The organism is Streptomyces sp. NPDC001606 (assembly GCF_053596835.1).
This window is the reverse complement of the sequence record NZ_JBSFHC010000021.1, coordinates 1-56009: the sequence shown is the minus strand read 5'-3', so window position 1 is coordinate 56009 and position 56009 is coordinate 1. Positions and strand designations below refer to the sequence as shown.

52 protein-coding genes and 1 pseudogene (1 of these 53 running past the window's edge) are annotated in these 56009 nt (G+C 72.8%); 24 read left to right on the top strand and 29 right to left on the bottom strand.

Features of this window, described 5'->3' with window-relative positions; all coding sequences use genetic code 11:
• On the top strand, nt 1-398 hold the 3' portion of the coding sequence (locus tag ACWCV9_RS30805) for a GNAT family N-acetyltransferase (RefSeq protein ID WP_450791473.1). It extends 118 nt beyond the left edge of the window; the window shows 398 of its 516 coding nt (coding positions 119-516); its start codon lies off the left edge, out of view; it ends in the stop codon at nt 396-398.
• Between the two features lie 203 nt (nt 399-601).
• On the opposite strand, the gene ACWCV9_RS30800 is transcribed toward ACWCV9_RS30805, so the two are convergent.
• Both ACWCV9_RS30800 and ACWCV9_RS30795 read right to left on the bottom strand, forming a co-directional pair.
• The gene (locus ACWCV9_RS30800; RefSeq protein ID WP_450791472.1) at nt 602-1939 is read right to left on the bottom strand and encodes an MFS transporter; all 1338 of its coding nucleotides are present in this window, start codon (nt 1937-1939) and stop codon (nt 602-604) included.
• 25 nt (nt 1940-1964) lie between these two features.
• Complete coding sequence (locus tag ACWCV9_RS30795) at nt 1965-2402, bottom strand: MarR family winged helix-turn-helix transcriptional regulator (RefSeq protein ID WP_385842062.1); 438 nt, start codon at nt 2400-2402, stop codon at nt 1965-1967.
• A gap of 154 nt (nt 2403-2556) precedes the next feature.
• On the opposite strand from ACWCV9_RS30795, the gene ACWCV9_RS30790 reads away from it, so the two are divergent.
• Complete coding sequence (locus ACWCV9_RS30790; protein ID WP_385842063.1) at nt 2557-2739, top strand: ribbon-helix-helix protein, CopG family; 183 nt, start codon at nt 2557-2559, stop codon at nt 2737-2739.
• Between the two features lie 16 nt (nt 2740-2755).
• Here ACWCV9_RS30790 and ACWCV9_RS30785 read toward each other — a convergent pair whose 3' ends face one another.
• Complete coding sequence (locus tag ACWCV9_RS30785; protein WP_450791471.1) at nt 2756-4207, bottom strand: NCS2 family permease; 1452 nt, start codon at nt 4205-4207, stop codon at nt 2756-2758.
• Nucleotides 4208-4375: 168 nt separating this feature from the next.
• Between ACWCV9_RS30785 and ACWCV9_RS30780 the strand changes: the two genes are divergently transcribed.
• Entirely contained in the window at nt 4376-4648 is a 273-nt protein-coding gene (locus ACWCV9_RS30780) for a DUF2530 domain-containing protein (RefSeq protein WP_450791469.1), read from the top strand.
• Between the two features lie 46 nt (nt 4649-4694).
• Complete coding sequence (locus ACWCV9_RS30775; protein ID WP_450791468.1) at nt 4695-7091, top strand: HAD-IC family P-type ATPase; 2397 nt, start codon at nt 4695-4697, stop codon at nt 7089-7091.
• Nucleotides 7092-7106: 15 nt separating this feature from the next.
• On the opposite strand, the gene ACWCV9_RS30770 is transcribed toward ACWCV9_RS30775, so the two are convergent.
• From ACWCV9_RS30770 to ACWCV9_RS30755, 4 genes are all read right to left on the bottom strand, one after another.
• A complete protein-coding gene (locus ACWCV9_RS30770) occupies nt 7107-7940 on the bottom strand; it encodes a hypothetical protein (protein ID WP_450791466.1) in 834 nt (277 codons plus the stop codon).
• Between the two features lie 198 nt (nt 7941-8138).
• On the bottom strand, nt 8139-11297 hold the full coding sequence (locus tag ACWCV9_RS30765) for a sacsin N-terminal ATP-binding-like domain-containing protein (protein ID WP_450791464.1): 3159 nt from the start codon (nt 11295-11297) through the stop codon (nt 8139-8141).
• Between the two features lie 76 nt (nt 11298-11373).
• Entirely contained in the window at nt 11374-11838 is a 465-nt protein-coding gene (locus ACWCV9_RS30760; protein WP_450791462.1) for a GNAT family N-acetyltransferase, read from the bottom strand.
• A 51-nt stretch (nt 11839-11889) separates the two neighbouring features.
• On the bottom strand, nt 11890-12816 hold the full coding sequence (locus tag ACWCV9_RS30755; RefSeq protein WP_450791460.1) for a DUF3027 domain-containing protein: 927 nt from the start codon (nt 12814-12816) through the stop codon (nt 11890-11892).
• A 292-nt stretch (nt 12817-13108) separates the two neighbouring features.
• On the opposite strand from ACWCV9_RS30755, the gene ACWCV9_RS30750 reads away from it, so the two are divergent.
• The 4 genes from ACWCV9_RS30750 (at nt 13109) to ACWCV9_RS30735 (ending at nt 16813) form a co-directional block, all read left to right on the top strand.
• A complete protein-coding gene (locus ACWCV9_RS30750) occupies nt 13109-14509 on the top strand; it encodes an MFS transporter (protein ID WP_450791459.1) in 1401 nt (466 codons plus the stop codon).
• A 207-nt stretch (nt 14510-14716) separates the two neighbouring features.
• The gene (locus ACWCV9_RS30745; protein WP_385842073.1) at nt 14717-15190 is read left to right on the top strand and encodes a DUF2771 domain-containing protein; all 474 of its coding nucleotides are present in this window, start codon (nt 14717-14719) and stop codon (nt 15188-15190) included.
• A complete protein-coding gene (locus ACWCV9_RS30740) occupies nt 15163-15963 on the top strand; it encodes a futalosine hydrolase (RefSeq protein ID WP_450791457.1) in 801 nt (266 codons plus the stop codon). Before ACWCV9_RS30745 ends, ACWCV9_RS30740 begins: the two co-directional genes overlap by 28 nt.
• On the top strand, nt 15950-16813 hold the full coding sequence (locus ACWCV9_RS30735; protein WP_450791455.1) for a 1,4-dihydroxy-6-naphthoate synthase: 864 nt from the start codon (nt 15950-15952) through the stop codon (nt 16811-16813). The genes ACWCV9_RS30740 and ACWCV9_RS30735 overlap by 14 nt, the downstream gene beginning before the upstream one ends.
• Nucleotides 16814-16836: 23 nt before the next feature.
• Here ACWCV9_RS30735 and ACWCV9_RS30730 read toward each other — a convergent pair whose 3' ends face one another.
• Complete coding sequence (locus ACWCV9_RS30730; RefSeq protein ID WP_450791453.1) at nt 16837-17220, bottom strand: cold-shock protein; 384 nt, start codon at nt 17218-17220, stop codon at nt 16837-16839.
• A gap of 164 nt (nt 17221-17384) precedes the next feature.
• Between ACWCV9_RS30730 and ACWCV9_RS30725 the strand changes: the two genes are divergently transcribed.
• A complete protein-coding gene (locus ACWCV9_RS30725) occupies nt 17385-17642 on the top strand; it encodes a hypothetical protein (protein ID WP_450791451.1) in 258 nt (85 codons plus the stop codon).
• Between the two features lie 35 nt (nt 17643-17677).
• On the opposite strand, the gene ACWCV9_RS30720 is transcribed toward ACWCV9_RS30725, so the two are convergent.
• Both ACWCV9_RS30720 and ACWCV9_RS30715 read right to left on the bottom strand, forming a co-directional pair.
• A complete protein-coding gene (locus ACWCV9_RS30720) occupies nt 17678-18292 on the bottom strand; it encodes an HAD family hydrolase (RefSeq protein ID WP_450791450.1) in 615 nt (204 codons plus the stop codon).
• 69 nt (nt 18293-18361) lie between these two features.
• Nucleotides 18362-19465, bottom strand: coding sequence for a hypothetical protein (locus tag ACWCV9_RS30715; RefSeq protein WP_450791448.1), 1104 nt, complete (start codon nt 19463-19465; stop codon nt 18362-18364).
• Between the two features lie 98 nt (nt 19466-19563).
• On the opposite strand from ACWCV9_RS30715, the gene ACWCV9_RS30710 reads away from it, so the two are divergent.
• Nucleotides 19564-22224 carry a helicase-associated domain-containing protein gene (locus ACWCV9_RS30710; RefSeq protein ID WP_450791446.1) on the top strand — a complete coding sequence of 887 codons (2661 nt, stop codon included), beginning with the start codon at nt 19564-19566 and terminating at the stop codon, nt 22222-22224.
• Between the two features lie 94 nt (nt 22225-22318).
• Nucleotides 22319-23962, top strand: a complete 1644-nt coding sequence (locus ACWCV9_RS30705; RefSeq protein WP_450791444.1) for a DNA repair helicase XPB — start codon at nt 22319-22321, stop codon at nt 23960-23962.
• A gap of 7 nt (nt 23963-23969) precedes the next feature.
• On the opposite strand, the gene ACWCV9_RS30700 is transcribed toward ACWCV9_RS30705, so the two are convergent.
• Complete coding sequence (locus ACWCV9_RS30700; RefSeq protein ID WP_450791442.1) at nt 23970-24152, bottom strand: hypothetical protein; 183 nt, start codon at nt 24150-24152, stop codon at nt 23970-23972.
• 285 nt (nt 24153-24437) lie between these two features.
• On the opposite strand from ACWCV9_RS30700, the gene ACWCV9_RS30695 reads away from it, so the two are divergent.
• Nucleotides 24438-26528 carry a HelD family protein gene (locus tag ACWCV9_RS30695; protein ID WP_450791441.1) on the top strand — a complete coding sequence of 697 codons (2091 nt, stop codon included), beginning with the start codon at nt 24438-24440 and terminating at the stop codon, nt 26526-26528.
• Between the two features lie 39 nt (nt 26529-26567).
• Nucleotides 26568-27218 (top strand): LppU/SCO3897 family protein, encoded by a 651-nt coding sequence (locus ACWCV9_RS30690; RefSeq protein ID WP_450791439.1) that lies wholly within the window; start codon nt 26568-26570, stop codon nt 27216-27218.
• Nucleotides 27219-27616: 398 nt separating this feature from the next.
• Here ACWCV9_RS30690 and ACWCV9_RS30685 read toward each other — a convergent pair whose 3' ends face one another.
• A complete protein-coding gene (locus ACWCV9_RS30685; protein WP_450791437.1) occupies nt 27617-28324 on the bottom strand; it encodes a copper homeostasis protein CutC in 708 nt (235 codons plus the stop codon).
• A gap of 119 nt (nt 28325-28443) precedes the next feature.
• Here ACWCV9_RS30685 and ACWCV9_RS30680 point away from each other — a divergent pair, with 119 nt between their 5' ends.
• Both ACWCV9_RS30680 and ACWCV9_RS30675 read left to right on the top strand, forming a co-directional pair.
• Nucleotides 28444-29112, top strand: a complete 669-nt coding sequence (locus ACWCV9_RS30680; RefSeq protein WP_450791436.1) for an HD domain-containing protein — start codon at nt 28444-28446, stop codon at nt 29110-29112.
• A 26-nt stretch (nt 29113-29138) separates the two neighbouring features.
• Entirely contained in the window at nt 29139-30242 is a 1104-nt protein-coding gene (locus ACWCV9_RS30675; RefSeq protein WP_450791434.1) for a GNAT family N-acetyltransferase, read from the top strand.
• A gap of 42 nt (nt 30243-30284) precedes the next feature.
• Here the strand turns inward: ACWCV9_RS30675 and ACWCV9_RS30670 are convergent, their stop codons facing one another.
• Both ACWCV9_RS30670 and ACWCV9_RS30665 read right to left on the bottom strand, forming a co-directional pair.
• Complete coding sequence (locus ACWCV9_RS30670) at nt 30285-30554, bottom strand: DUF4031 domain-containing protein (protein WP_385842092.1); 270 nt, start codon at nt 30552-30554, stop codon at nt 30285-30287.
• Nucleotides 30555-30561: 7 nt separating this feature from the next.
• On the bottom strand, nt 30562-30951 hold the full coding sequence (locus tag ACWCV9_RS30665; protein WP_450791433.1) for a hypothetical protein: 390 nt from the start codon (nt 30949-30951) through the stop codon (nt 30562-30564).
• Between the two features lie 56 nt (nt 30952-31007).
• Here ACWCV9_RS30665 and ACWCV9_RS30660 point away from each other — a divergent pair, with 56 nt between their 5' ends.
• The 4 genes from ACWCV9_RS30660 to ACWCV9_RS30645 all read left to right on the top strand — a co-directional run bounded on the left by ACWCV9_RS30660 (nt 31008) and on the right by ACWCV9_RS30645 (nt 34705).
• Entirely contained in the window at nt 31008-31913 is a 906-nt protein-coding gene (locus ACWCV9_RS30660; RefSeq protein WP_450791431.1) for a MurR/RpiR family transcriptional regulator, read from the top strand.
• 59 nt (nt 31914-31972) lie between these two features.
• On the top strand, nt 31973-32899 hold the full coding sequence (gene murQ / locus ACWCV9_RS30655; RefSeq protein WP_450791430.1) for an N-acetylmuramic acid 6-phosphate etherase: 927 nt from the start codon (nt 31973-31975) through the stop codon (nt 32897-32899).
• A gap of 16 nt (nt 32900-32915) precedes the next feature.
• On the top strand, nt 32916-34370 hold the full coding sequence (locus ACWCV9_RS30650) for a PTS transporter subunit EIIC (RefSeq protein ID WP_450791428.1): 1455 nt from the start codon (nt 32916-32918) through the stop codon (nt 34368-34370).
• A gap of 113 nt (nt 34371-34483) precedes the next feature.
• Nucleotides 34484-34705 carry a hypothetical protein gene (locus ACWCV9_RS30645; protein WP_450791426.1) on the top strand — a complete coding sequence of 74 codons (222 nt, stop codon included), beginning with the start codon at nt 34484-34486 and terminating at the stop codon, nt 34703-34705.
• On the opposite strand, the pseudogene ACWCV9_RS30640 reads toward ACWCV9_RS30645, so the two are convergent.
• Nucleotides 34705-34884, bottom strand: a pseudogene (locus ACWCV9_RS30640) (M23 family metallopeptidase); the annotation flags it as partial. The gene ACWCV9_RS30645 and the pseudogene ACWCV9_RS30640 overlap by 1 nt on opposite strands.
• Nucleotides 34885-35035: 151 nt before the next feature.
• Here ACWCV9_RS30640 and ACWCV9_RS30635 point away from each other — a divergent pair.
• Nucleotides 35036-35668: an HAD family acid phosphatase gene (locus tag ACWCV9_RS30635; protein ID WP_450791424.1), complete on the top strand. Its 633-nt coding sequence runs from the start codon at nt 35036-35038 to the stop codon at nt 35666-35668.
• 81 nt (nt 35669-35749) lie between these two features.
• A complete protein-coding gene (locus tag ACWCV9_RS30630) occupies nt 35750-38806 on the top strand; it encodes an NACHT domain-containing protein (RefSeq protein ID WP_450791422.1) in 3057 nt (1018 codons plus the stop codon).
• A gap of 55 nt (nt 38807-38861) precedes the next feature.
• Here ACWCV9_RS30630 and ACWCV9_RS30625 read toward each other — a convergent pair whose 3' ends face one another.
• The gene (locus ACWCV9_RS30625) at nt 38862-41387 is read right to left on the bottom strand and encodes an ATP-dependent Clp protease ATP-binding subunit (RefSeq protein ID WP_385842102.1); all 2526 of its coding nucleotides are present in this window, start codon (nt 41385-41387) and stop codon (nt 38862-38864) included.
• Nucleotides 41388-41817: 430 nt separating this feature from the next.
• On the opposite strand from ACWCV9_RS30625, the gene ACWCV9_RS30620 reads away from it, so the two are divergent.
• Complete coding sequence (locus ACWCV9_RS30620; protein WP_450791420.1) at nt 41818-42519, top strand: SCO3374 family protein; 702 nt, start codon at nt 41818-41820, stop codon at nt 42517-42519.
• Nucleotides 42520-42530: 11 nt separating this feature from the next.
• Here the strand turns inward: ACWCV9_RS30620 and ACWCV9_RS30615 are convergent, their stop codons facing one another.
• The 10 genes from ACWCV9_RS30615 to ACWCV9_RS30570 all read right to left on the bottom strand — a co-directional run bounded on the left by ACWCV9_RS30615 (nt 42531) and on the right by ACWCV9_RS30570 (nt 50885).
• Nucleotides 42531-42866: a histone-like nucleoid-structuring protein Lsr2 gene (locus tag ACWCV9_RS30615; RefSeq protein ID WP_385842104.1), complete on the bottom strand. Its 336-nt coding sequence runs from the start codon at nt 42864-42866 to the stop codon at nt 42531-42533.
• Nucleotides 42867-43069: 203 nt separating this feature from the next.
• Nucleotides 43070-43618, bottom strand: a complete 549-nt coding sequence (locus ACWCV9_RS30610) for an amino-acid N-acetyltransferase (RefSeq protein ID WP_385842105.1) — start codon at nt 43616-43618, stop codon at nt 43070-43072.
• Nucleotides 43619-43627: 9 nt separating this feature from the next.
• The gene (locus tag ACWCV9_RS30605; protein ID WP_450791599.1) at nt 43628-44095 is read right to left on the bottom strand and encodes a BlaI/MecI/CopY family transcriptional regulator; all 468 of its coding nucleotides are present in this window, start codon (nt 44093-44095) and stop codon (nt 43628-43630) included.
• 175 nt (nt 44096-44270) lie between these two features.
• Nucleotides 44271-44447 (bottom strand): hypothetical protein, encoded by a 177-nt coding sequence (locus tag ACWCV9_RS30600; RefSeq protein WP_450791418.1) that lies wholly within the window; start codon nt 44445-44447, stop codon nt 44271-44273.
• An 88-nt stretch (nt 44448-44535) separates the two neighbouring features.
• Entirely contained in the window at nt 44536-45234 is a 699-nt protein-coding gene (locus ACWCV9_RS30595) for a hypothetical protein (RefSeq protein WP_450791597.1), read from the bottom strand.
• A gap of 176 nt (nt 45235-45410) precedes the next feature.
• Nucleotides 45411-46208: a type III pantothenate kinase gene (locus tag ACWCV9_RS30590; protein ID WP_385842108.1), complete on the bottom strand. Its 798-nt coding sequence runs from the start codon at nt 46206-46208 to the stop codon at nt 45411-45413.
• A 5-nt stretch (nt 46209-46213) separates the two neighbouring features.
• Nucleotides 46214-47194 (bottom strand): carboxylating nicotinate-nucleotide diphosphorylase, encoded by a 981-nt coding sequence (gene nadC, locus ACWCV9_RS30585; RefSeq protein ID WP_450791417.1) that lies wholly within the window; start codon nt 47192-47194, stop codon nt 46214-46216.
• A 54-nt stretch (nt 47195-47248) separates the two neighbouring features.
• Nucleotides 47249-48946, bottom strand: a complete 1698-nt coding sequence (locus tag ACWCV9_RS30580) for an L-aspartate oxidase (RefSeq protein ID WP_450791415.1) — start codon at nt 48944-48946, stop codon at nt 47249-47251.
• Nucleotides 48943-49935: a pantoate--beta-alanine ligase gene (panC, locus tag ACWCV9_RS30575; RefSeq protein ID WP_450791413.1), complete on the bottom strand. Its 993-nt coding sequence runs from the start codon at nt 49933-49935 to the stop codon at nt 48943-48945. Before panC ends, ACWCV9_RS30580 begins: the two co-directional genes overlap by 4 nt.
• On the bottom strand, nt 49932-50885 hold the full coding sequence (locus ACWCV9_RS30570; RefSeq protein ID WP_450791412.1) for a Rossmann-like and DUF2520 domain-containing protein: 954 nt from the start codon (nt 50883-50885) through the stop codon (nt 49932-49934). Before ACWCV9_RS30570 ends, panC begins: the two co-directional genes overlap by 4 nt.
• Nucleotides 50886-51105: 220 nt before the next feature.
• On the opposite strand from ACWCV9_RS30570, the gene ACWCV9_RS30565 reads away from it, so the two are divergent.
• A complete protein-coding gene (locus tag ACWCV9_RS30565; RefSeq protein ID WP_450791410.1) occupies nt 51106-52305 on the top strand; it encodes a threonine aldolase family protein in 1200 nt (399 codons plus the stop codon).
• Nucleotides 52306-52350: 45 nt separating this feature from the next.
• On the opposite strand, the gene ACWCV9_RS30560 is transcribed toward ACWCV9_RS30565, so the two are convergent.
• Entirely contained in the window at nt 52351-52578 is a 228-nt protein-coding gene (locus ACWCV9_RS30560) for a hypothetical protein (protein WP_450791408.1), read from the bottom strand.
• A gap of 183 nt (nt 52579-52761) precedes the next feature.
• Between ACWCV9_RS30560 and ACWCV9_RS30555 the strand changes: the two genes are divergently transcribed.
• Nucleotides 52762-53865, top strand: a complete 1104-nt coding sequence (locus ACWCV9_RS30555) for a DUF5937 family protein (RefSeq protein WP_450791407.1) — start codon at nt 52762-52764, stop codon at nt 53863-53865.
• A 21-nt stretch (nt 53866-53886) separates the two neighbouring features.
• On the opposite strand, the gene ACWCV9_RS30550 is transcribed toward ACWCV9_RS30555, so the two are convergent.
• Nucleotides 53887-54558: a response regulator gene (locus tag ACWCV9_RS30550; protein ID WP_450791405.1), complete on the bottom strand. Its 672-nt coding sequence runs from the start codon at nt 54556-54558 to the stop codon at nt 53887-53889.
• A 40-nt stretch (nt 54559-54598) separates the two neighbouring features.
• Nucleotides 54599-55804 (bottom strand): sensor histidine kinase, encoded by a 1206-nt coding sequence (locus ACWCV9_RS30545; RefSeq protein WP_450791403.1) that lies wholly within the window; start codon nt 55802-55804, stop codon nt 54599-54601.
• Between the last annotated feature and the right edge of the window lie 205 nt (nt 55805-56009).

Sequence of the window (56009 nt, the reverse complement as noted above, 5' to 3'; positions counted from 1 at the left end):
CATGGTCGACGAACGAGCGGGCCGTGGAGCTGGTGCACCGGTACGCCGCCGAGGGCACCCCGTACATCGCCGAGATAGACGGCACGCCCGCCGCCACGCTGACCCTGAGCAAGCGCCCGGGGTCCTATCTGGAGCCCGCCGACGAACCCGAGCGGTACATCCACCTCTTTGCCACCGACCGCCGTTTCAGGGGGCGGGGTGCGGGGGCGGCGCTGCTCGCGCACGCGGCGGAGGAGACGCGGCGGGCCGGGGTGTCCTTGCTGCGGGTGGACTGCTACGCGGGGGACGACGGGAAGCTGGTCGCGTACTACGAGAGCAACGGGTTCATGCGGACCGAGGCGTTCACGGTGGGCGAGGAGGCGTGGCCGGGGCAGGTGCTGGCGAAGAGGGTGCTGTAGCGGACTTGGCTTGCCGGGTGCCGTGTGCTGTGGCTGGCCGGGGGGTGTTCCGCTCACCCGCGCTTGCGGGGTGCCGCTGCGCCCACCCGTGCCGCCCCCAGCGGCACGACTGCCCGCAGCTAGCGCGCCCGAAGGGGCGCGGGGAACTGCGCGAGCGGCCAGGGACGGACCCGCACCCGGCAACGGATCCGCACCCCCACTTCTTAGGCCGCCGCGGCCAGCTCCTGCTCCTCCTTCGGGATGAAGTGCAGGCGGGGGTGGCCGCGATGCCAGCGGAGCGCTACCCGTAGGCCGCCGACCCGGGTGAGGATCAGGCCGATGGCGACTGCGGCGGCCGCCGAGACGAGGCCGCCGCAGGCGAAGCCCACCCGGGGGCCGTAGGTGTCGGTGATCCAGCCGACGATCGGCGCGCCCAGCGGCGTGCCGCCCATGAAGACCATCATGAACAGGGCCATCACCCGGCCCCGCATGGCGGGGTCGGTGGCCATCTGCACCGCGGTGTTCGCGGTGACGTTGACCGTGAGGCCGGCGATGCCGATCGGCACCATGAGGAGCGCGAACAGCCAGTACGACGGGGCCAGCGCGGCCACGGTCTCCAGGACGCCGAAGGCCAGCGCGGCGGCGATCAGGACGCGCAGCCGGGCCGTGCCCCGGCGGGCGGCCAGCAGGGCGCCGCACAGGGAGCCGGCGGCCATCAGGGTGTTGAAGAGGCTGTAGGAGCCGGCGCCGGCGTGGAATATGTGGTCCGCGTAGGCGGTGAGCCAGACCGGGAAGTTGAAGCCGAAGGTGCCGATGAACCCGACCAGGACGATCGGCCAGACCAGCTCCGGCCGGCCGGCCACATAGCGCAGGCCTTCCCGCAGCTGGCCCTTGCCGCGCGGCGCGCGCTCGACCACGTGCAGTTCGCGGGCGCGCATCAGCAGCAGGCCGGCGATGGGCGCGGCGAAGGACAGGCCGTTGGCGAGGAACGCCCAGCCGGTGCCCACGCCGGTGATCAGGAGACCGGCGACGGCGGGGCCGACGAGACGGGCGGACTGGAAGTTCGCCGAGTTGAGGCTGACCGCGTTCTGGAGCTGCTCGGGGCCGACCATCTCGGAGACGAAGGACTGGCGGGCCGGGTTGTCGACCACGGTGGCGAGGCCGACGGCGAGGGCGGCGACGTAGACGTGCCAGACCTGGACATGGCCGGACAGGGTCAGGAAGGCGAGCGCGAGGCCGGTCAGGGCCATCGCCGCCTGGGTCACCAGCAGCGTCGGGCGCTTGGGCAGGCGGTCGACGAGGACGCCGCCGTACAGGCCGAGGAGGAGCATCGGCAGGAACTGGAGGGCGGTGGTGATGCCCACGGCCGCGGAGGAGCCGGTGAGGCTCAGGACCAGCCAGTCCTGGGCGATGCGCTGCATCCAGGTGCCGGTGTTGGAGACGACCTGGCCGAGGAAGAAGAGGCGGTAGTTCCGGATCCTCAGCGAGCTGAACATCGAGGATGTGCGGGGGTTGTGGGTGGTCGGTGCGGGGGCGGAAGGTGTTCCGGGTCCCGTACTCAAAAGGGTTCGCCTCCTCAGGCCGCGCTTACAGGTGTGCGAGCTTCTCCAGGACCGGGGCAGCGGCGCGCAGGGTCGCCCACTCCTCGTCGTCCAGGCCTTCGACCAGACCGGCGAGGAATGCGTTCCGCTTGCGGCGGCTCTCCTCGAGCATGGCCTCGGCCTGCTCGGTCTGGGTGACGACCTTCTGACGCCGGTCCTCGGGGTGCGGCTCCAGCCGGACCAGCCCCTTGGCCTCCAGCAGTGCGACGATGCGGGTCATCGACGGCGGCTGGACGTGTTCCTTGCGGGCGAGCTCGCCCGGGGTGGCGCTGCCGCAGCGGGCCAGGGTGCCGAGCACCGACATCTCGGTGGGGCTCAGCGACTCGTCGACCCGCTGGTGCTTGAGGCGACGGGACAGCCGCATCACGGCGGAGCGGAGTGAGTTCACGGCGGCCGCGTCGTCGCCATGGGTGAGGTCCTGCATGTTCTTTAGAGTAACTCATTACCCTGACTAAGGACCACCGGAACGCGCGCGAATGCCCGTGATACCGACCACTGAATCCTTTGATCACCCGTACGGGTGACACAGGTCCGGAAAGGAACACAGCGGGCGGCCGGGTGTGGCGACCCTCGTACGCATGGCGACCAGTGTGCTCAGCCTGCGGATAGACGGGGAGCTGCTCGAACGGCTCCGGCATCACGCGGCGAAAAGAGGAATGAGCGTGCAGGACTATGTGGTCCGCACGCTCATCCGGGACGACTTCGACGAACGGTTCCAGACCGCCGTCGAGGAGACGGAGAGGTTCTACGGGGTCACCTGACGCCGTAGGGAACGGGTCAGGTCAGACCCAGGGCCGGCATCAGGTAGAAGAAGGCGAAGACCGCCGAGACGACGTACATCGGGACCGGGATCTCCCGGCCGCGTCCGGCGACCAGGCGCAGCACCACGAAGGTGATGAAGCCCATGCCGATGCCGTTCGTGATCGAGTAGGTGAACGGCATCATCAGCATCGTCACGAAGGCCGGGATCGCGATCGTGTAGTCCGCCCAGTCGATCTCCTTGATCGAGTTGGACAGGATCAGGAAGCCGACCGCGATCAGCGCCGGGGTGGCCGCCTGGGACGGGACCATCGTGGCGACCGGGGTGAGGAACAGCGCGACGGCGAAGAGAGCGCCGGTGACCACGTTCGCGAGGCCCGTGCGGGCGCCCTCGCCGACACCGGCCGTGGACTCCACGAACGCCGTGTTGGCCGAGGCGGAGCTCGCACCGCCCGCCGCGACCGCGAGGCCGTCGACGAAGAGGACCTTGTTGATGCCGGGCATGTAGCCCTGGGCGTCGGTCAGCTTGGCCTCGTCGCTGACGCCCATGATCGTGCCCATCGCGTCGAAGAAGCTCGACAGCAGGACCGTGAAGACGAAGAGGACGCCGGTCAGCACGCCGACCTTGGAGAAGCCGCCGAACAGGCTGACCTTGCCGATCAGGCCGAAGTCGGGGCTGGCGACCGGGTTGCCGGGCCACTTCGGGACCGTCAGGCCCCAGGACGGGACCTTGGCGACGGCGTCGATGATCATCGCGAGGACGGTCATGCCGACGATCGAGATCAGGATCGCGCCCGGCACCTTGCGGACGATCAGCGCGAAGGTCAGCAGCGCACCGAGGATGAAGATCAGCACCGGCCAGCCGAGCAGATGACCGCCCGTGCCGAGCTGGAGCGGGACGGTGGTCTGGGCGGCGTCCGGGATGCGGCTGACGAAGCCGGAGTCGACCAGGCCGATCAGCATGATGAACAGGCCGATGCCGATCGAGATCGCCTTGCGCAGACCGAACGGCACCGCGTTCATCACGCGCTCCCGCAGACCGGTGGCCACCAGCAGCATCACCACGAAGCCGGCCAGGACGACCATGCCCATCGCGTCCGGCCAGGTCATCCGGGGCGCCAGCTGGAGCGCGACCACGGAGTTCACGCCGAGGCCGGCGGCGCACGCGATCGGGACGTTGCCGATGACGCCCATGAGGAGGGTGGTGAAGGCGGCCGTCAGCGCGGTGGCGGTCACCAGCTGGCCGTTGTCCAGGTGGTGGCCGTACATGTCCTTCGCGCTGCCCAGGATGATCGGGTTCAGCACGATGATGTACGCCATCGCAAAGAAGGTGGCGAAACCGCCACGGATCTCCCGGACGACGGAGCTGCCGCGCTCGGAGATCTTGAAGTAGCGGTCGAGGGCGCTCTGAGCGGGCGCCCCGTCCGGCTTGCCGGGGGTGGGGACCTTGGCAGGTGCCGAGGTGGACATGCGAGACCTCATCACCAAGAGGGTTCCCCCGAGCCTCGTTGGCGTTTCATACGAACAGAAGCGGTCAAAGACAAACGGTTTCAGTATGAACGTATGAGCCGTAGATCGCTATCTCCGCGCGTAGATATGTCCAACAGGGGAGACAGCCGGTCGGCTTAAGCTGTGCGCATGGCTAAGTGGACCCCCAAGCACGAGGCGCCGGAGCCCCTGGAGGGGCCCGTGGTCGCCACGATCACCGGCGGCACCATCGTGTGGTTCGTCCTCTTCCTGGTGCAGCTCCCCTTCTACGGCTGGTTCGCGGACCACCACCACACCTGGTGGCTGTGGACCTGCCTGGCCGGCGGTGGGCTGGGCCTGATCGGCGTCTGGTACGTCCGCAGGCGGGACGCGGCGATCAAACGGGACGCGGCGATCAAGAGGACCGCTGCCCCGGCCGAGTGACGCCATCGGTGGGCGGCCCGGCGGATCTGTACGTACCGTCGAATGCATGACCCACACAGACGCGGGCGCCGAGCTGGACCCCGTGCATCCGGTGGCCCCGCCGGCGACCGGGCCGGCCGGGCTGACCGGGGCCGAGGTGGCCGAGCGGCGGGCGCGCGGGCAGGTCAACGACATCCCGGTGCGCAGCAGCCGGTCGCTCGGGGAGATCGTCCGGGCCAACGTCTTCACCCGGTTCAACGCGATCATCGGCGTGCTGTGGCTGATCATGCTCTTCGTGGCGCCGATCCAGGACAGCCTCTTCGGCTTCGTGATCCTCGCCAACACCGGCATCGGCATCATCCAGGAGTGGCGGGCCAAGCAGACCCTGGACGCGCTCGCGGTGATCGGGGAGACGCGGCCGACCGTACGGCGGGACGGCACCGCCGTGGAGATCCCCACCCGTGAGATCGTCCTCGGCGACCTGCTGGAGATCGGGCCCGGCGACAAGGTCGTCGTGGACGGCGTCTGCGTGGAGGCCGAGGGGCTGGAGATCGACGAGTCGCTGCTCACCGGCGAGGCCGACCCGGTGGTGAAACGCCCCGGTGCCGCCGTCCTGTCCGGCAGCTTCGTCGTCGCGGGCGGCGGCTCCTACCAGGCGACCAAGGTCGGCCGGGAGGCCTACGCCGCCCAGCTCGCCGAGGAGGCCTCCCGCTTCACCCTGGTCCACTCCGAGCTGCGCACCGGCATCTCCACGATCCTCAAGTACGTCACCTGGATGATGGTCCCGGCCGCGATCGGGCTCGTCGTCACCCAGCTCGTGGTCAAGAGCAACGATCTGAAGGACTCCGTGGCCCGCACCGTCGGCGGGATCGTGCCGATGGTCCCGGAGGGGCTGGTCCTGCTCACCTCCGTCGCCTTCGCGGTCGGCGTCATCCGGCTGGGCCGGCAGCAGTGCCTGGTGCAGGAGCTGCCGGCCATCGAAGGGCTGGCCCGGGTCGACACCGTCTGCCTGGACAAGACCGGCACGCTCACCGAGGGCGGCATGGACGTCACCGAGCTGCGGCCGCTGGACGGGGCGGAGGAGCCGTACGTACGTCAGGTGCTCGGCGCGCTCGGCGAGTCCGACCCGCGCCCCAACGCCTCCCTCCAGGCGATCATCGACGCCTACCCGGACAGCGAGGACTGGCGCTGTGTGGAGTCGCTGCCGTTCTCCTCGGCCCGCAAGTACAGCGGGGCCGCGTTCAGCGAGGGCGACGGCGAGACCAGTACCTGGCTGCTCGGCGCCCCGGACGTGCTGCTCGGCGATGGCGACCCCGCGCTGGCCGAGACCGAGCGGCTCAACGAGCGGGGGCTCAGGGTGCTGCTGCTGGCCCGGGCCGCCCGTGAGCTGGACGACCCCGAGCCGGCCCGGGGTGCCCGGCCCACCGCCCTGGTGGTGCTGGAACAGCGGCTGCGGGCCGACGCGGCGGACACCCTGCGCTACTTCGCCGAGCAGGACGTCCGCGCCAAGGTCGTCTCCGGGGACAACGCGGTGTCGGTGGGCGCGGTCGCGGCCAAGCTGGGGCTCGACGGGTCGGCCGTGGACGCGCGGCGGCTGCCGGCCGACCCGTCGGGGATGGCCCGGGCGCTGGAGGCGGGCACCGTCTTCGGGCGGGTCACCCCACGGCAGAAGCGGGACATGGTCGGCGCGCTCCAGTCGCGCGGGCACACGGTCGCGATGACCGGCGACGGCGTGAACGACGTCCTCGCCCTGAAGGACGCCGACATCGGGGTGGCCATGGGGTCGGGCGCGGAGGCCACGCGCGCGGTGGCGCAGATCGTGCTGCTGGACAACAGTTTCGCGAGCCTGCCCTCGGTGGTCGGCGAGGGCCGCCGGGTGATCGGCAACATCACGCGGGTGGCGACGCTGTTCCTGGTCAAGACGGTGTACTCGGTGCTGCTGGCGGTGCTGGTGGTCTGCTGGCAGGTGGAGTACCCGTTCCTGCCCCGGCACCTGACGCTGCTGTCCACGCTCACCATCGGCGTCCCGGCCTTCTTCCTGGCCCTTGCCCCCAACCGGGAGCGGGCGAGACCGCACTTCGTGCGCCGGGTCATGCGGTACGCGGTGCCGGGCGGGCTGGTGGCGGGCCTGGCCACCTTCGTGACGTATCTGACCGCCCGGCACTACTACACCGGCCCCGGCCGGCTGGACGCGGAGACCAGCGCGGCCACGCTGACCCTGTTCCTGGTCTCCATGTGGGTCCTGGCGATCGTCGCCCGCCCCTACACCTGGTGGCGGGTGGTCCTGGTGGCGGCGATGGGGGTGGCGTTCCTGCTGGTCCTCGCCGTCCCGGCGCTCCAGGAGTTCTTCGCGCTGCGGCTGGTGGGGCTGGCGATGCCGTGGACCGCCGTCGGCGTCGCGGTACTGGCGGCGGCCGCCCTGGAGGGTGCCTGGAAGTGGGTCGACCGCCGCGTTCCGGAGTGAGGTGCCCGGAAGGGGTTACTTCACGCCGACGTACACGCCCGTGGCGGTGGCCGCCGGGGTGGTGGAGGTGCCGGCGAAGCTGTAGCGCCAGTAGCCGCTGTAGTTCGCGGTGGCGCTGGTCTTCAGGTTGCCGTAGGAGTCGGTGTACACGGTCTTGACGGTGGTGTACGTGGTGGTGCCGGCCTTGCGGAACTGGAGCTGGACCGGCTGGTTGGCGTAGCCGTGGTACAGGTGGTCGTCCCAGTCGGCACGGGAGAGCTTGCCCGAGGCGGTGAAGGTCTTGCCCTTGTAGACCGAGGTCGAGCTGGCGGCGGCGGTCTGCTTGGAGTAGCGCTGCACCAGGGTGGTGCCGAGGCTGCTGTTGTCCGTGTAGCCGACCTTGCTCATGTCGGCGGGGTTCTGCTCGTCCTGGCCGTTGAAGGCGATGGCCTCGGCGGCCACGTTCCAGCTGCCCGCCCAGGCGATCTTCAGGTCGCCGTCGGCCGGGTAGATGTTGATGTACCCCGTGCAGGTGGCCGAGGTCGACGTGACGTCCGTGCAGGTGGCCCAGTCGTCGCCGTCCAGCTCGGGGGCGGTGTCGCTGTAGCTGCCGTGGTAGAGGAAGACGTCCGTGTGGAAGTCGCTCGCGTGGATGTCCACGTCGGCGCCGTGCGTCAGCGTGTAGGTGTACTTGGCGCTGACCTCGCTGCTGGTGCCGACCTTGATCGCCTTGGAGATCGAGACGTTCGAGAAGCCGGCGTTCAGCGTGTACGGCGTGCCGTCGGTCCCGGTCGCGTGCGCGGCCGGGACGGCGAAGGCGGAGAGGGCCAGGGCGCCGGAGACGGCGGCCACGGTGGCACGAATGCGCATGTGCGTTCCCCTGGAGGGAGGAGTGTCCTAGGAGTCGGTCGACTCGCGGGACGAGACCCGTGGGGGATGCGCCGGGTTGTACGAGAGGAGCCCTCTGGGGTGGGATTTTGGGCTCGTATTACCGACCCATTGCACAAGTGAGAGAAAGGGCTCCGTTTTGAGCCCTTTCTCTCTCGGCGCCCCGTCGGACCCGCTGGCTCAGTCGAACCAGCGGTCGCGGGCCAGCTCCTCGGTGCGGGACGGGTCCTCCAGCAGCGCGGCCACCTCGAACCGGCGCGGCCACTGCCCCGCCGCCCAGGCCAGCCCGGCGGCGACGCCCTCCAGCGTGGCCGCGTGCAGCACCCCGTCGTCGGTCAGCCGCCAGTCGATCTCCACGCCGTCCACGACCAGCTCCTCGTGCTCGACGTACCGCTCGGGGGTACGCGGCCCGAGCAGCACCCGCACCGGCTCCGGTACGTCGTGCTCGGCGCCCTCGGAGTCGACCGCGCCGGTGACGGACTCGCTCAGCCTGCGCACCTGGAACAGCTCGGCCAGGTCGGCGGCGCGGGACGGCCGTACCGGCAGCAGCGGCACCCCGGAGGTGAACGGCAGCAGGTCGGGCGAGTCGACCACGACCGCCTCCCCCGCGTCCACGACCGCCACCCGCCCGTCGACCACGGCCCGCAGCTCGTCCGGCAGGGTCACCTGCTCGGGGTCCAGCTCGGCCAACGCGCCGTACAAGGCGTGCAGTTGGGCCGGGGTGACGGTCCGCTCCGGGTCGGCCAGCCGGTCCAGCAGCTCGGCGGCTCCGCCCGGCTCGTCCAGCAGCGCGCCGACGGAGGTGCGCACCCCGAGCGCCCGCAGCACCTGCTCGTCCTCGAACCCGGTGGCGTCGGCCTCGTCGTACAGGCCCCGCAGCATGGGGTCCCCGCCGGCGGCGAGCAGACCCGCCGGCCGGCGCCCGTCGAGCACCGGGTGCCCGCGCAGCCACCACGCGGTGTACGGCCGTACGACCTCATGGGTGCCGTCGTGCAGCAGGATGCGGACCGGCTGGGTGAGGGCGTCGCGCAGCGGCGGCCGGGCGAGCAGCCCGAGCGCCTCCGGCCAGCGGTCGTCGTCGACGAGGTCCAGATCGCGGACGGCGACGAGTTCGGTGGCGACCGGCGGCACCGGACTGTCCGGGAACCGGTCGAGGATGTCCTCGCACCACACGTCCACGGCGTCCAGCAGCCCGGCGTCGTCCGGCTCGGCGTAGTCGCCCTCCCGGGGCTCCAGCTCGTCCGGGTCGAGCACCACATCGGTGGCCCGCACCAGCGCGAAGTTCGCGAGCACCCCGCACGCGGTCAGCGGCTGCTCCCCCCAGCGCTCCGCCAACTCCTGGTCGACGGCGCCCAGTTCACCCTCCCGGATCACCCGGGCGAAGGCGCTGCCGGGAAACACCAGCTCACCGGCCGGAGCCAGTTCCCCGTCCTCGTCGGGCAGCGCCAGGGCGCCCAGCCAGGGCTCGTCACCCGGCTCCAGGCCGGCGTCCCGGACCAGGGACAGCACGGTGTCCGCCAGTTCCTCGGCGTCCGGGGCGTCCTCCTCCCAGCCGCCGATCCCGCCGTCCTCGTCCAGCGAGGCGGCGACGGCCGCCCGCACCTGCGGGGTGGTCAGCACCGCGCGCGGGGTCGCGGGCAGCGCGCCCAGCTTCTCCAGCAGCGGATGGGCGGCGTCCTCGTGGGCCACCTTCAGCCCCAGCCGCCCCAGCACGTCCGCGTCCAGCCGGGCGCCGTCCGGGGTGGGCAGCAGCACCTGGCGGGGCCCGATGGTGGTCCGCCCGTCCGCGAGCGGCACCGGCAGCCCGGACAGCCGGTCGGGGTCGACCCCGGCGAGGCTGTCGTACAGCCGCCACCACCAGTCCGGGTCCTTCTCCAGCCCGGCGAGCCGGTCCACGGCGTCGGCCAGCGGCAGCCGGGCGACACCGAGGGTGCGCAGCTCCGCGCGCCGCTCCAGCCCGGCGGGCAGCAGGGTGGGCAGCACCTCGGCGAGCACCCGGACGGTGTCCGCCCCGGCGCCCTCCACGACCTCGGCGTCCCTGGGCCGCAGGGCCACCGGCAGCTCGCTGTCGCTCAGCTCGCTGCCGCTCTCGCCGTCCCGCCCGGCCGGGGCCGCCGGGGGCAGGAACGCGGTGCGTGGCAGCCGCTCCAGGATCGCCTGCCGCAGCGCCACGTCCAGCTCGCCCTTGCCCAGCGGCCCGGGGACCAGGTCGATGATCCCGTCCGTCACCGGCCGCCACTCGGCGAGCAGTTCGGTGTAGACGTCGGCGGCCCGCTGCACCAGGAAGTCGGTGAGGGGGCCGGGCGCGGCGTGCCGGCGGGTGGTGTCCAGCGGGAAGGAGGCGATGAGCAGCGCGGGCACCCCGAGGGGCTCGTCGCTGGGGGTGGGCGCGTGCACGACGGCCGACGTCCGGGGCCGTCCGGGCCGCCCGTCCCCGTCCTCGGGTACGGCCCAGGTCACCGACCAGTGCGGCCGCAGCCGCTCCTCGACGGGCCGGTCGGCGAGCAGGTCCGGGGTGAGCGGGCCGTGCGCGGAGACGGTCCGCCACCGGGTGGTGCCGCCCCGCGAGTCCGCCACCACGGTGACGGCGCCGTCGGCCTCCCGGCGCAGGGTGCGCGGAGCCGCGCCGTCGACCTCGATCACGACCTCGGCCAGCCCCGGCAGGGCGAGCAGCAGGGCGTCGTCGACGGCGTCCAGCAGCCGCTCGGCGAGACCGGCGGCCGCCGCGTCCCGCAGCGGCAGGATGACGGCCGTGTCGTACGGCTGCGGAGCGGTGCCCTCGGCGGCGAACGGCAGCCGAAGCAGCGGCACATGCCCGTCCCGCCGGCGCACCTCGTCGCCGAGTCCCGGGCTGTGCCGGGCCGTGTCGCGGGCCAGCTCCCGGGCCTCGGCCAGCGACCAGCGCACCCCGCCGTGGCGGCCCACGATCGCCGGCTCGTCGGTCACCGAGAGCACGGCCGCGAAGCCGACGCCGAACCGGCCCACGGCCCCCTGCGTCGCCTCGGCGTCCCGCTTGGCCGAGGCCCGCAGCGTGGACAGCGACTCGACACCGGTCGCGTCCAGCGGGGCCCCGGTGTTGGCGGCCACGAGGACCCCGTCCCGGAGGGTGAGGTGCAGCCGCCCCGGCACCTTCGCCCGGGCGGCGGCGTCGGCGGCGTTCTGCGCCAGCTCGATGACGAGACGGTCCCGGTAGCCGCCGAGGACCAGGTCCTCCTCCGCGTTGGCGTCCTCGCGGAACCGCGCGGGGCTGGTGGCCCAGGCGTCGAGCACACCGCGCCGCAGCCGGGCGGTCCCGAACGGGTCGGCGCCCTCGGCAGCCGGACGCACGTACTTGCTCACGTTCACTCTCCTCACCTACGTGGGGACGAAGGTACAGCCCGGGCGGCGGGGGCTTGCCCATGATGGGTCCGGGGGCCTACGGCAGCACGCGGCGGTAGATCTGCCGGGAGCCGCCCTCCGGGCCGGGGGCGGTGGGCTCGGCGGGGGTGAAACCGAGGCTCTCGTAGAAGGCGCGGGCGCCGCTGGTGACGGCGCCGGGGTGGTCGGGGCCGAAGGTGGTCACCTGGAGCGTGCCGGGGCCGGGCACGAATCTGCCGACCGCGTCCTCCATCAGGGCGCGGCCGACGCCCGTGCCCCGTGCCTGCTCGGCGACGACCAGCCAGTGCACCTCGTGGACCGGGGCCGTACCGCCGAAGAGGAGGGCGCCGAGCGGTCCGGCATGCGCCGCTTCCGCCACCAGGGCCGTGGACCGGCGGATGTGCTTCTCCACGGCCCGGTGGAAGCCGGGGTCCTCCACCATCGGGCCGAACCAGTGCTCGACCTGGGCCGCCAGAGCGAGAAAGCCTGGCAGGTCCTGCTGCTGCGCGGGTCTGATGATCACCCGCGCAGTGTGACAGGACGGTGCAGGAGGTGGACGCGGTGGCGGGAGGGCTCAGGAGTGGCCCAGCTCCGCCGTCTCCTCGTCGCCGATCTCCGGGACCGAGCCCGAGTCGCGGGCGGGGCGCAGCGGGAAGGGGTCGACCCGGGTCTCGTCGAGGACCGGCGGGGCCGGCTGCGGGGGCTTCGGCATGACCGCCGCCTCCGAGTGGCCGCCGCAGCCGTAGGCGAGGGAGACCACCCGGCCGTCCGCCGGCGAGAACTCGTTGGCGCACACGCCGAAGGCCTGGCCCAGCGAGCCGCCGATGGGGTTGAGGAAACCGCAGGACACGCAGGAGGCGGGGGCCGCCTGGGCCATGGCCGTCTTCGGGCCGTACGCCTCCTCCCAGCGGTCGGCGGCGGTGTGCAGGCCGTACCGGGACAGCACCCGGGCGCGGCGCATGCCCAGTTCCTCGGCGACGGCCGCGATCGAGCCCCGGGTCGGGACCGTGGGCTGGACCGCGGGGGTGCCGGGGGCGACGTCCGCGTCCTCGGCCTCCGCCAGTTCCGCCATCCCCTCGGACACCGGGGAGCTCGGCAGCGGCTCGTCCTCGCCCGAGTAGCCGGGCTCCAGGCGCAGATCGTCCTGGTCGGTGGGGAGGAGATCGCCGGGGCCCATGTCGCCGGGGCGCAGCCGCTCGCTCCAGGGCACCCACTCCGGGGCGAGGAGGGCGTCCGGGCCGGGGAGGAGGACCACCTCGTCCAGGGTCACGATCTTGGCGCGGGAGGCGCGGGCCACCGTCGCCGCCCAGCGCCAGCCGCGATAGCCCGGCTCCTTGCACTCGAAGAAGTGCGTGACAACGCGGTCGCCCTCCGACACCAGGCCGACGTGCTCGCCGACCACCCCGGGCGCGGCCGCCTCCTCGGCGGCGGTGCGGGCGAGGTCGACGGCCTCGGCGCACAGGCGGTCGGGGGTGCGGCTTCGCGTTGTCGCTGCGCTCACAGGTATCGCTTCTCTCCTACGCCGTCTCCACGAGTGCGGCTGCCTCCGGCGGGCTGTCCGACGGAGCGGACCGGGGGACCGCATCGACGTCTGCATCCGCGCGCTCGGGCGCACCTCTGCCATCCATTCTGCGTTATGGCTGAGATACGCACGCTACACCGAACAAGATTCGTTACCGCCACGCGGCAGCTTTTCCCACCCCCTCCACAACCGTGCATGTCACCGCCGGACCCGACACCCCGCCCGGGATGTCCGGGTCGTCGCGCACTATCCGGTGCCTTCTCGGGGCACTATGAAGCACGTGGCAACCGCGGACAGGCGTGGTGTTCGGTTGGGCGGGGCGAGCCGGGTCGGCGGCGCCGTCCGCTCCGTCGGGCGTGCCCTGCACCTGCCGGTCACCGGTGCCGCCCGCGGCATCCGCAAGGCGACCCACGCGCACGGAGCCGGCGAGTCGGGGCTCGGCAAGCTGATCGAGCTGCACGCCGTGAACGGCGCCGGGGACGTGATGGTCACCGTGGCGCTGGCCTCCACCGTCTTCTTCTCCGTGCCGACCGACGAGGCGCGCGGCCGGGTGGCCCTGTACCTGGCCATCACCATGGCGCCGTTCACCGTCCTCGCCCCCGTCATCGGCCCGCTCCTCGACCGGCTGCCGCACGGCCGCCGGGCCGCGATGGCCGGCGCGATGCTGGCCCGCGCGCTGCTCGCCCTGGTCATCTCGGGCGCCGTGGCCACCGGAAGCCTCCAGCTGTACCCGGCCGCGCTCGGCGTGCTGGTCGCCTCCAAGGCGTACGGCGTGGTCCGCAGCGCCGTCGTACCGCGGCTGCTGCCGCCCCGGTTCTCCCTGGTGAAGGCCAACTCCCGGGTCACCCTCGCCGGACTGCTCGCCACCGGTGTGGCCGCGCCGATCGCCGCCGGGCTGCACCGGGCCGGCGATCCCTGGCCGCTCTACGGCGCCTTCGTCATCTTCGTCGCGGGAACGTTCCTGTCGTTCTCACTGCCCCCGAAGGTCGACTCGGCCAAGGGCGAGGACGTGGCGCTGCTCGCCGCCGACGCGCAGCATCTGCACGGGCCTCACCGCACGGAGGTGAAGCGGCCGGGGCTGCGGACCGTCGGCCCCGCCGTCACCCACGCGCTCGGCGCCAACGCCGCGCTGCGCTGCCTCTCCGGCTTCCTGATCTTCTTCCTCGCGTTCCTGCTCCGCGAGCACCCGCTGACCGGGGAGAGCGCGGCGGTCTCGCTGGGTCTGGTCGGGGTCGCCGCGGGCGCGGGCAACGCCCTCGGTACGGCCGTGGGGGCCTGGCTGAAATCGCGCGCTCCGGAGATCATCATCGTGACGGTCGTCGCGGTGGTGCTGGGCACGGCGATCGTCGCGGCGCTGTTCTTCGGGGCGGTGCTGGTGGCGTGTCTCGCCGCGGTCGCCGGGTTCGCGCAGGCGCTGGCCAAGCTGGCGCTGGACGCGCTGATCCAGCGGGACGTGCCGGAGCTGGTGCGCACCTCGGCGTTCGCGCGCTCGGAGACGCTGCTGCAAATGGCGTGGGTGTTCGGCGGCGCGGTCGGCATCGTGCTGCCGCTCAACGGCCCCCTGGGCCTGCTGATCGGCGCCTGCTTCGTGGCCGTCGGCTGGCTGGCCACGTTGAAGGGGCTGCTGTCCTCCGCCCGGCACGGCGGCCATCCCCAGGCCCGGGTGAGCTGACCGGGGGCGCGTGGGGCCGCCGACCGGCGGCAGGCACGGGCGCTCCGGCCGGCAGACGGCGGGCGCTCCGACGAGGTGCAAGGCGGGCGCCCGGCCGGCATAACGAACCGGCCACGGGTACGCCGCCCGGCCCCGCCCGGCGTAACGAACCGGGCACGCCGCACCCCACGTGGGCGGACGGCTCCGGGCGACCGATAGCCTTCGGCCATGACCACGCTGCAATCCGCTGTGCGACGCCGCCGCGCCGTCGCCGCCGCCGGCGCCGTTTCCGCCGGACTGCTTCTGCTGTCGGCCTGCGACAAGCCGACGCCCGTCGCGACGATCACCGTCGGCGAGGACTCGGTCCACTCCGAGGCGGTCTGCTACAACGACGGGAAGGCGCTGGACACCAAGTCCCTGGTGCAGTGCGCCAAGAACTCCAACGACGCCAAGTCCATCAAGGTCGACCAGGACTCCACCGTCCGCTTCGGCGTCGACCCGAAGATCGCGGACAGCGGCTGGACGCTCCTGGTGAACGGCCGTCAGTTCACGGACACCAGCAAGAAGACCTACCGCACGATCCCCGGCAGCGCGTTCTTCAACGCCCAGTACGGCACCGAGGGCGACACCAACACCGTCCTGATCCAGATGGGCACCAGCCCCGCCAAGGGCGTGTGGGCCTTCAAGCTGAAGAAGGCCTGATTCCGACGTCCGCACGGAACCGGATCCTCGTCGCCACCGCCGTCCCGGCCGAACGGGACGCGGTGGCACGTGCGTTTTTCGCACCGGGGTCGCCGGAGTCGCCGGAGGCCGCTGACTCGCCGTTCGAGCAGCTGTGGCTGCCCGGCACGGGTCTGCTGCGCGCGGCCTTCGGAGCCGGGTGCTGGGACCTGCTCGACGCCGGCGTCGGCCCGGCCCGCGCCGCCGCCTCCGTCTCCGCCGCCCTCACCGCGGCCCGGCTCGCCGGTACCCCGTACGACCTGGTCGTCTCGGCCGGGATCGGCGGCGGTTTCCAGCCGGAGGCGCCCGTCGGGTCGCTGGTCGTCGCCGACCGGATCGCCGTCGCCGACCTGGGCGCCGAGACCGCCGACGGCTTCCTGCCGGTCACCGAACTGGGCTTCGGGACCGTCCAGCACCACCCGCCGAGATCACTCGTCCGCGCCGCCACCCAGGCCACCGGCGCCCCGGCCGGCACCGTCCTGACCGTCTCCACCGTCACCGGCACCGCCGCCCGCGCCACCGAGCTGCGCGCCCGGCACCCGCGGGCGCTCGCCGAGGGCATGGAGGGGTTCGGGGTCGCCGAGGCCGCCGACGCGCACGGCACGGCCGTCCTGGAGATCCGCGCGATCTCCAACCCGGTCGGCCCCCGCGACCGCGCCGCCTGGCGCATCGGCGACGCCCTCGCCGCCCTGACCGAGGCCTTCGGGAAGCTCGCGCCCGCACTGGAGAGTTGGAACCAGCATGACGACCACTGAGCAGCGGTCCTTGCAGATCGCCTACTCCCCCTGCCCGAACGACACCTTCGTCTTCGACGCCCTCGCCCACGGCCGTGTCCCCGGCGCCCCCGCGCTGGACGTGACCTTCGCCGACATCGACCTCACCAACGGCATGGCCGAGCGCGGCGAGTTCGACGTCCTGAAGGTGTCGTACGCCGTCCTGCCGTACGTCCTCGACGAGTACGCGCTGCTGCCGTGCGGCGGTGCGCTCGGGCGGGGCTGCGGGCCGCTCGTGCTCAGCCGGGAGGCGGGCACCGACCTGACGGGCCGTACGGTGGCCGTGCCGAGCGAGAAGTCGACCGCCTACCTGCTGTTCCGCCTCTGGGCGGCGGACACCCTGCCGGGCGGGGTCGGCGAGATCGTGGTCATGCCGTTCCACGAGATCATGCCGGCCGTGCGGGACGGGAAGGTGGACGCCGGACTGGTCATCCACGAGGCCCGGTTCACCTACCGCGACTACGGGCTGCACAAGCTGGCCGACATGGGCGAGCACTGGGAGCACACCACCGGGCTGCCGATCCCGCTGGGCGCGATCATCGCCAAGCGCTCGCTGGGCGCCGAGGCGCTCGGCCGGCTCGCGGACGCCGTCCGCACCTCGGTCCGCGCCGCCTGGGACGACCCGGAGGCCTCCCGGCCGTACGTCATGGAGCACGCCCAGGAGATGGACCCGGCCGTCGCCGACCAGCACATCGGTCTCTACGTCAACGAGTTCACCGCCGACCTCGGCGAGGACGGCTACGCGGCGGTCCGCGGGCTGCTCACCCGCGCGGCGGCCGAGGGGCTGCTGCCGCCCCTCGGCCCGGATGCGCTCGCCTTCCCGGCGGTCTAGCTGCTGGTCAGAGATCCAGCCGGTCAGACATCCAGCTGGTCGGCGACCGCGCGCAGCAGCCCGGCGATCTTCTTGCCGGAGGTCTTCTCCGGGTAACGGCCCTTCTCCAGCATCGGGGTGATGTTCTCGAGGAGGGTCGTCAGGTCCTGCACGATCGAGGCCAGCTCGTCCGGCTTCTTGCGCTGGGCGGCGGCGACGGACGGGGTCGGGTCCAGCAGGATCACCGACAGCGCCTGGTCGCCGCGCTGACCGGCGACGACACCGAACTCCACCCGCTGTCCGGGCTTGAGCGCATCGACGCCGGCGGGGAGAACAGAGGAATGGACGAAGACGTCACCGCCGTCGTCGCGGGAGAGAAAGCCGAAGCCCTTCTCGCTGTTGAACCACTTGACCTTGCCGGTAGGCACGTCTGTCCTCGTCCTCGTACTCGTTGGGAAAACTGCTCGGAAACGGCTCTTGATAGCACTAGAGCGGGTCGACCGTGACCCGCCGCTACCAAGGCTAATGGTCTTCGGGCGGGTGACAAGACGTCCCCCGGTTGTTCTCTCGCGCAGGGAACTACCCTGGTCCGGTGCGTGACAAAACCCAAACGAATTCCGCCGCACCCGGTGACGGACTGATCCGCGCCGGTGCCGTCGTCTTCTTCATCGGTGCCCTGGCCACCCTGGTCACGGTGGTTCCGCTGTTCCTCGGCGCGAAGCCTTTTCCGACCTATATGTACGGCCTGAGCATGCTCATGGCGGTCGGATTCCTGCTCGCCGGGGCGGGCGTACTCCGCTCGATCGCCGCGGGCCGCCGCCAGGCACGGGACGCCTCGGCCGCCCACTGAGCCCGCCGTGCGGCGGGTGCCGGGCCCGGGCCGTGTCAGGCCGCGGCCGCCCGGTGGGCGGACAGCCATGCCGGGAAGGCGGACAGGTCCTCCAGGACCACATCCGCACCGGCCGCGCGCAGCTCGCCGGCCGGGCAGGGGCCGGTGGCCACCGCCACCGACAGCGCGCCCGCCGCACGCGCCCCGCGCACATCGCCGGTGTGATCGCCGACGTACACGTCCGCGCCGTACTCGCGCAGCGCCTCCGCCTTCTGCTCGGCCCACAGGTCGCCCACGACCACGTCCGGCTCGAGGGCGAGGTGGGTCAGGTGCAGCTTGGCGTTGGGCTCGTACTTCGCCGTCACCACCATCGTCCGCCCGCCGGCCTCCCGCACCGCGGCGAGCGCCTCCCGCGCACCGGCCATGGCGGGGGTCGCGGCGATGGCGTACGACGGGTACATCTCCCGGTACAGATCCGTCATCGCGGGCACCTGCTCGGCCGGGAACCAGTTGGCCATCTCGTCGGCGAGCGGCGGTCCCAGCCGGGTGACGACGAGGTCCGCGTCGATGTACGTCCCCGTCCGCTCCGACAGTGCCAGATAGCAGGCGCGGATGCCCGGCCTGGAGTCGATGAGGGTCATGTCGAGATCGAAGCCGACGGTGAGGGTCATGGGGATCATTCTGCCGGGTCGCGCCGGGCGGGGTGACCGTTTATTCGGCCGGGCCGGTGCACGGTACAGCTACCGCTGCCGCTGTGAGCGCCAGACCAGATACAGCGCCGACGCCACCGCCGCACCCCGCACCACCCACGGCCAGGTCTGCCCGATCGCGTCGCTCATATGCCCCTGGGCGATCCGCTCGCCCCAGCGGCCCGTCTGCCTGCCCCACAGCCACACCATCCCGGCCGCCGCCGCCGTACCGGGCAGCACCAGCACCGCCCACTTGCTCTCCGCCGGGCTCAGCCGCCGTGAGCCGTAGGCGATCAGCCAGCCCAGGAGCAGCGCGATCCAGCTGCCGAGCACGGCCCCGGCCACCAGCGAGGCGGCGGCCAGCAGCAGAAGGGGGTTGGACCAGCCGCCGGCCGGGGCCAGGAGACGCCGGCGGGCCGGGGCCGCGGCCGGTTCGTCCGCGGCCGCCGCGGCGGCGGGCGCGGCCGGGGTCCGGCGGCCGAAGAGGCCACGGCGCCGGACCGCCGCTTCCGGCTCCGGTGCCGCTTCCTCCGTGAGCTGCCCGTCCGGCTCCTCCTCCCGCTGCGGCGGCCGCCGGAGCAGCTCCGGAATCTCCACTCCCCCCACGAAGCCCGGAACCGAGTCGGTCTCGGCGAAGCCGCCCGGCCCCGGCGCCACCCGCCACCAGTCCGGCTGCACCGCGCTGCCCCCGAGTTCCTGCGTCCCGGCGAGATGCGGCGGGGACGGCACATCGCGCGGAGCGGACGGCGGGGCCGGCTCGGCGGGCCTGCGGCGCGGCCGCGGCACCCGGCGCAGCCCCTTCGGCCGCTCCTCGCCCGAAGCACCCGAAGCACCCGAAGAGCCCGATGTCCTTTCCCACGGCGCCGGCTGTACGGGCACCGAGGCGGCCGGCGGCTGCGGCACGCCCGCCCCGCCCGGCCCACCGGATCCGCTGCCCGCCGCCGTGACCACCTCGTCCGGGCTGCCGAGGCGCTCCAGGATGCGGCGGACGGCCGCCGGGGAGTCCACCGTCGCCTTGGCCCGGTGCCGGTCGATCTCGTTCCGCAGCTCGGACACGAGCCGCATCCGCGTGGACGAGGGCAACTGCCGCTGCTGGGCGATGTCCCCGACGCGGCTCAGATACTCGTAGACGACCTGGTCGCTTTCGATCCCCAACGGAATACCCCTCCGGGGCGACGCCGACTGAAACCCCGTGAGGACCGTACTCCTTCTCGGCCACCGGACGGACCGGAGCGTCCGCTACCGTTGACCGGATGAGCCCCGAGGCCCACACCGCCCCTCGGTCCCTGGCGGAGGCACTCCGCGCCCGGGACGACGCCTCCCTGGCCGTGCTTCTGCGCAGCCGCCCGGACCTCATCACGCCCGTCCCCACCGACCTCACCCAGCTGGCCACCCGCGCCGGTACCCGCGCCTCGGTGCTGCGCGCCCTGGAACGGCTGGACCGGTTCGCCCTCCAGACCGCGGAGGCGCTGGCCGTCGCCCCGGACCCGGCCCCGTACCCGGTCCTGCTCGGTCTGATGGCGGGCGACAGCGGTGACCCCACCGTGGCCGCCGCGCTCCCGCACGCCCTCGCCACCCTGCGCGAACAGGCGCTGGTGTGGGGCGACGACGACCGGCTCCGGCTCGTCCGCACCGCCCGCGAACTGCTCGCGCCCGCCCCCGGGCGGCCCTCCCCGACCGGGCTCGGACCCACCGTGCAGGAGGCCGCCTCCGGCATGTCGCCGGGCCGGATCCAGGAGATCGTCGCGGCGGCCGGGCTGCCCTCGACCCATGACTCGGTGTCCGCGGTGGGTGCGCTGTCCGCCCTGTTCGGCCACCGGAAGAAGATGGCCAAGCTGCTCGCCGGCGCGCCGGAGGGCGCCCGGGAGGTGCTGTCCCGGCTGGTGTGGGGGCCGCCGTACGGGCAGGTCACCGCGGAACCGGCCGCCCATGTGCGCTGGCTGCTCGACCGGGGCCTGCTGCTGCCCACCGCGCCGGGCACGGTCGTACTGCCCCGCGAGGTGGCCCTGCACCTGCGCGAGGGCCGCGCGCACCGGGCGCCGGAGCCGCTGCCGCCCGCCGTCGAGGCGGCCGCCACGCACAGTCCCCGGATGGTGGACGCCACGGCGGCCGGGCAGGCGTACACCGCGCTCGCCACGGTCGAGGAGCTGCTGAAGGACTGGGACGAGGGCGGGCCCGCGGTGCTGCGGGCCGGCGGGCTGAGCGTGCGGGACCTGAAGCGGACCGCCGTCGCCCTCGACGTGTCCGAACCGGTGGCCGCCTTCTGGGCCGAGCTGGCCTACACGGCCGGGCTGGTCGCCTCCGACGGCGAGGCCGACGAGCGGTACGCGGCCACCCCCGCCTACGACGAGTGGCTCGAACGGCCCCCCGCCGAACGCTGGGCCCGGCTCGCCGAGGCCTGGCTCACGGCCACCCGCACCTCTGGGCTGGTCGGCGGCCGGGACGCCAAGGACCGTACGCTCTCCGCGCTCGGCCCCGGCCTCGACCGCTCCGCCGCCCCCGAGGTACGGCACCGGGTGCTGACCCTGCTGGCCGCGCTGCCGGAGGGCGCCGCCCCCGACCAGGAGTCGGTGCTGGCCCGGCTGAGCTGGGAACGCCCGCTGCGCGGCCCGCAGCAGGACGGCTCCGACGATCTGCGCACCCGGCTCGCCCGCTGGACACTCACCGAGGCGGAACTCCTCGGCATCACCGGCCGCGGCGCCCTGTCGGCCCACGGCCGCGCCCTGCTCGGCGGCCCGCCGGGACACACGGAGGCCGGACCGGCGGGGCATACGGCAGCCGGGCCGACGCGGCATACGGCAGCCGGGCCGGCGGGACACCCCGGGGCCGGGCCGACGGGAAGCCCGGCACCCACGGGGGAACCCTCCCCCTCCCCCTCCCTCGAACCCTCCGGTCCCGGCGACAAGCTCCCCGTCCATCACCGCCGGCCCGTCGCCGGGTCCGCGCCGCTCGCCCCCGGTGAGCAGGCCGTGGCGACGGCCGCCGCCGCCCGGCTTCTCGCCCCGCTCCTCCCGGAGCCGCTGGACCACGTCCTGCTCCAGGCCGACCTGACGGCGGTGGCCCCCGGGCCCCTCCAGCGCCCGCTCGCCGACATGCTGGGCGTGCTCGCGGACGTGGAGTCCAAGGGCGGGGCGACGGTGTACCGGTTCACCCCCGCCTCGGTCCGGCGCGCCCTGGACGCCGGCCGCACCGCCGCCGATCTGCACGCCTTCCTCACCCAGCACTCCCGTACGCCGGTCCCGCAGCCGCTCGCCTATCTGATCGACGACGTGGCCCGTAAGCACGGCCATCTGCGGGTCGGCGCCGCCTCCGCGTACGTCCGCTGCGACGACGACACCCTGCTGGGCGAGATCCTCGCCGACAAGCGCGCCGCCCCGCTGCGGCTGCGCCGCCTGGCCCCGACCGTGCTGGCCGCCCAGACCGACCCGGCGTCCCTGCTGGAGGGGCTGCGCGCGATGGGCTACGCGCCCGCCGCCGAGTCCGCCGAGGGCGACGTCCTGATCACCCGGGCCCACGCCCACCGCACCCCGCCGCGCACCGCGCCCGAGCCGGTGCCGGAGGGTCCGCCGCCGCCCGACCCCACGCTTCTCGCGGCGGCGATCCGCGCGATCCGGGCCGGCGACCTGGCCGCGACCACCCCGCGCAAGCCGCCCGGCTCCGCCGCCCCCCTCGCGGGCGGCGAGCTGCCCCGCACCTCCTCCGCCGAGACCCTGGCCACCGTCCAGGCGGCCGTCCTGACCGGCGAGTCCCTGTGGATCGGCTATGTCAACGCCGAGGGCGCCGCCAGCCAGCGGGTCATCGCCCCGATCCGCGTCGAGGGCGGCTTCGTCACGGCCTACGACCACACCGCCGACGAGGTCCGCACCTACCCCCTCCACCGCATCACGGGCGTGGCGGAACTGGCGGAGGACTGAGCGCTGTGGCACACATACGGCCCCGTCGCCGTCGGTGAGGCACACTGGACGTTTGGCCGTACTCGAATGGCCGTGTGGAAAGGGTGTGCCGCGCGTGAATGGTCCGCTGATCGTCCAGTCCGACAAGACCCTCCTCCTGGAGGTCGACCACGAGCGGGCCGACGACTGCCGTCGGGCCCTCGCGCCCTTCGCCGAGCTGGAGCGGGCGCCCGAGCACATCCACACCTACCGGGTGACCCCGCTCGGCCTGTGGAACGCGCGGGCCGCCGGGCACGACGCCGAGCAGGTCGTGGACGCGCTCGTGGAGTACAGCCGCTATCCCGTGCCGCACGCGCTGCTCGTGGACATCGCCGAGACGATGGACCGCTACGGCCGGCTCACCCTCAGCAAGCACCCGGCGCACGGACTCGTCCTCACCACCACCGACCGGCCGGTGCTGGAGGAGGTGCTGAAGTCCAAGCGGATCGCCCCGCTGGTCGGCGCGCGGATCGACCCGGACACGGTGGTCGTGCACCCCTCCGAGCGCGGGCAGATCAAGCAGACGCTGCTGAAGCTGGGCTGGCCGGCCGAGGACCTCGCCGGGTATGTGGACGGTGAGGCGCACCCGATCGAGCTGCTGGAGGACGGCTGGACGCTGCGGCCGTACCAGAAGCAGGCCGTGGAGAACTTCTGGCACGGCGGCAGCGGCGTGGTCGTGCTCCCCTGCGGTGCGGGCAAGACGCTGGTGGGCGCCGGGTCCATGGCGCAGGCCAAGTCCACCACGCTGATCCTCGTCACCAACACGGTCTCCGCCCGGCAGTGGAAGCACGAGCTGGTGAAGCGGACCTCGCTGACCGAGGAGGAGATCGGCGAGTACAGCGGCACGAAGAAGGAGATCCGCCCGGTCACCATCGCCACCTACCAGGTGCTGACGACCAAGCGGAAGGGCGTCTATCCGCACCTGGAGCTGTTCGACTCCCGGGACTGGGGTCTGATCGTCTACGACGAGGTGCACCTCCTTCCGGCTCCGGTGTTCAAGTTCACCGCCGATCTCCAGGCCCGGCGGCGGCTGGGGCTGACGGCCACCCTGGTCCGTGAGGACGGCCGCGAGTCGGACGTGTTCTCGCTGATCGGGCCCAAGCGCTTCGACGCCCCCTGGAAGGAGATCGAGGCGCAGGGCTATATCGCGCCCGCCGACTGTGTCGAGGTCAGGGTCAATCTCACCGACTCCGAGCGGCTCGCCTACGCGACCGCCGAGGCGGAGGAGAAGTACCGCTTCTGTGCCACCACGGACACCAAGCGGAAGGTGACCGAGGCGATCGTCCGCCGGTTCGCCGGGCAGCAGATCCTGGTGATCGGCCAGTACATCGATCAGCTGGACGAGCTGGGCGAGCATCTGAACGCGCCGGTGATCAAGGGCGAGACCTCCAACGCCCAGCGCGAGAAGCTCTTCGACGCCTTCCGCGAGGGCGAGATCAGCGTCCTGGTCGTCTCCAAGGTCGCGAACTTCTCCATCGACCTGCCCGAGGCCACGGTCGCCATCCAGGTGTCCGGCACCTTCGGCTCCCGGCAGGAGGAGGCCCAGCGGCTCGGCCGGGTGCTGCGCCCGAAGGCGGACGGTCACCAGGCGCACTTCTACTCGGTGGTCGCCCGGGACACCATCGACCAGGACTTCGCCGCCCACCGCCAGCGCTTCCTGGCCGAGCAGGGGTACGCCTACCGGATCATGGACGCGGACGAGATCCTCGCCGAGGGGTAGAGCCGGCTCACTTTCTGCGTATGCCCACGTCCTCGCCGTACTCACCGAGCACGACCACGCCGAACGCCGCCTCCGCGAACACCTTGATCGCGCGCAGGGCGCTGCCGATCAGGTGGCGGGGGGCGCCGTCCACAGCCGTGGCGCCGCTCGGGGGCCGGACAGGGCCTGGGGAGATGGTTGCTGCGGTCATGTCTCCATGGTGGAACGTCGGGCGGGTAGTCCGCATCGGTCTGCGGAGCCAATTCCTGACGGCTCCGCCTGCACCTCCGGGTGGAGGCGGCCCCCTAGTCCGGGGGCCTTCCATCCCCTAGGGGGCCGGCATGCGGTAGCCGTGGCCGGAAATTCGTTGGCCCCTGCCGCGCCGCCTCCCCTACAATCTCCGCTCTTGCCCGCCTCCCCCACGGAGCGCCGCCGCCCGGACGGAAACCGGACGGCACCGTCGTAGCCACCCCGCAGGTCCACCGGAGGCACTCCCTTGTCCGCGCCCGCACAAGAACCGCTCGACGCCCAGCACTCCGCCGCCCACGCCGACCCCCTCGGCCGGGAGCGCGCCCACCTCGCCGCGTCCCGCGCCGCCCTGCGCGCCATGCGCGAGGACGTGGAGTCCCTGGACATCCGCGACGTCACCGCGAACTGGGTCAACGCCGAGGTGCTCGCCCGCCAGATCGACGACCGCATCAAGGCGCTGGCGGACCTCAGCGACACCCCGCTGTTCTTCGGGCGGCTCGACTATCTGCACGCCCCGGGCACGGCGCAGGCCGAGGGCGCGGAGGGCGAGCAGTTCTACATCGGGCGGCGGCATGTGCACGACGCCGACGGCGACCCCATGGTGATCGACTGGCGTGCGCCGGTCTCGCAGCCGTTCTACCGGGCGTCCAAGAAGGACCCCATGGACGTCGGGCTGCGCCGTCGCTTCGGCTACACCGGCGGCGATCTGACCGCGTACGAGGACGAGCATCTCTCCGACCCGGAGGAGACCGCCGCCACCAGCAGGCTGCTCCAGCAGGAGATCGAGCGGCCGCGTGTCGGTCCGATGCGGGACATCGTCGCCACCATCCAGCCGGAGCAGGACGAGATCGTGCGCTCCGGTCTGTCCGGCACGGTCTGTGTGCAGGGCGGCCCCGGCACCGGTAAGACCGCCGTCGGTCTGCACCGGGTCGCCTATCTGCTCTACGCCCACCGGGAGCGGCTCGCCCGCACCGGCACCCTGGTCATCGGACCGAACCGCTCCTTCCTGCACTACATCGAGCAAGTGCTGCCCGCGCTGGGCGAGTTGTCCGTCCAGCAGGCCACCGTGGACGACCTGGTCGCGCATGTGGAGGTGCGCGGCACGGACGACGCGGCCGCGGCCGTGATCAAGGGCGACGCGCGGATGGCCGAGGTGCTGCGCCGGGCGCTGTACGCGCACGTGACCATGCCGACCGAGCCCGTGGTGGTCGTACGCGGGTCGCGGCGCTGGCGGGTCCCGGCGTACGAAATCGAGGAGCTGGTACGGGAGTTGCTGGACCGGGACATCCGGTACGGCGCCGCCCGGGAGGCGCTGCCGCAGCGGATCGCGCACGCGGTGCTGGTGCAGATGGAGCGGGCCGGGGAGGCGCCGGACGACCGGGTGCAGGACGCGGTCGCGCGCAACGCCGCGGTGAAGGCGGCCGTGAAAGCGGTCTGGCCGGCCGTCGACCCGGCCAAGCTGGTGCTGCGGCTGCTGACCGACGCGGAGTTCCTCGCCGAGCACGCGGAGGGGATCCTCGACGAGGACGAGCAGAAGACGATCCTGTGGGCGAAGCCGGTGCGGAGCGTGAAGTCGGCCAAGTGGTCCTCGGCGGACGCGGTGCTGGTCGACGAGGCCGCCGACCTGATCCAGCGCACGCACTCGCTCGGCCATGTGGTGCTGGACGAGGCGCAGGACCTGTCGCCGATGCAGTACCGGGCCGTGGGGCGGCGCTGTACGACCGGCAGCGCGACCGTGCTGGGCGATCTGGCGCAGGGCACGACCCCCTGGGCGACCCGGAGTTGGGCGGATGCGCTGGGGCATCTCGGCAAGCCGGACGGGGTGGTGGAGGAGCTGACGGCCGGTTTCCGTGTCCCCACGGACGTCATCACCTACGCCTCCCGGCTGCTCCCGCACATCGCGCCGGGGCTCACCCCGGTCGCCTCCGTCCGGGAGAACCCGGGCTTCTTCGAGATCCGCCCGGTCGGCACGGAGGCGGAAGTCGTCGCCGCCTGCGAGGAGTTGCTGCGGCACGAGGGCTCGATCGGGCTGATCGCCGCGGACGCGCGGGTGCCGGTGCTGGCCGAGGCGCTGACGGCGGCGGGGATCGCGTATCTCGAACCCGGCGCGGAGACCACCCGTGAGACCCGGCTGACGCTGGTCCCGGCGTCTCTCGCCAAGGGTCTGGAGTACGACTACGTGGTCCTGGACGAGCCGCAGGCGGTGGTCGACGGCGAGCCGGACGAACGGACGGGCCTGCGGCGGCTGTACGTGGCGCTGACCCGTGCGGTGTCGGGCCTGATCGTGGCGCACTCGGCACCGGTGCCTGCGGAACTCGGAGCGGCGGGCGGTGAGTAGGGTGTCGGCCGTCCCGCTCGTCCCCGTGAAAGGCCTCCCTTGAGCACGCCTCCGCCTTCGCACCCCGCGTACCAGCAGAACCCCGGCCCGTACCAGCAGGCGCCCGGCCCGTACCAGCAGGCGCCCGCCGGGTACGCCCAGCCGCCGGCCGCGGCCCCCGTGGGGCAGCCCGCCGCGCCGTACCCGCACGCGCCCGGTGGCTACGGCCAGCCCCCGGCCGCCGTCCCGGCCCCGCAGGGCGCCGCCGGCTACGCCTACAACCCGCAGGCCGCCGCGGCTCCTTATCCGCCGGCCCCCGGTGTCGGGTGCGAGGTGTGCGGGGCGGCGCCCGCCGAGCAGGTGACCGTCCGTGGCCACCAGGGCTTCATCGTGATGATGCGCTTCCTGCGGCGGCAGGGCGTCTTCTGCCGCACCTGCGGGACCGCGATATTCCGGAAGATGCAGTCGGACACCATGGCGCAGGGGTGGTGGGGTCCGGCGTCGTCGCTGATCACGCCGATCACGCTGCTGATCAATCTCTTCACCCTGAAGAAGCTCCGCAACCTCCCCGAGCCGGCCGGCGCCTGGCGCGCCCCGCTGGACCCGGGCGCCCCGGTCCTGCGGCGGCCGATGGGCATGGTGGGCCTGCTCCCGCTCACGGGCTTCGCCCTGTTCGTCCTGCTCATCATCATCGGCGCGACGGCAGGCTGACGCCGGACCCGCCCCGCGGAGCCGCGCCGACCCCACGCAGGGCTTCGCCCGGGAGGCCGGTGCCTGGGGGGCGGGGGCGCTCAGCCGGTGGCCGTACGGCCCGACGGCAGGGCTCGGCCCGGCAGGCCGCCCCGGCTCGGCGGTCGTACGGCCCGGCAGCAGGCGCTCGGCCGGGAAGGCAGGGCGCCTCGGCCGTCATACGGCCCATCGGCAAGGGCTCGGCCGGGCGCCTCGGCAGTCGTACGGCGCGACGGCAGGGGCTGCCCGGGCAGACCACCCCGGCCCGACGGCCGTACGCCCAGGCGACAGGCGCCCGGCCGGGAAGGCAGGGCGCCTCGGCGGGCGTTCGGCCGGGAGGGCGCCCGTGCGTCGGAGGGGTGCTGGGGCGGCCGGGGCGCTCAGGCGGTGGCCGTGATGCGTTCGTCCAGGAGGGAACGCCAGTGGGCCACCGCCTCCGTCGAGACCGGGCCCGCCCAGCCCTCGGGGCGGGCCGCGCCGCCGATGTGGAAGGCGTCGATACCGGCCGCCCGCAGCCGCGGCACATGCTCCAGGCGCAGGCCGCCGCCGACCATGATCCGCTGCTCGTACCCGGGCCGGCCGCTCCGCGCCGCCTCGGCGACCAGCGTGGCCAGACCGTCGTCCACGCCGGTGGCGGAGCCCGCGGTGAGGTAGGTGTCCAGGCCGGGCAGTCCGGCGAGCCGCCCGCGCAGCGCGTCCCGGTCGGCGGCCCGGTCGATGGCCCGGTGGAAGGTCCACGGGCAGCCGTCCAGCGCGGCCACCACCTCTTCCACGGCGGCCAGGTCGACCCGGCCCTCGGCGTCGAGGAAGCCGAGGACGAACTGGTCGGCGCCCGCGTCCCGCAGCTGCCGCGCCACCCGGACCAGGCGGTGCGTGTCCCCCGCCGCGAATCCGTCCGCCAGCCGCAGCATCACGCGCAGGTCGATGTCGACGGCCGCCCGGATCGCCGTGAAGGTGTGCACCGACGGGGTCAGCCCGTCCGCCGCCATCTCCGTGACCAGTTCGAGGCGGTCCGCGCCTCCGGCCTGGGCGGCGACCGCGTCCTCGGGGCCGAGGGCGATCACCTCCAGGACTGCACGCTTGCTCATGAGACCCCATTCGTCGGCTGCGGGCACAGGTCTAGTCCAATCCAAGACTACGCCTCTCCCTGCTTCACCCGCTGCGCCTGCGGAGGGAGGGCACGGGAGAATCACGGGAGAATGAGGGCATGGCCGATCTCGACGCCCTGCGTCTGCGTTTCGCCCGCGCCCTCGAAGGAGCCCGCGAGTCGGGGGGCACCCGCCCCTCAGGCAACGGCCCCGCCCCCGACCCGGCGCCGTACGCCGACAACCTCCTCGCCCGCTGGCAGGAGCCGCAGCGCCGGTATCACACGCTCACCCACCTCACCGCCGTCCTGGACCGTGTCGACCTCCTCCAGGACCACGCGGCCGACCCGGACGCCATACGCCTCGCCGCCTGGTTCCACGACGCCGTCTACCTCCCCGAGCGGTCCGAGAACGAGGAGCGGTCGGCGCGGCTGGCCGAGCGCGCGCTGCCGGAGGCCGGGGTGCCGGAGCCGACGACCGCCGAGGTGGCCCGGCTGGTCCGGCTCACCGTCGGCCACGACCCCGCCGAGGACGACCGCAACGGCCAGGTGCTGTGCGACGCGGATCTCGCCATCCTGGCCGCCCCTCCGTCGGCGTACGCCGTCTACACCGCCGAGGTCCGCGAGGAGTACCACTTCGTGCCCAACGACGCCTTCCGCGCGGGCCGTTCGGCGATCCTGCGCCAACTTCTCGCGCTGCCACGCCTGTTCCACACCCCGTACGGCCGGCGGAACTGGGAGGCCACCGCCCGCCACAACCTCGCCTCGGAGCTGGAAATGCTGTCGACCTGACCGCCGCCGGCCCATACCCTGCGCGCATGCGACCGACAGACGCTGACCATCTGACCGAGGCCGTGGCGAGCTGCACGGCGGCACTGCGACCGGCACTGGACCGGGACTGGGAGGAGGCCGGCGCCGGGCGCCTGGAGTGGAGTTGCCGGAAGACGGCCGAGCACATCGGCTACGCCCTCCTGCGCTACGCGAGCGGACTGGCGGTCGGCGTCGAGGACGTCCGCGTCCCGTTCCACCTCGCCCTGGACGACGGGGCCGACAACGCGGGCCTGCTGAAGGTCATCGAGTCCACCGGCGCGCTCCTCGCCACCACCGTCCGCGCCGCCGCGCCCACCGCCCGCACCTTCCACCCCTACCCCTTCGGCAGCGCCGACCGCACCGGCTGCGCCGCGATGGGCGTCACCGAGATCCTGCTGCACACCCACGACATCGCGCAGGGCCTCGGGATCGCCTACGACCCCCCCGCCGAGCTGGCCGAATCCGTGCTGGCCTGGCTCTTCCCGCACGTCCAGCCCGGCCCCGCGCCCTGGCCGACCCTGCTGTGGGCCACCGGGCGCGGCGAGCTGCCCGGCCGCGCGCCGGTGACCGAGTGGCACTGGTACAACAACCTCACCATCCGCACCGAGCGTGTCACCCTCACCGGCGTCCGCCCGGGCGCCGCCCACGATCTGCGGCTGGGCGGCGACGGCGGCTTCACCTGGCTGGGGGGCGAGCCCTACCAGGGCACCCGGGAGGCCGCCTCGTACCTGCTCAAGGCGTACGAAGCAGGCGTGCACCGGCCCGAGTTCGGCCTCTTCGCCCTCGTCCGGCACGAGGACGGCCTGGCGATCGGCGGCATGGGCTTCCACGGCGTCCCGGACGAGGAGGGCCGCGTCGAGATCGGCTACGACCTGGTCGAGGACGCCCGGGGTCAGGGGTACGCGACCGAGGCCCTCAACGCGCTCGCCGAGTGGGCGCTGGCGCGCGACGACGTCCACATGGTGTTCGCGACCATCGAGCGGGACAACGTGCCCTCGCAGCGCGTGGTGTCACGGGCCGGGTTCACCCGGGCGACCGTGGCGGAGGAGCGGCTCGCCCACGAGGAGCACGGCATGGACGAGGCACTCCAGCTCTACATCCGCCACGCCTGAGAGCCACCCCTGAGAGCCACCCCTGAGAGCCACCCCTGAGGGCTACGGCTGCCGCCGCCCCTTGCGCCGGCGCAGTCCCGACGCGTGCAGCAGCCGTACCACCTCACGGCTGCTGACCTCCACCGCGCCGGCCGCCACCACCTCCGCGTACCGGTGCGACGGAATGTCGTAGTGGTCGCGTTCGAAAGCCCGCCGGGGCACCCCCAAGGTCGCGGCGAACCGGTGCAGTTCGTCGTACGACACATCGCTGACCAGGTGCGACCACATACGGCCGTGACCGGGCCAGGCCGGCGGGTCGACATAGACCGTCACGGGCGCCTCACGAGGACGCCCCGCCGACGGCCGGCCCGAGCGAGCCCACCGCCGCGACCCGCACGCCCGCCTTGTGGCACACCCAGTGCGGGTCGGGGCCCAGTTCCGGCTCCACGTCCAGCGCGTGCGGGTCGCCGGAGCCGCACACCGGGCACAGCGGCCAGCGGCCGTACCGCTCCAGCAGCGCGTCCTGCACGTCCTGGGCGACCAGCCCGGCCACATACCCGGCGCCGTCCGGCCACTGCTCGACCCACCAGCGCCGCTGCGCGATCGAGTCCTCCACCAGCGAGACGACGTCCGCCTGGGCGACCTCCCGCGCGACGAGATCGGCGAGCACCAGCGCGCGGGCGGCGTGCAGGGCCTGTTCCAGGGGGCTGAGGGGGCTGACGGGCTCCATACGACCCATTGTGCGCACTCTTGACCCCAGCACCGAACCGAAAATAGCTTTCACCTGTGACCAAGGACGTGAAGGAAAGTTTCGGAAGTCCGGGCGGCTCCCTCGCCGCCAAGGTGCGCACCCTCGCCCCGTCCATGACCCGGTCCATGCAGCGCGTCGCCGAGGCCGTCGCCAACGACCCGGCCGGCTGCGCCGCCCTCACCGTCACCGGCCTCGCCGAACTCACCGGGACCAGCGAGGCCACCGTCGTCCGCACCGCCCGGCTGCTCGGCTATCCCGGCTACCGCGATCTGCGCCTCGCGCTCGCCGGGCTCGCCGCGCAGCAGCAGTCCGGGCGCGCCCCCGCCATCACCACCGACATCGCGGTGGACGACCCGATCGCCGACGTCGTCGCCAAGCTGGCCTACGAGGAGCAGCAGACCCTCGCCGACACCGCCGCCGGACTCGACACCGCCCAACTGGGCGCGGCCGTCTCCGCGCTGGCCACCGCCCGGCGCACCGACGTGTACGGCATAGGGGCGTCCGGGCTGGTCGCCCAGGACCTCACCCAGAAGCTGCTGCGCATAGGCCTCATAGCCCACGCGCACAGCGACCCGCATCTGGCGGTGACCAACGCCGTACAGCTCCGCTCGGGCGACGTGGCGATCGCGATCACGCACTCCGGCTCCACCGGGGACGTCATCGAGCCGCTCCGGGTGGCGTTCGAGCGCGGCGCGACGACGGTGGCCATCACCGGCCGCCCGGACTCGCCGGTCACCCAGTACGCCGACCATGTGCTGACCACCTCCACCTCCCGGGAGACCGAGCTGCGGCCCGCCGCGATGTCCTCCCGGACCAGTCAACTGCTGGTCGTGGACTGCCTGTTCGTAGGGGTGGCGCAGCGGACGTACGAGACGGCGGCGCCTGCTCTGGCGGCGTCGTACGAGGCGCTGGCCCACCGGCACCGCTCGACCCGCAGGTGAGCGTCCGCACCCCCGGACGCCCCCGACGACACCCCCCGCACCTGAAAGAGCCGCCCCCCATGACCTCCTCCTCCGACCTGCGCAGCCAGCTGGACTCCCTGACCACCGAGGCCTTCCGGCCCGAGCTGGCCGAGATCGACGAACTGCCCACCCTCGAGATCGCCCGCCTGATGAACGGCGAGGACGCGGGCGTGGCCGGCGCCGTCGCCGCCCAGTTGCCCCGCATCGCCGCCGCCGTGGACGCGGTGGCGATGCGCATGGGCCGGGGCGGACGCCTGGTGTACGCCGGCGCCGGCACCGCCGGACGGCTCGGCGTGCTGGACGCCGCCGAGTGCCCGCCCACCTTCAACACCGACCCCGCCCAGGTCGTCGGCCTGATCGCGGGCGGCCCGGACGCCCTGCTGACATCCGTCGAGGGCGCCGAGGACTCCGCGGAGCTGGCCCGCGGGGACCTGGACGCGCTGAAGCTCACCCCGGACGACACCGTCGTCGGCATCTCCGCCTCCGGCCGTACCCCCTACGCCGTCACCGCCGTCGCGCACGCCCGTGCCCTGGGCGCGCTCACCATCGGCCTGGCCTGCAACGAGCACAGCGCCCTCGCGGCCGCCGCCGAGCACGGCATCGAGGTCGTCGTCGGCCCGGAGCTGATCACCGGGTCCACGCGGCTGAAGGCGGGCACGGCCCAGAAGCTGGTCCTGAACATGCTGTCGACGATCACCATGATCCGGCTGGGCAAGACGTACGGGAACCTGATGGTCGACGTCCGCGCCTCCAACGACAAGCTGCGCGCCCGCTCCCGGCGGATCGTGTCCCTGGCCACGGGCGCGTCGGACGAGGAGATCGAGCGCGCCCTCACCGCGTCCGGCGGCGAGGTGAAACAGGCGATCCTCGCCCTGCTCGCCGATGTCGACGGCCCGACGGCCGCCCGCCTTCTGGAGGAGTCCGGCGGCCGGCTGCGTGCCGCGCTGGCGCACGCCGCCCGCTGACCCGCACGCTCGGGGTGTGCACACCGACCCCGCCCCCGCCGGCGGCTCCGCCACCGCGTTCGCCATCCTCGCCCTGGTCGGCGGCCCGGCTAACGTCGTCTCCGTGACCCACTGCCTGACCCGGCTGCGCCTGGACCTCGCCGACCCGGCGGCGGTGGACGAGGAGGGGCTGCGCGCCCTGCCCGGCGTCCTGGGTGTGGTCGCCGCCGGCACCGGCCGGCAGATCGTCCTGGGACCGGGGGTGGTGGACGAGGTCACGGCGGAGGTGAGGGCGGGGGTGGAGGCGGGGGCAGGACTGACGGCAGAGTCCGAGGCGCGTGGGGTGGCGCAGCCGACGGAGCGCACGGCGCGCGGGACGGCGCAGAGGGCGGAGTCCACGGCGCCCGTCTCAGCCGGCACCCCCCTCAAGAACCTCCTGCGCCGGATCGCGAACGTCTTCGTCCCGCTCATCCCCGCCCTCGTCGGCTGCGGCATCCTCGCCGGTCTCGACGGCCTGCTCCGCAACGCCGGCTGGCTGCCCTTCCTCACCCCCGCCCTGTCCGCCCTCTCCGCAGCCTTCATGGCGCTGATCGCGGTGTTCGTCGGCCACCTCACCGCCCAGGAGTTCGGCGGCACCCCCGTGCTGGGCGGGGCGGTGGCGGCGGTGGTCGTGTATCCGGGCGTCGCGAAGGTGACGGTGTTCGGGACGCAGCTGGTCCCCGGACAGGGCGGGGTGCTCGGCGCGCTCGCAGCGGCTCTGCTGGCCACCCGGGTGGAGAAGTGGGTCCGGGGCCGGGTGCCGGGCGCGCTGGACGTCCTGCTCACCCCGACCGTGACCGTCCTGGTCTCCGGCCTGGTGACGCTGTACGGCCTGATGTACGCGGCAGGCGCGGTGGCGACGGCGATCGGCACGGCCGCGAACTGGCTGCTGAGCACGGCCGGCGCCGTGGCCGGACTCGTCCTGGGCGGCCTCTTCCTCCCCCTGGTGATGCTGGGCCTGCACCAGGCCCTGATCCCCATCCACGCCACCCTCATCGAGCAGCAGGGCTACACGGTTCTGCTCCCCCTGCTGGCCATGGCGGGCGCGGGCCAGGTCGGCGCGGCCCTCGCGGTGTACGTCCGGCTGCGCCACGACGTCTCCCCCGGTACGACCACCTTGCGTACGACGATCAGATCGGCGCTCCCGGCCGGGCTGCTGGGCGTCGGCGAACCCCTCGTCTACGGCGTCTCGCTGCCCCTCGGCCGCCCGTTCCTGACCGCGTGCGCGGGCGGCGCGGCGGGCGGCGCGTTCGTCGGCTGCTTCGCGATGCTCGGCACCCGGGTCGGCGCGACGGCGATCGGCCCCTCGGGCTGGGCGCTGTTCCCCCTGCTGACCGGAAACCGCGGCCCGGGCTGGGCGACGGCCGTGTACGCGGGCGGCCTGCTCACCGCCTACGCGGTGGGCTTCACGGCGACCTGGCTCCTCGGCACACCCACCGGCCGCCCCCGCTAGCGCCTCTCGCTCGCAGCGTGCCGGTGCCGCGGCTTCCGTCCCGCCACGGCACCGCACCCCCGCCCGGCCGCACCCGGCGTGACGCACCGCCCCGGCCGTTCGTTCCCCCGGGCATGATGAAGAAGCTCCTGGCCACCGCCGCCCTCACGGCGACCGCCGCCGCCCTCGCCCCCGCCGCCGCCCACGCCGACACGCACTGGACCACCACCGACACCGCCCGCTGCGCCACCGACCTGGCCGTGCTGCCCGCACTCAAGGCCGTCTCCCCGCTGCCGCTGACCGGTGACACCTCCGCGTGCGGCGAGGGCAGCCTCCTCCAGCACCACGCCCACTGAGACGAGGCCCCGGGGGTCGTACGGATCTCGAAGTGCAGGTGCGGGCCGGTGGAGTTGCCGGTGGAGCCGGACAGGCCGATGTGCCGGCCGGCGGCGACGATCCGGCCGACGCGCACGTCGACCCGGGACAGGTGCGCGTACGGCGAGTGGGCGCCGTCGCCGTGCCTGATGACGATCGTCTCGACCGCTCCCGGTAAAAGTGCTGCACGACTCTGTACGCCTACCGTTCAGTAACCCTACGGTTCCCCTCGCGCCACCCGCACCACACAGCATGTCCCTGACAGTCCACGAGATCAGGCCCGTGTACCGGACGTGAGAGGACCCCCACCGATGACCAGCCGCCCCTGGGCACGCCACATATCCGTCGCCGTGGTCACCGCCGCCGCGCTCACCGCGCTGACCGCCCCGGCCCAGGCCGCCGACACCACCACCTCGGTCACGTCTAAGACGACGGCCGCGGCGACCACCAAGGTCGACTACGCCACCTGGCAGAAGGACTGCCAGGCGGTCATGGACCAGGCACTGCCGTACCTGAAGGACCGCATCGCCGCCGCCGCACCCGGCGAGAAGCCGGCGATCGTCCTCGACATCGACAACACCGCGCTGGAGACCGACTTCGGCTTCAGCTACCCCCAGCCGGCCAACCAGCCGGTCCTGAACGTCGCCCAGTACGCCCAGGAGCACGGCGTCTCGGTCTTCTTCGTCACCGCCCGCCCCGGCGTCCTCTACTGGCCCACCGAGTACAACCTCGAACACGACGGGTACCAGGTCTCCGGCCTCTACGTCCGCGGACTGTTCGACCTGTTCAAGGATGTCGCCGCGTACAAGACCGCCCAGCGCGAGAACATCGAGGACAACGGCTACACGATCATCGCGAACATCGGCAACAGCGCCACCGACCTGTCCGGCGGCCACGCCGAGAAGACCTTCAAACTCCCGGACTACAACGGCCAGCTGTCCTGAGATTGCGCTGCCGCGGAGCGAATCCGCTGACTAGGCTCCACCCGTTGCTCGTTCGCGATCGTACGACCACGGGGGTGGCGGGTGGAGCCGACGGTACTGGGCGGCAAGCTGGCGTCCAGCCTGGTCGCACCGCTGGTGCGCAAGCTGTTCGTCCAGGACGGGCCGGGCGCGGGGGTGGTCGACAGGCCCGTACGGCTGTCCTCGCTGGTGTCCTTCCGGGGAGAGAAGCGCACCCTCGGCGAGAAGGACGTCCACCGGCTGGCCGAGCGGATCGTGGCGCAGGCGGTCCGCTCCCCGGGCGAGCCCCCGTTCCCGGCCGACGAGGAACCGGCGGTCGCCGACGCCCTCGCCCGGCGGCTGCTCGCCCTCGGCGACCTGGACATGGACGACGTACAGGCCGTACGGCTGGGCCACCGTGAGCTGGCCGAGCGGCTGCGCCATGCCGCCCCCGTGCCGGACGGCCTCTGCACGGACGCCCGGCACTTCCTGGACTCCGCCACCGAGTGGGCCTGCCTCCAGATCCTGGAGTTCTTCACCCGGCGGTCCACCTTTGTCGCGCGCACCCTCGTGGAGCAGACGCGGGCGCAGGCGGAACTCATCGCCAGGGTGGACGAGCTGATCGCCCGCACCCCGCGCCCCGACGCCCGCGACACCGCCTTCGAACGCCGCTATCTGGCCCATGTCGCCCACCAGCACAACCACATCACCATCTACGGCATCGACCTGCGCGACTCCCCCGACCGCTGGCCCCTGGAAGTGGCGTATCTCAGCCTGGAGGCCACGACGGCGGAGGACACCGTCCGCGACCCGGCGCCCGGTGAGCACCGGCCGGCCGCCCCCGGACGGCTGCCGGCCGAGGAGGCCCTGCTCGCCGACACCCGGGTGCTGCTGCGCGGCGACGCCGGATCCGGCAAGACCACCCTCGTCCAGTGGCTCGCGGTCACGGCGGCCCGCGACGGCGACCGCGTCCCCTTCGTCCTGCCGCTGCGCACCCTGATCCGCACCGGCCCGCTCCCGCCGCCCAGCGGCTTCCTGCCCGCCGTGAGCTGCCCGCTGACCCCGCCGGAGGGCTGGACCGAGCGCGTACTGGCGACCGGCCGGGGCCTGGTCCTGGTGGACGGCCTGGACGAGATCCCGGCCGCCGACCGCCACCGCACCCGCGACTGGCTGCACGCCCTGCTCGCGGCCTACCCCGGCAACCGCTGGCTGCTGACCTCCCGCCCCACCGCCGTACGCCCCGACTGGCTGGCCGAGGAGGGCTTCCGGGAACTGACCCTGGCCCCGATGCGCCGCTCCGAACTGGCCACCTTCGTCCACCGCTGGCACCGGGCCGCCCAGGCACCGGAGTTCGAGAAACCGCTGCTGGACTCCCTGCGCACCAAGCGCGACCTGGCCCGGCTGGCGACCAACCCGCTGATGTGCGGGCTGATCTGCGCGCTCCACCGCGAGCGGCGCGGCTATCTCCCCACCGGCCGCAAGGAGTTGTACGACGCCGCCCTCACGATGCTGCTCGCCCGCCGGGACCGGGAGCGGGGCATGGGCTCGGTGGACGGCTCGGAGCTGGGCGAGGAGGCCCAGCTGGAACTGCTCCAGCGGCTGGCCTACGCCCTGGTGCTGGGCGGCCGTACCGAGATGGCCCGCGACACGGCCGAAGGGATCGTCGAGCGCTGCCTGCCCACGGTGGCCGCGGCGGCCGGCCACGGCGACGCGGCGACGGTCCTGGCCACCCTGCTGCTGCGCAGCGGTCTGCTGCGCCAGCCGGTCGAGGGCGTGGTCGACTTCGTCCACCGCACCTTCCAGGACTATCTCGGCGCCCGCTACGCCGTGGCGGAAGGCCACCTGGAGGTCCTGGTCAGCCATGCCGACGACACCCAGTGGGAGGACGTCATCCGCATGGCGGTGGCCCACGCCCGGCCCCGGGAACGGGCCTGGATGCTGCGCCAGTTGCTGACCGATGACTCGCCCCGGCGCACCCTGCTCGCCCTGGCCTGCCTGGAACACGCCACGGCCCTGGATCCGGCGGTGCGGGCGGAGGTGGAGGCGCGGGCGGGGACGCTGATCCCGCCGCGGTCGACGGAGGACGCCCGTGCGCTGGCGGAGGCGGGACCGCTGGTGCTGGAACTGCTGCCGCCCCCGGAAGGGCTGACCGACGAGGAGGCGCACGGCGTCGCCGTCACCGCCTCGCTGCTCGGGGACGAGGAGCCCGAAGGCGCGCTGGCGGTGCTGCGCCGGTTCCGCGGGCATCCCGACCTGGAGGTCCGCCGACAGCTCGCCGGGACGTGGCACCGGTTCGACACGGAGGAGTACGCGGCGGAGGTCCTGGACCATCTGGACCGTGACGACCTGTATCTGAGCTGCGAGACGCCCGAGCAGGTCGCTGCCCTCGCTGGGATGCGCCCCTGGCACGCCCTCACCGTGCAGGGTCCCCACGACCTATGCGACGTACTGGCAGCCCTTGCCGACCCGGACGCAGTGATCACGATCGACCTAGAGAACAATCCACGGCTCGACGATCTGACCGGCCTGCTGCCGCTGACCTCGCTGCGGGGGTTGTGGCTGCGCGAGTGTGCCGGGGTGCGAGGTCTGGCCTCCCTGGCGGAGCTGCCGGTCACCCAACTCGGCTTCAGTGAGATCGCCGACTTGGCTGGGCTGGGGTCCCTGCGTTCGCTGACCTGGCTCTCCGTGTTCCAGGAACTGCCAGGACGCGACCTCACCGAGGTCCTGCCCGTCGAAGCCCCGCTGGGCAGCCTCTTCCTCGGTCGGCACAGCACGGACCGCACCGGACTGCGTGGGCTCGAGCACTGGGCTGGACTCCGCGACCTCAGCCTCGGACGGTTGACCACGGCGCTCACGGCCGAGGACTGGCAGGCGGTCGCCGGACTGCCCGAACTGAAGCATCTGTACCTGAATGCGTTTCTCAGCCGCGAATTTGCGGATTCCCTGGAACTCATGCCGGAAATGCCCGGAATTCAGGTGCTCACAGTGTCCAACATGCAGGGTTCCGAGAATCTGGCCACCCTCGCGCACAAGCTGCCGGGACTACGCTCGGTGATCCTTCAGAACGAGCCCGGACACTTCGTTCCCGCCCGCTTCGCCGATCTCTTCCCGGGCGCGGAGGTCCGCCTGGAGCGCCAGTGAAATGCGAAAGGGGCCGGTGCTCGAAAGCACCGGCCCCTTTGCTTCGGCCTACGCCTTACGCGTCCTTGCTCAGGTTCGGCCCGGCACCGCCGGCCGCCTGCTCGATCGGCGGGACGTCGGGCAGCGCCGACTTCTCCTCACCGCGGAAGGTGAAGGTCTTGGTGTCGCCCTCGCCCTCGGTGTCCACGACCACGATGTGACCGGGGCGCAGCTCGCCGAAGAGGATCTTCTCGGAGAGGGTGTCCTCGATCTCGCGCTGGATCGTGCGACGCAGCGGACGCGCGCCCAGCACCGGGTCGTAGCCCTTCTTGGACAGCAGCTCCTTGGCGGACTGGGACAGCTCGATGCCCATGTCCCGGTCCTTCAGGCGCTCGTCCACCTTGCTGATCATCAGGTCGACGATCCGCAGGATGTCCTCCTGCGTCAGCTGCGGGAAGACGACCACGTCGTCGACGCGGTTGAGGAACTCGGGGCGGAAGTGCTGCTTCAGCTCGTCCGACACCTTGTTCTTCATGCGCTCGTAGTTGGTCTTCGTGTCGCCCTGGGCGGCGAAGCCCAGGTTGAAGCCCTTGGAGATGTCCCGGGTGCCGAGGTTGGTCGTCATGATGATGACCGTGTTCTTGAAGTCCACGACCCGGCCCTGGGAGTCGGTCAGACGACCGTCCTCCAGGATCTGGAGCAGCGAGTTGAAGATGTCCGGGTGGGCCTTCTCGACCTCGTCGAAGAGGACGACCGAGAACGGCTTGCGGCGCACCTTCTCGGTGAGCTGGCCGCCCTCCTCGTAACCCACGTATCCGGGCGGGGAACCGAAGAGCCGCGAGACCGTGTGCTTCTCGCTGAACTCCGACATGTCGAGGGAGATCAGCGCGTCCTCGTCGCCGAAGAGGAACTCGGCGAGCGCCTTGGACAGCTCGGTCTTACCGACACCGGACGGGCCGGCGAAGATGAACGAACCACCCGGACGCTTCGGGTCCTTCAGACCGGCGCGGGTACGGCGGATCGCCTTCGACAGCGCCTTGACGGCGTCGTTCTGGCCGATGACCCGCTTGTGCAGCTCCTCCTCCATGCGGAGCAGGCGACTGGACTCCTCCTCGGTCAGCTTGAAGACCGGGATGCCGGTGGCCGTGGCGAGGACCTCGGCGATCAGCTCGCCGTCGACCTCGGCGACGACGTCCATGTCGCCGGCCTTCCACTCCTTCTCCCGCTTGGCCTTGGCGGACAGGAGCTGCTTCTCCTTGTCGCGCAGCGAGGCGGCCTTCTCGAAGTCCTGCGAGTCGATCGCGGACTCCTTGTCCCGGCGGACGGCGGCGATCTTCTCGTCGAACTCGCGCAGGTCCGGCGGAGCGGTCATCCGGCGGATGCGCATCCGGGAACCGGCCTCGTCGATCAGGTCGATCGCCTTGTCCGGCAGGAAGCGGTCGGAGATGTAACGGTCGGCCAGGGTGGCGGCCTGGACCAGCGCCTCGTCGGTGATGGAGACGCGGTGGTGCGCCTCGTACCGGTCACGCAGGCCCTTGAGGATCTCGATCGTGTGCGGCAGGGACGGCTCGGCGACCTGGATGGGCTGGAAGCGGCGCTCGAGGGCCGCGTCCTTCTCCAGGTGCTTGCGGTACTCGTCCAGCGTGGTCGCACCGATGGTCTGGAGCTCACCGCGGGCCAGCATCGGCTTGAGGATGCTCGCGGCGTCGATGGCGCCCTCGGCGGCACCCGCACCGACCAGCGTGTGCAGCTCGTCGATGAACAGGATGATGTCGCCGCGGGTGCGGATCTCCTTGAGCACCTTCTTCAGGCGCTCCTCGAAGTCACCGCGGTAGCGGGAGCCGGCGACCAGGGCGCCGAGGTCCAGCGTGTAGAGGTGCTTGTCCTTCAGCGTCTCGGGAACCTCGCCCTTGACGATGGCCTGGGCGAGGCCCTCCACGACGGCGGTCTTGCCGACGCCGGGCTCACCGATCAGCACCGGGTTGTTCTTGGTACGGCGGGACAGTACCTGCATGACCCGCTCGATCTCCTTCTCGCGCCCGATGACCGGGTCGAGCTTGGACTCACGAGCGGCCTGGGTGAGGTTCCGGCCGAACTGGTCCAGGACCAGAGAGGTCGAGGGGGTGCCCTCGGCCGGTCCGCCGGCGGCGGCGGTCTCCTTGCCCTGGTAACCGGAGAGCAGCTGGATGACCTGCTGCCGCACCCGGTTGAGGTCTGCGCCCAGCTTGACCAGGACCTGGGCGGCGACGCCCTCGCCCTCGCGGATCAGGCCGAGCAGGATGTGCTCCGTGCCGATGTAGTTGTGGCCCAGCTGAAGGGCCTCGCGGAGCGACAGCTCCAGGACCTTCTTGGCACGGGGGGTGAAGGGGATGTGCCCGGACGGGGCCTGCTGGCCCTGACCGATGATCTCCTCCACCTGCTGGCGGACCGCCTCAAGCGAAATGCCGAGGCTCTCCAGGGCCTTAGCGGCGACACCTTCGCCCTCGTGGATGAGACCCAGGAGGATGTGCTCGGTGCCGATGTAGTTGTGGTTGAGCATCCGGGCTTCTTCCTGAGCCAGGACGACAACCCGCCGCGCGCGGTCGGTGAACCTCTCGAACATCGTTAATCGCTCCTCAGAGCGGTCAGGCAGTGGGGGGAACTTCCCCTCCCTGTCCTTCCGCAGCTTAGTCCCGCAAGCGGGGACCGCTCATTCCAACTGCCGACACCGTCCTTGGCCTCCTGACCCCGAACGCCGACATCTGCTCCAACCCGATGGTGCGAGACGATGTTCCCGCAGGCCAGGCAGTTACCCCAGTCGCCAGTACGCCGATGGCGAACGTGAGACGGCCCTTCCTGCGTGTCGCCCCCTCCCACTAGGCATGTCTTACCCGCAGGGACTGACACTCCATGCCGCGCGCACCGGTTCCCTCCGCTATGGGCGAACAACCTTGCGCCTCCCCGAGGCCCCACGCGCCCCCACTTCCGGCACCTTGTGCGATCGACTGGACACCCAGCGTAACGTGCGGGCTCTCGCGGCGGTTGCACTGGGCATGGTTGGCTCGGCCCCCACGGCTCACCCTTGCGCCCATACCGTCCCGCCTCCTCGCCACCCCCTCGACGGGGGGCCGGAATCCTCGTCCGCGCCGGCCGGCCCGGAGGACGCCCGGACCCGCCACTGGTACGAGAACGATCTGGGCTGGCCGACCGTGCCCGACGCGGCGAAAAAGCCGCTACGACTGCTCACCGGGGTGCGCTTCGACGTCCTGGACGTGCCGGCCGAGGCGGGCAGAAGGGCGCTGCGGCATCTCGCGGCGGACTCCCCGGTGGCCCTGCGGGGCGACCGGACGGAGCTGCTGCTGGCCGCGGGCAGCGCGGAGGAGCTGCCGGGGCTGCTGGACTGGCTGGAGTGGGGCGCCATCGCCCTCGACCTGCGGGTCCTGGGAGCGGGCGAGGTGATGGAAGCGCCGCTTCCGCCCTGGGTGGTCACCGGGGCCGCCGTACCCGGGCGAGGGGCTCCCGCTCAGGCCGCCGTGGGGGCCGCCGTGTGGCTGCGGCCCCCCGGGCCGGGGCGCGAGGTCGAGGACTCGCTGCCGGCGCTGCCGGCGCTGTCGGCCGTGGGACGCGAGGAGAGCGTCCCCGATCTCGTACGACTGCTGGACACGGTGGCAGCGGAGTGTCACCGCATCCGGCTGCGACGCGGGTGCGCCGGGCCGTCCGCCCGTGAGCGAAGCCGGCCGGCCGCCTTCTCGTAGGCGCCGCGGAATCAGCCGTTGGCCTTCTCGTAGGCCTCGCGGATGTTCCCGGGAACACGGCCGCGGTCGTTGACCTCGAGGCCGTTCTCCTTCGCCCAGGCGCGGATCGCCGCGGTGTCCTGGTTGCCGCCGGAAGCGGCACGCGCCTTTCCACGCCCGCCCGAGGTACGGCCTCCGGTACGACGACCGCCCTTCACATAGGGCTCGAGAAGGCCGCGCAGCTTGTCCGCATTGGCGGTCGTGAGATCGATCTCGTACGTCTTGCCGTCCAGCGCGAACGTCACCGTCTCGTCCGCCTCGCCGCCGTCGAGGTCGTCGACAAGAAGGACCTGAACCTTCTGTGCCACCGGATTTCCTTTCATCGATAACGTTGAGGGTCAGGGGTGTGCGGCGTCCGCCGTTTCGCCGCCCCCTGTTATATGCAGTACTGCACTACGTCGGAAAGCAAACCGCTTTTGCCGGAAAAACACAAACCCCTGGGAGAGGCGAGCGCAGCGCTCCCGCCCGGAAACATGCGCGTTTCGGACATAGGGCACCAGGGCAATGACGATCACAGATGCAGAAGCATCCGGCTGTTGCCCAAGGTGTTCGGTTTCACTCGTTCGAGGCCGAGGAACTCCGCGACGCCCTCGTCATAGGAACGCATCAGCTCGGTGTAGACATCGGTGTCGACCGGTGTCTCACCGATCTCCACGAAGCCGTGCTTCCCGAAGAAGTCCACTTCGAAGGTGAGGCAGAAAACCCGGCGAACGCCGAGCCAGCGCGCGGTCTGGAGCAACTTCTCCAGCAACTGATGGCCGACGCCGGCGCCCTTGAGGCCGGGCTTCACCGCCAGAGTGCGGACTTCCGCGAGGTCCTCCCACATGACGTGCAGCGCACCGCAGCCGACCACCTCGGCGTTGTCGTCGCGTTCCGCGACCCAGAACTCCTGGATGTCCTCGTAAAGCGTGACCATCGCTTTGTCGAGCAGGATGCCGTCACGGACGTACGCGTCGAGGAGGCGGCGCACGGCCGGGACATCGCTGGTCCGGGCCCTGCGGACGGTGATGGCTTTTGCGGAGAGTTCGGGACGCTCTGCGGACAGACGCTCTGCTGACATGAGCGGACGCTATCGCCCGTCGCCGTCCTGGGCCGAGCCGGGGTTCTGTGCTTCGGCGGCTTCCCGGGGTTCGTGTCCTTCCCCGGCTTCTGCGGCTTCCCCGGCTTCCGTGGCTTCCGCGGGTTCCGCCGGTTGCGGGGGTTCCGGTGTTTCCGGTCCCTGGACGATGCGTACCGCGTCGCTGAGGGCCTGGCGCTGTTCCTCGCTCATCATCCCGAAGAAGGCGACGAGAGCGGCGGCCGGGTTGTCGCTCTGGGACCAGGCGTCGTTCATCAGGGCGGCGGCGTACGCGGCTCGCGTGGAGACGGCCTCATATCGATAGGCCCGGCCTTCCGCTTCCCGGCGCACCCAGCCCTTCTGATGGAGATTGTCCAAAACGGTCATCACCGTGGTGTACGCGATGGACCGTTCCTGCTGTAGGTCTTCCAGGACTTCTCGAACGGTCACCGGGCGGTTCCACTTCCACACCCGCGTCATGACCGCGTCTTCGAGTTCTCCCAAGGGGCGAGGCACAGTTCAGAACAATAGTGGGAGATCCCGACATTGGCCTGCCGACGTGCACCGACCGAATGAAACGATGACAAAAAGGGCGTGCGGTTCGCAGCCGGACGACGCCCTGCCGTCCTGAAGGGTTTCGAGGCGCCGGGGTGTCTCAGGCGTCGCCGGCGGAGGCCTGGCGCGCGCTCTCCACGCGCGCGAGGGCGGCGTCGACGGCCGCGTCCTCCTTGGCCTTGGCGGCCCCGCCCTGGGTCTTCACGATCACCCTGACCACACCGATGAAGAACACGGCCATGACGACCGGGGGCACGAGCGCGGAGACGTAGTCCATGCCACCAGAGTAGCCACGCCATCCCACCGAAATGCCCCGGGGTGTCCCCGGCGGGGCGCGCCCTGCCGGGGACACCCTCCGGAAGGACTCACCCCGCGGCCAGCTCCCGATGCCCCACCGGCTCCACCGACTCCGCCGACTCCGCCGACGCCCCCGGCTTGCGCCGTGGGAACACCTCTCCCGGTGTGGGAATGGGCCGCTTGGGCGCGGGCCGCTGCCCCGGCTCGGGCCCGGACTTCTCCCCCGGCTTCTCCGCAGGCCTCTCGGACGGCCTCTCGGCGGGCTTCTCCGCCGGTTCCCCGGCCGGTCCGGCACTCTCCTCGCCCTGCCGGGGCGGGAGGTCCCCCGCGCCCCCGGGGAGGGCCAGCAGACGCGTCCGTGCGGCCGGCACGGCCGGCGCCGGCACCCTCCGCGCCCCCTGCGCGAAGCGGGCCCGCACATCCTGCTCGGCCAGCGCCTGGCACCGCTCCAGCAGCGCCGCCGCGACCGGGTTCCCGCGCAGCGCCCGCAGCGCGGCGAGATCGTCCGGAGTGGGCCGGTGCCCCGCACCCAGCGCCTCCTCCAGCAGGGCCAGGTAACCGGCGGCCGTACCCGGCAGCGCGGCCCGGTACCGGCCGAGGTCGGCGATCAGGAAGGCGCGCAGTCTGGTCCCCTCGTGCATCGCCTCGTCGAGCGACTCGGCGAGCCGGAAGCAGTCCTGGACGTCCTCGGCGGACGCTCGGCCGGGGTGGAGGGCGAGGGCGAGGGCGCGGCGGAGCACACGCAGCTCCTCCACGCCGAACGCCATGCCGCCGCGGGATCCGTATGGCGTGGGCATGCGGCGACGCTACCGCTAATCGGACAAAAGTGACGGATCGGAATGCCGTGACGGCGTCGTGTCGCCCGAGGTTTCCCCCGACCGGTCCCAGGACGCCGTCCCCCGGCCCGGTCCCCACGCGCGCGTGCGCGTGGGGACCGCGGCTCTCACATCCGCGCCACGTTCCGCTCGTACACCAGCCGCAGTCCGATCAGCGTCAGCCACGGCTGGTGCTCGTCGATCACCGAGGACTCGCCCAGCACCATCGGTGCCAGCCCGCCCGTCGCGATCACCGTCACGTCGTCCGGATCGTCCGCCAGCTCCCGCGCCATCCGGCTGACGACTCCGTCGACCTGTCCGGCGAACCCGTACACGATGCCCGCCTGCATGGCCTCGACGGTGTTCTTGCCGATGACGCTGCGCGGCCTGGCCACCTCGATCTTCCGCAGCTGGGCGCCCTTCACGCCGAGCGCCTCCACGGAGATCTCGATACCGGGCGCGATGACCCCGCCGACGTACTCCCCGCGCGCGGAGACCGCGTCGAACGTCGTCGCCGTACCGAAGTCGACGACGATCGCCGGGCCGCCGTACAGCTCGACGGCCGCGACCGCGTTGATGATCCGGTCCGCGCCGACCTCCTTGGGGTTGTCGGTCAGGATCGGCACCCCGGTCTTCACGCCCGGCTCGACGAGCACCGCGGGCACGTCGCCGTAGTAGCGCCGGGTGACCTCGCGCAGCTCGTGCAGCACGGACGGGACGGTCGCGCAGATCGCGATGCCGTCGATGCCGTCGCCCAGCTCCTCGCCGAGCAGCGGGTGCATGCCCATCAGGCCCTGGAGCAGCACCGCCAGCTCGTCCGCCGTACGGCGCGCGTCCGTGGAGATGCGCCAGTGTTCGACGATGTCCTCGCCGTCGAACAGGCCGAGGACGGTGTGCGTGTTGCCGACGTCGATGGTGAGGAGCATGGCCCTTACTCCGCCTCGCGCAGGTCCAGGCCGATGTCGAGGATCGGCGAGGAGTGGGTGAGCGCGCCGACGGCCAGGAAGTCCACGCCCGTGTCGGCGTACACGCGCGCGTTGTCGAGCGTGAGCCGGCCGGAGGCCTCCAGCAGCGCGCGTCCGCCGACGATGCCGACGGCCTCCGCGCACTCGGTGGGGGTGAAGTTGTCCAGCAGGATCAGGTCGGCGCCCGCGTCGACCACCTCGCGCAGCTGGTGCAGGGTGTCGACCTCGACCTCGATCGGCACCTCCGGGAAGGCCTCCCGTACGGCCTTGAAGGCCTGCGCGACGCCGCCCGCGGCCACCACGTGGTTGTCCTTCACCAGGGCCGCGTCGCACAGCGACATGCGGTGGTTGACGCCGCCGCCGCAGCGGACGGCGAACTTCTCCAGCGAGCGCAGACCGGGGGTCGTCTTGCGGGTGTCGCGGACCTTGGTCTTGGTGCCCTCCAGCGCGTCCGCCCACGCGCGCGTGGTGGTCGCGATGCCGGACAGACGGCACAGGATGTTCAGCGCGCTGCGCTCGGCGGTGAGCAGGTCACGCGTGCGCGTGGTGACCGACAGCAGCTTCTGGCCGGCCTCGACGCGGTCGCCGTCCTCGACGTGCCGCTCGACCTCGAACTCGTCGGTGCAGACCACGGAGAGCACGGCCTCGGCGACCCGCAGCCCGGCCGCCACGCCCGCCTCGCGCGCGGTGAAGTCGCCGGTGGCGGTCGCCTCCTCGGGGATGGTGGCCACGGTGGTCACGTCGACGCCCCCGTCCAGGTCCTCCTGGATCGCGACGTTGGCGATGTCCTCGACCTCTACGGGGTCGAGCCCGGCAGCGGCCAGCAGCTCGGCGAGCGCGGGGTCGAGCCCGCTCTCCAGGTACTCCTCGTCGTCGCCCTCGGCGCCGCAGGCGCAGCCGTCGCCGCAGCCGCCGGTCGGGGCGAGGGGAAGGTCTTCGGTGCTCACGTCTGTCACTGCTCCTGGGGCGCTGGGGGTTCGCTGGGTGCTGGTTCGCCGGTGTTACCGGACAGGGGGGAAGTCTGCGGTGTCGGTGGTGTGCACGGCCAGCGACCGGTCGGGGTTCAGCCGTACGACGATGTGGCGCCGCCAGAGCGTGTCGTCCCGGTCGGGGCGGTCCTCGCGCCAGTGGCAGCCGCGGGTCTCCTCGCGCAGCCGCGCGGCGGTGACCAGGGCGCGGCCCACGCACAGCAGGTTGGTGGCCTCCCAGGTGTCGACGCCGGGCTCGGCGGTCTTGCCGTTCTCGGCGAGCGCGCCGCGGGCCTCGTCGTGCAGCTGCTGGAGCTGCTCGGCGGCCCGGGCGAGGCCTTCCTCGGAGCGCAGCACGCCCGCGCCCTCGGTCATGATCCGCTGGATGGCGAACCGGGTCTCGGGGGCCAGCAGCGGGTGCACGGGGGTGTCGGGGTGCTCGACGGGTGCGGGCACGCGCGCGTGCAGGCCGTTGGCCGCGTGCACGGCGGCGATGTCGTCGGCGATCCGCTCGGCGTAGACGAGGCCTTCGAGGAGGCTGTTGGAGGCGAGCCGGTTGGCGCCGTGCACGCCGGTGCAGGCGACCTCGCCGCACGCGTACAGGCCCGGCACGGTGGTCCGGCCGTGCGCATCGGTGCGGACGCCGCCGGAGGCGTGGTGGGCGGCCGGCGCGATCGGGATGGGCTCGGTGATCGGGTCGATGCCGTTGGCCCGGCAGGCGGCCAGGATGGTCGGGAACCGGTGCTCCCACATGTCGGCGCCGAAGTGCCGGGCATCCAGGAACATGTGCTCGGCGTCCTGCTCCATCATCCGCCGCAGGATGCCCTTGGCGACGATGTCGCGCGGCGCCAGCTCCGCCAGCTCGTGCTGGCCGACCATGAAGCGCACGCCGTCGCCGTCGATGAGGTAGGCGCCCTCGCCGCGCACCGCCTCGGAGACGAGCGGCTGCTGGCCCTCGGCGTCCGGGCCGAGGAACAGCACGGTCGGGTGGAACTGCACGAACTCCAGGTCGCTGACCTCGGCGCCCGCGCGCAGCGCCAGCGCCACCCCGTCACCGGTGGACACCGAGGGGTTGGTGGTCGCGGAGAACACCTGGCCCATGCCGCCGGTCGCGAGCACCACCGCGGGCGCGTGCACGGCGCCCACGCCGTCGTGCTGGCCCTCGCCCATCACATGCAGCGTCACACCGGCCGTGCGGCCCTCGTCGTCGGTGAGCAGGTCCAGCACGAGCGCGTTCTCGATGGTGCGCAGCCCGCGCGCGCGTACGGCCGCCACGAGCGCCCGGGAGACCTCCGCGCCGGTGGCGTCGCCGCCCGCGTGCGCGATCCGGCGCCGGTGGTGGCCGCCCTCGCGGGTGAGGTCCAGTTCGCCTTCGGAGGACTCGTCGAAGTGCGCGCCGGTGTCGATGAGCCGCCGTACCGCGTCCGGGCCCTCGGTGACGAGGGTGCGGACGGCCTCCTCGTCGCACAGGCCGGCGCCGGCCACGAGGGTGTCCTCCAGGTGCTCCTCGGGCGTGTCGCCCTCGCCGAGCGCGGCGGCGATGCCGCCCTGCGCCCAGCGCGTGGAGCCGTCGTCCAGGCGGGCCTTGGTGACGACGACCGTGCTGAGGCCCGCGGCCTCGCAGCGCAGGGCCGCGGTCAGGCCGGCCACCCCGGAGCCGACGACCACCACGTCGGCGGAGATCGCCCAACCGGGTGCGGGCGCGTGCAGTCGTATGCCTGTGCTGGTCACGAGGCGGCTCCGAAGGTGAGAGGGAGGTTGTCGATCAGCCGGGTCGTGCCGACCCGGGCGGCGACGGCGAGGACGGCCTCGCCGGTGAAACCATCACCGATCTCGGTGAAGTCGGAAGGGTCGACGAGGGCCAGGTAGTCCAGGTCGAGCGGGGGGTCGAGGCGGGCGGCGTCGTCCAGCACCTGGCGGGCGGCCGCGCGGACGGCCGCCGGGCTGGCGGGGGACGCCGTGGCGACCGCGTGCGCGTCGGCGGCGGCGCGGGACTCGCCTATGGCGCTCAGCGCCTCGGCACGCGCGTGCGTGGAGGGCACTTCGCGGGCCCGCGCGCGCAGCGCCTCCTGCGCGGCGTGCCGGTCCCGGCCCGCGAACAGCGCGCGGGACAGCGCGAGCGCGGTACGGCGCTCCGCGGGCGACAGGTAGCGGTTGCGGCTGGACAGGGCGAGCCCGTCCTCCTCGCGCACGGTCGGTACGGCGACGATCTCGACGCCGAAGTTCAGGTCGCGCACCATGCGCCGGATCAGGGCCAGCTGCTGGGCGTCCTTCTGCCCGAACAGGGCCGCGTCGGGGCGGGTCAGGTGCAGCAGCTTGGCGACGACGGTGAGCATGCCGTCGAAGTGCCCGGGCCGCGAGGCGCCCTCCAGCCGCGTGCCCATGGGGCCGGCGGAGATGCGCACCTGGGGTTCGCCGCCCGGGTAGACCTCGTCCACGGAGGGCGCGAACACGACGTCGGCGCCCGCCTGCTCGGCGATCTTCAGGTCGGCGTCGAGGGTGCGCGGGTAGCGGTCCAGGTCCTCGCCCGCACCGAACTGCAACGGGTTGACGAAGACCGTGACGACGACCTCGCCGTCCGCTCCGGCGAGTTCTCGGGCGGAGCGGATCAGGGTCGCGTGGCCCTCGTGCAGGGCGCCCATGGTCATCACGACGGCACGGCGGCCGCGGCGCACGCGCGCGTGCAGCTCGTCGGCGGTGCTCAGCAGGGCGGTGGTCATCGGTCGTTCCCCTCGGTGCCGTTCGTGCCGTTCGTACCGGTGCCGCCGGATCCCTCGGCGAGCACGCCGAGCAGGTCCTCGGCGAGTTCCGGCTTCAGCAGGCCGTGCGCGAGCGCCCGGTCGGCGGTCGCGCGGGCCATCGCCAGATAGCCGGCCACGGCCTGCGGGGCGTGCCTGCGCAACTCGGTGACGTGCGCGGCGACCGTGCCCGCGTCCCCGCGCGCGACCGGGCCGGTCAGGGCGGCGTCCCCGGAGCGCAGCGCGTTGTCCAGGGCCGCCCCGAGCAGCGGGCCCAGCATCCGGTCGGGGGCCTCGACGCCGGCCGCCCGCAGCAGCTCCATGGACTGGGCGACCAGGGTCACCAGGTGGTTGGCGCCGAGTGCGAGGGCCGCGTGGTAGAGCGGGCGGTTCTCCTCGCTGATCCACTCGGGCTCGCCGCCCATCTCGATCACCAGGGCCTGGGCGGCCAGCCGCAGCTCCTCGGGCGCGGTGACCCCGAAGGAGCAGCCGGCGAGGCGCTGGACGTCCACCGGGGTGCCGGTGAACGTCATCGCCGGGTGCAGGGCCAGCGGCAGCGCACCCGCGCGCAGGGCCGGGTCGAGGACCTTGGTGCCGTACCGGCCGGAGGTGTGCACGAGCAGCTGTCCCGGCCGTACCGCACCGGTCTCGGCGAGCCCGCCGACGAGGCCGGGCAGGACGTCGTCGGGGACGGTGAGCAGCACCAGGTCGGCGCGCTGGAGGACCTCGGCGGGCGGCACCAGCGGCACGTCGGGGAGCATGGTCGCGGCCCGCCGCCGGGAGGCGTCGGAGACGCCGGAGACGGCCACCGGGCGGTGCCCGGCGAGCTGGAGGGACGCGGCCAGCGCGGGGCCCACGCGGCCGGCGCCGACGACACCGACGGTGAGCCGCGCGGGGCGGTCCTTGAGGTCTGGCTGATGGACTGTACTCACGCGACGGAGGCCTTCCCGTTCCAGTCCGCTCTGGGTACCGGACGATTTCTCGTCATGTTAACGCTATCCGCTCCGGGACCGGCCGGTTGTCCACAGGCTGTGGGTTTCGCCACGCCGTCCACGATGCTTTCCGGCCGCCTCCGCCATCCCGCCGGCCACGCCCTGGCCCGGGCGGAAAATCCGGCTGCCCGCCCGCGCGCGGGACGGGATGATCCGGGGCATGACCGATACGGCACAGCAGGGCGCGGACCAGCAGGCGAAGGGGGCCGGGGAGCCCGGCCCGGCCGAACAGGAGCAGATGCGGGAGCGACGCCGGGCCGCCTTCCGGGCGGCGAAGCGGGTCCTGGCGCGTGAGGGCTTCCGGCGCACGATGCGGGAACGGCTCACGGACCTGCTGGACGCCCCACCCGAGCTGTACGACCTGGAGCAGCCGGGGGACTTCTACGGCACCGGGATCGTGGCGGACCTGGAGCGGCGGGTCGCGGACCTGCTGGGCACGGAGGACGCCGCGTTCTTCCCGACCGGCACCATGGCCCAGCAGGTGGCCCTGCGCTGCTGGGCGGGCCGTACCGGCAACCCCACGGTCGCGCTGCACGCCCTCTCCCACCCGGAGGTGCACGAACGGCACGCGTTCAGCTCGGTCAGCGGGCTGCGTCCGGCCCGGGTGACGGCCGAGCCCCGGCTTCCCACGACCGCCGAGATACGGGACTTCGAGGAGCCCTTCGGCGCGCTGATGCTGGAACTGCCCCTCAGGGACGCCGGGTACGTGCTGCCCACCTGGGAGGAGCTGACCGAGGTGGTCGAGGCGGCGCGGGAGCGGGAGGCGGTGGTGCACTTCGACGGCGCGCGCCTGTGGGAGACCACCGTCCACTTCGGCCGCCCCCTGGCGGAGATCGCGGGCCTCGCGGACAGCGTCTACGTGTCGTTCTACAAGTCCCTCGAAGGCATCGGTGGTGCCGCGCTCGCCGGCCCGAAGACCCTGACCGACGAGGCGAGGATCTGGCGGCACCGGTACGGCGGCATGGTCTTCCAGCAGTTCCCGACGGTGCTGTCGGCCCTCGCCGGGCTCGACCGCGAGCTGCCCCGGCTCCCCGACTACGTCCGCCACGCGCGCGTGGTCGCCGCGGCGCTGCGCGAGGGATTCGCGGCGGCGGGCGTGCCGTGGGCGCGGGTGCACCCCGGGGAACCGCACACCCACGAGTTCCAGGTCTGGCTGCCGTACGAGCCGGACGCGCTCATGGATGCGGCGCTGCGCCAGGCGGAGGAGACGGGCACCTACCTCTTCGCCCGGCCCTGGGACCGCGGTGGGCCGGGTCTCGCCTTCACCGAGGTCAGCGTGCGCGAGGCGGCCCTGGAGTGGACGGCCGACGATGTGCGCACGGCCGTCGCGGAGTTCGCCGTACGGCTGCCCGGGGCGTAGCGGTGCCGGCGCTCGCGCCGGAGCGCGGGCGCCGCCCGCCGGCACCTACAGCGCACGCGGGCGCAACAGGCGCTGTGCGGCGTGCAGTCGGCGCCGCAGGGCGCGCAGCAGCCGTCCGTGCGCCGGGCGTTCGGCGACGACGGCGCGAAAGCGCCGGTAGTCGCGCAGCTCACGGACGACGTCCAGGTCGTGGCGGCCGGGCGCGGGCGGCTCGGGCTCGCCGATCACATGGGCGCGGTAACTGTCGAGGAGGTACTGCTGGGTGATGCTCATGACGGATCGCCTTCTCGCAATCTCTCGGGACATGGACTGGCCACCGATTCGCTCGGTGCCGGTTCGGGCTCCGCGGCTGCCCCGGTGTCATCAGGTTGCGCCTGGTCACAGCCGATGTCCCGTGGATTGACGGGTGCCGTCAATCCACCGGGCGATGTCAGTGGGCCGGTGCACGATGGAGGCATGAGCGTGACCATCGACATCACCGGGCTGCCGGCCGAGCGGATCTCCGTCGTGCCCTCTCCGCTGGCGGAGCTGGGAAGGGCGCTGCACGCACTGAGCGAACCCGGGCACCACCCCGAGCTCCAGGGCTGGGCGACCGCCGTCTCCAGCCGGCTGGACCCGAGACTGGCGGACCGGCTGTGCGAGGCGGAGTTCCTGTGGCGCACGACGTTCTCCGACGTGTTCGCCCCGTTCGGCGGCATCCCCGGCCGGCGTGCACTGCCGGGCGCCACGCTCGCCGAGGATCTGGACCTGCTGGACAAGCTGACGGACGAACAGTTCGTGAACGCGGCGCTGGAGTTCACCTGCCAGCCCCGCTACTACCTCCGCGAGGAGGGCCCGCTCGAGGACCCGGAGGTGCGCCGCCGTTCCCTGGAGCTGGCCGCCGCGCGCGGTGCCACCCAGGAGCGGTTCGCCCGCCGGGTGCTGGAGGACCCGCCGGCGGTGCGCGCGTGGTTCCGGCAGCTGATGTTCGACTGCGAGGAGGCCTTCTTCGCCGACATCTGGGAGCGGGTGCAGCCCCAGCTCGCCGCCGACGCCCGGCACAAGACCGAACTGCTGCGCCGCAAGGGGCTGGGTGAGGCGCTGGCCGCGCTCTCCGGTGCCGTCTCGCTGGACGAGGAGGCCGGTCTCGTCTCGGTCGACAAGCTCACGGTGGGCCACACCGCCACCGGCGACGGCGGCCTGGTCCTGATGCCGACCAGCCTCGGCTGGCCCCATGTGATGGTCCTGCACCGGTACGGCTGGCAGCCCGCGATCAGCTATCCCGTCAGGTCGCCGAGCCGCCGGGCGCCGACCGTGGAGCAGCTCACCCGCCGTCTGGAGGCGCTGGCCCACCCGGCGCGGCTGCGGATGTGCCGGGACCTCGCGCGCGGCCCGCACAGCACCAGCGAACTTGCCGACGCGCACGGCCTGTCGGCCCCGGAGATATCCCGGCACCTGGCGGTGCTGAAGAAGGCCGGCCTCATCACCAGCTGCCGGCACGGCCGGTACGTCCGCCACCAGCTGGAGCTGCCCGCGGTGGCCCGGCTGGGCAGCGACTTCATCGAGGGCGTCCTGCGCTGACCGGGCACCGCCGCGGTCCGGTCAGCCGTGATTGCCCGCGCGCACCAGCCCGGTCTCGTACGCCAGCACCACCACCTGCACCCGGTCGCGCAGCCCGAGCTTGGTGAGGATGCGGCCCACATGGGTCTTCACCGTCGCCTCGGACAGCACCAGGCGGGCCGCGATCTCCCCGTTGGACAGGCCCTGCGCGACCAGCACCATCACCTCGCGCTCCCGGTCGGTGAGCCGCTCCAGCTCCTTGTGCCGGGGCTCCTTGCCGGTGGACGGCAGCATGGGCGCGAAGCGGTCCAGCAGGCGCCGGGTGGTGGAGGGCGCCACGACCGCGTCCCCGCTGTGCACGGCCCGGATCGCGGCCAGCAGCTCGCCGGGCGGCACATCCTTGAGCATGAAGCCGGAGGCGCCCGCCTTCAGCCCCGAGAAGGCGTACTCGTCCAGGTCGAACGTGGTCAGGATCAGCACCTTCGGCGCGCCGGGCTCGGCACAGATCCGCCGGGTGGCCTCCACGCCGTCCAGCTTCGGCATACGGACGTCCATCAGCACGACGTCCACGGCCGTCGCCCGCAGCTCCTGAAGGGCCTCGACACCGTCGCCCGCCTCCGCGACGACCTCCATGTCCGGCTGGGCGTCGAGCACCATCCGGAACCCGGTGCGCAGCAGCACCTGGTCGTCGACGAGCATCACACGGATCGTCATCGGGCCTCTTTCGTTCGGAATTCGTTCGGAGCCGGAGGTATCAGTGCGCCGGTTTGAGCGGCAGCAGGGCGCTGATGCGGAATCCTCCGCCCGGGCGCGGGCCCGCGTCCAGGGTGCCCCCGACCATGCCGACCCGCTCGCGCATGCCGATCAGGCCGTGCCCCTGTCCGTCGGCGCCGCCCTCCTCGTACAGCTCGTGCGGCGCGCCCTTGCCGTCGTCCTCCACGAGCAGGCCGAGCCCGTCGTCGAAGTAGACCAGCCGGACGCTGGCGCCCGCGTTCGGCCCGCCGTGCTTGCGCGTGTTGGTGAGCGCCTCCTGCACGATCCGGTACGCGGTCAGCTCCACGCCGCTGGGCAGCGGGCGGGGCGTGCCCTCGACCCGGAAGTCGACGGGAAGACCGGAGGTGCGGCACTGCTTGATCAGCTCGTCGATCTGCTCGACGTCGGGCTGCGGGACGTACTCCCCGCTCTCCTGGTGCTCGCCGGTGCGCAGCACGCCGAGCAGGCGGCGCATCTCGGCGAGGGCCTGCCGGCCGGTCGAGGAGATCGTCTCCAGGGCGGTGCGGGCCTGGTCCGGGGCGGCGTCCAGGACATAGGCGGCGCCGTCGGCCTGCACGACCATCACGGACACGTTGTGCGCGACGACGTCGTGCAGCTCGCGCGCGATCCGGGCACGCTCGGCGGCGACCGCGACCTTCGCCTGCGCCTCGCGCTCCTTCTCCAGGCGGGCCGCGCGCTCCTCCAGCTGGGCGAAGTAGGCACGCCGGGTGCGCATGGAGTCGCCGAGCACCCAGGCGAGCGCGAAGGGCACCGTCTGGAAGACCACGATCGCGACATGGCCGAGGAAGCTGGCGTGCTCGTTCGGCCAGCGCAGCTGGGCCAGGGTGGCCGCGACCAGGCTCGCGCCCAGGGCGAGCCGGGAGGCCCAGCGCGCGCCGGTCGCCGCCACCGTGTAGACGATCACCAGCATGGCGAAGTCGGCGGCCGTCGTCTCGATGTCCGCGATCAGCTGGACCAGCCCCGTCGCGAGAGCGAGCAGCAGCATCGGCTCCGGGAACCGGCGGCGCAGCATGACGACGACGCACAGCACGGCGGAGACCGCCAGCCCGGCGGCCACCTCCATGTGGTGGTGGGGCTGTCTGCTGGCGCCGACCACACTCACGCCGGACACCCCGAACAGGACGACGGCCCAGAAGCTGTCGACCCAGGTCGGGTGGCGGCGGAGGAAGTCATAGAGGCGCTGCACGTAACCCAGAGTAGGGAAACCGGGTGGGTGCAGGGGTCAACCGGAGGGCCGATCCCCAGCGGGCGCGCGTACTCCGCAAGGTGGAGGGCGTGATCATTCGTGCGCCTAGTTGTGCTGTCCCGGGACGTTGGTGACACGCGTGCTGGGTTCTTGAACGGGTGAGGGCCTTCTGGGTTCGGTGTGGATTGCGACATCTACGACCGGT

Bases quoted from the DNA above. Each gene is read 5' to 3' on its own strand.
- ACWCV9_RS30745 (WP_385842073.1), top strand. From the start codon at position 14,717: ATGACCACGCTGCAATCCGCTGTGCGACGCCGCCGCGCCGTCGCCGCC.
- ACWCV9_RS30635 (WP_450791424.1), top strand. From the start codon at position 35,036: ATGACCAGCCGCCCCTGGGCACGCCACATATCCGTCGCCGTGGTCACC.
- ACWCV9_RS30560 (WP_450791408.1), bottom strand. From the start codon at position 52,578: ATGAGCATCACCCAGCAGTACCTCCTCGACAGTTACCGCGCCCATGTG.
- ACWCV9_RS30665 (WP_450791433.1), bottom strand. From the start codon at position 30,951: ATGGAGCCCGTCAGCCCCCTCAGCCCCCTGGAACAGGCCCTGCACGCC.
- ACWCV9_RS30685 (WP_450791437.1), bottom strand. From the start codon at position 28,324: ATGAGCAAGCGTGCAGTCCTGGAGGTGATCGCCCTCGGCCCCGAGGAC.
- ACWCV9_RS30600 (WP_450791418.1), bottom strand. From the start codon at position 44,447: ATGGACTACGTCTCCGCGCTCGTGCCCCCGGTCGTCATGGCCGTGTTC.
- ACWCV9_RS30775 (WP_450791468.1), top strand. From the start codon at position 4,695: ATGACCCACACAGACGCGGGCGCCGAGCTGGACCCCGTGCATCCGGTG.
- ACWCV9_RS30735 (WP_450791455.1), top strand. From the start codon at position 15,950: ATGACGACCACTGAGCAGCGGTCCTTGCAGATCGCCTACTCCCCCTGC.
- ACWCV9_RS30770 (WP_450791466.1), bottom strand. From the start codon at position 7,940: ATGCGCATTCGTGCCACCGTGGCCGCCGTCTCCGGCGCCCTGGCCCTC.
- ACWCV9_RS30610 (WP_385842105.1), bottom strand. From the start codon at position 43,618: ATGTCAGCAGAGCGTCTGTCCGCAGAGCGTCCCGAACTCTCCGCAAAA.
- ACWCV9_RS30675 (WP_450791434.1), top strand. From the start codon at position 29,139: ATGCGACCGACAGACGCTGACCATCTGACCGAGGCCGTGGCGAGCTGC.
- ACWCV9_RS30645 (WP_450791426.1), top strand. From the start codon at position 34,484: ATGATGAAGAAGCTCCTGGCCACCGCCGCCCTCACGGCGACCGCCGCC.
- ACWCV9_RS30590 (WP_385842108.1), bottom strand. From the start codon at position 46,208: ATGCTCCTCACCATCGACGTCGGCAACACGCACACCGTCCTCGGCCTG.
- ACWCV9_RS30780 (WP_450791469.1), top strand. From the start codon at position 4,376: ATGGCTAAGTGGACCCCCAAGCACGAGGCGCCGGAGCCCCTGGAGGGG.
- ACWCV9_RS30790 (WP_385842063.1), top strand. From the start codon at position 2,557: ATGGCGACCAGTGTGCTCAGCCTGCGGATAGACGGGGAGCTGCTCGAA.
- ACWCV9_RS30785 (WP_450791471.1), bottom strand. From the start codon at position 4,207: ATGTCCACCTCGGCACCTGCCAAGGTCCCCACCCCCGGCAAGCCGGAC.
- ACWCV9_RS30605 (WP_450791599.1), bottom strand. From the start codon at position 44,095: ATGACGCGGGTGTGGAAGTGGAACCGCCCGGTGACCGTTCGAGAAGTC.
- ACWCV9_RS30620 (WP_450791420.1), top strand. From the start codon at position 41,818: ATGGTTGGCTCGGCCCCCACGGCTCACCCTTGCGCCCATACCGTCCCG.
- ACWCV9_RS30550 (WP_450791405.1), bottom strand. From the start codon at position 54,558: ATGACGATCCGTGTGATGCTCGTCGACGACCAGGTGCTGCTGCGCACC.
- ACWCV9_RS30595 (WP_450791597.1), bottom strand. From the start codon at position 45,234: ATGGCGTTCGGCGTGGAGGAGCTGCGTGTGCTCCGCCGCGCCCTCGCC.
- panC (WP_450791413.1), bottom strand. From the start codon at position 49,935: ATGACCACCGCCCTGCTGAGCACCGCCGACGAGCTGCACGCGCGCGTG.
- murQ (WP_450791430.1), top strand. From the start codon at position 31,973: ATGACCTCCTCCTCCGACCTGCGCAGCCAGCTGGACTCCCTGACCACC.
- ACWCV9_RS30700 (WP_450791442.1), bottom strand. From the start codon at position 24,152: ATGACCGCAGCAACCATCTCCCCAGGCCCTGTCCGGCCCCCGAGCGGC.
- ACWCV9_RS30710 (WP_450791446.1), top strand. From the start codon at position 19,564: ATGAGCCCCGAGGCCCACACCGCCCCTCGGTCCCTGGCGGAGGCACTC.
- ACWCV9_RS30750 (WP_450791459.1), top strand. From the start codon at position 13,109: ATGAAGCACGTGGCAACCGCGGACAGGCGTGGTGTTCGGTTGGGCGGG.
- ACWCV9_RS30565 (WP_450791410.1), top strand. From the start codon at position 51,106: ATGACCGATACGGCACAGCAGGGCGCGGACCAGCAGGCGAAGGGGGCC.
- ACWCV9_RS30795 (WP_385842062.1), bottom strand. From the start codon at position 2,402: ATGCAGGACCTCACCCATGGCGACGACGCGGCCGCCGTGAACTCACTC.
- ACWCV9_RS30555 (WP_450791407.1), top strand. From the start codon at position 52,762: ATGAGCGTGACCATCGACATCACCGGGCTGCCGGCCGAGCGGATCTCC.
- ACWCV9_RS30625 (WP_385842102.1), bottom strand. From the start codon at position 41,387: ATGTTCGAGAGGTTCACCGACCGCGCGCGGCGGGTTGTCGTCCTGGCT.
- ACWCV9_RS30680 (WP_450791436.1), top strand. From the start codon at position 28,444: ATGGCCGATCTCGACGCCCTGCGTCTGCGTTTCGCCCGCGCCCTCGAA.
- ACWCV9_RS30720 (WP_450791450.1), bottom strand. From the start codon at position 18,292: ATGACCCTCACCGTCGGCTTCGATCTCGACATGACCCTCATCGACTCC.